The 56816-nt window shown below is 66.2% G+C and carries 51 protein-coding genes and 1 pseudogene (1 of these 52 only partly in view); 32 read left to right on the top strand and 20 right to left on the bottom strand.

All coding sequences use genetic code 11. The annotated features are described in order from the left end of the window. Positions 1-178: the 5' end (the start) of a DUF2585 domain-containing protein gene (locus tag V8U06_RS18800; protein WP_427141973.1), read on the bottom strand. It extends 383 nt beyond the left edge of the window; 178 of the gene's 561 nt are visible here — the first part of the coding sequence; the start codon lies at positions 176-178; the stop codon falls past the left edge of the window. Positions 179-290: 112 nt separating this feature from the next. On the opposite strand from V8U06_RS18800, the gene V8U06_RS18805 reads away from it, so the two are divergent. Both V8U06_RS18805 and maiA read left to right on the top strand, forming a co-directional pair. Continuing rightward, positions 291-1307: a fumarylacetoacetate hydrolase family protein gene (locus tag V8U06_RS18805; RefSeq protein ID WP_226922003.1), complete on the top strand. Its 1017-nt coding sequence runs from the start codon at positions 291-293 to the stop codon at positions 1305-1307. 3 nt (positions 1308-1310) lie between these two features. After that, on the top strand, positions 1311-1955 hold the full coding sequence (maiA, locus tag V8U06_RS18810) for a maleylacetoacetate isomerase (protein ID WP_427141974.1): 645 nt from the start codon (positions 1311-1313) through the stop codon (positions 1953-1955). Positions 1956-2016: 61 nt separating this feature from the next. Here maiA and V8U06_RS18815 read toward each other — a convergent pair whose 3' ends face one another. Together V8U06_RS18815 and V8U06_RS18820 are read right to left on the bottom strand one after the other, a co-directional pair. Further along, positions 2017-3498, bottom strand: coding sequence for an NAD-dependent succinate-semialdehyde dehydrogenase (locus V8U06_RS18815; protein ID WP_427141975.1), 1482 nt, complete (start codon positions 3496-3498; stop codon positions 2017-2019). A gap of 95 nt (positions 3499-3593) precedes the next feature. Continuing rightward, on the bottom strand, positions 3594-4871 hold the full coding sequence (locus V8U06_RS18820) for a 4-aminobutyrate--2-oxoglutarate transaminase (RefSeq protein ID WP_427141976.1): 1278 nt from the start codon (positions 4869-4871) through the stop codon (positions 3594-3596). 255 nt (positions 4872-5126) lie between these two features. Between V8U06_RS18820 and V8U06_RS18825 the strand changes: the two genes are divergently transcribed. Beyond that, entirely contained in the window at positions 5127-5636 is a 510-nt protein-coding gene (locus V8U06_RS18825; RefSeq protein ID WP_226921999.1) for an NUDIX hydrolase, read from the top strand. A gap of 10 nt (positions 5637-5646) precedes the next feature. Next, on the top strand, positions 5647-6285 hold the full coding sequence (locus V8U06_RS18830) for a hypothetical protein (RefSeq protein WP_427141977.1): 639 nt from the start codon (positions 5647-5649) through the stop codon (positions 6283-6285). Between the two features lie 76 nt (positions 6286-6361). On the opposite strand, the gene V8U06_RS18835 is transcribed toward V8U06_RS18830, so the two are convergent. Then, positions 6362-7390, bottom strand: a complete 1029-nt coding sequence (locus tag V8U06_RS18835; protein WP_427141978.1) for a helix-turn-helix transcriptional regulator — start codon at positions 7388-7390, stop codon at positions 6362-6364. Between the two features lie 184 nt (positions 7391-7574). Here V8U06_RS18835 and V8U06_RS18840 point away from each other — a divergent pair, with 184 nt between their 5' ends. The 3 genes from V8U06_RS18840 to V8U06_RS18850 are packed head-to-tail and all read left to right on the top strand — an operon-like array spanning position 7575 to position 12044. Continuing rightward, complete coding sequence (locus tag V8U06_RS18840; RefSeq protein WP_427141979.1) at positions 7575-9806, top strand: TonB-dependent siderophore receptor; 2232 nt, start codon at positions 7575-7577, stop codon at positions 9804-9806. Continuing rightward, entirely contained in the window at positions 9800-10954 is a 1155-nt protein-coding gene (locus V8U06_RS18845) for an ABC transporter substrate-binding protein (RefSeq protein WP_427141980.1), read from the top strand. Before V8U06_RS18840 ends, V8U06_RS18845 begins: the two co-directional genes overlap by 7 nt. Positions 10955-10964: 10 nt before the next feature. After that, positions 10965-12044 carry a DUF2218 domain-containing protein gene (locus V8U06_RS18850; RefSeq protein WP_427141981.1) on the top strand — a complete coding sequence of 360 codons (1080 nt, stop codon included), beginning with the start codon at positions 10965-10967 and terminating at the stop codon, positions 12042-12044. Positions 12045-12059: 15 nt separating this feature from the next. On the opposite strand, the gene V8U06_RS18855 is transcribed toward V8U06_RS18850, so the two are convergent. Both V8U06_RS18855 and alr read right to left on the bottom strand, forming a co-directional pair. After that, positions 12060-13310, bottom strand: a complete 1251-nt coding sequence (locus tag V8U06_RS18855; RefSeq protein ID WP_427141982.1) for a D-amino acid dehydrogenase — start codon at positions 13308-13310, stop codon at positions 12060-12062. A 27-nt stretch (positions 13311-13337) separates the two neighbouring features. After that, the gene (alr, locus tag V8U06_RS18860) at positions 13338-14447 is read right to left on the bottom strand and encodes an alanine racemase (RefSeq protein ID WP_427141983.1); all 1110 of its coding nucleotides are present in this window, start codon (positions 14445-14447) and stop codon (positions 13338-13340) included. Between the two features lie 125 nt (positions 14448-14572). Here alr and V8U06_RS18865 point away from each other — a divergent pair, with 125 nt between their 5' ends. Beyond that, positions 14573-15037 carry an Lrp/AsnC family transcriptional regulator gene (locus tag V8U06_RS18865; protein WP_226921991.1) on the top strand — a complete coding sequence of 155 codons (465 nt, stop codon included), beginning with the start codon at positions 14573-14575 and terminating at the stop codon, positions 15035-15037. 5 nt (positions 15038-15042) lie between these two features. Here V8U06_RS18865 and V8U06_RS18870 read toward each other — a convergent pair whose 3' ends face one another. Beyond that, entirely contained in the window at positions 15043-15792 is a 750-nt protein-coding gene (locus V8U06_RS18870) for an IclR family transcriptional regulator (RefSeq protein WP_427141984.1), read from the bottom strand. A 218-nt stretch (positions 15793-16010) separates the two neighbouring features. Between V8U06_RS18870 and V8U06_RS18875 the strand changes: the two genes are divergently transcribed. The 16 genes from V8U06_RS18875 (at position 16011) to V8U06_RS18950 (ending at position 35463) form a co-directional block, all read left to right on the top strand. After that, positions 16011-17462: an APC family permease gene (locus tag V8U06_RS18875; RefSeq protein ID WP_427141985.1), complete on the top strand. Its 1452-nt coding sequence runs from the start codon at positions 16011-16013 to the stop codon at positions 17460-17462. Positions 17463-17520: 58 nt separating this feature from the next. After that, on the top strand, positions 17521-18999 hold the full coding sequence (locus tag V8U06_RS18880) for an aldehyde dehydrogenase (protein ID WP_427141986.1): 1479 nt from the start codon (positions 17521-17523) through the stop codon (positions 18997-18999). A 248-nt stretch (positions 19000-19247) separates the two neighbouring features. Next, positions 19248-20906, top strand: coding sequence for an amidohydrolase (locus V8U06_RS18885; RefSeq protein ID WP_427141987.1), 1659 nt, complete (start codon positions 19248-19250; stop codon positions 20904-20906). A 124-nt stretch (positions 20907-21030) separates the two neighbouring features. After that, positions 21031-22203 carry an ABC transporter substrate-binding protein gene (locus V8U06_RS18890; RefSeq protein ID WP_427141988.1) on the top strand — a complete coding sequence of 391 codons (1173 nt, stop codon included), beginning with the start codon at positions 21031-21033 and terminating at the stop codon, positions 22201-22203. Between the two features lie 217 nt (positions 22204-22420). Next, a complete protein-coding gene (locus V8U06_RS18895; protein ID WP_427141989.1) occupies positions 22421-23290 on the top strand; it encodes a branched-chain amino acid ABC transporter permease in 870 nt (289 codons plus the stop codon). Further along, positions 23277-24989 carry an ABC transporter permease subunit gene (locus V8U06_RS18900; RefSeq protein WP_427141990.1) on the top strand — a complete coding sequence of 571 codons (1713 nt, stop codon included), beginning with the start codon at positions 23277-23279 and terminating at the stop codon, positions 24987-24989. Before V8U06_RS18895 ends, V8U06_RS18900 begins: the two co-directional genes overlap by 14 nt. After that, on the top strand, positions 24986-25687 hold the full coding sequence (locus tag V8U06_RS18905; RefSeq protein WP_226921983.1) for an ABC transporter ATP-binding protein: 702 nt from the start codon (positions 24986-24988) through the stop codon (positions 25685-25687). Before V8U06_RS18900 ends, V8U06_RS18905 begins: the two co-directional genes overlap by 4 nt. A gap of 106 nt (positions 25688-25793) precedes the next feature. Then, a complete protein-coding gene (locus V8U06_RS18910; protein ID WP_427141991.1) occupies positions 25794-26762 on the top strand; it encodes a helix-turn-helix domain-containing protein in 969 nt (322 codons plus the stop codon). 99 nt (positions 26763-26861) lie between these two features. Further along, positions 26862-28268, top strand: a complete 1407-nt coding sequence (locus V8U06_RS18915; protein ID WP_427142027.1) for an aldehyde dehydrogenase family protein — start codon at positions 26862-26864, stop codon at positions 28266-28268. After that, positions 28268-29854, top strand: coding sequence for a GMC family oxidoreductase (locus V8U06_RS18920; protein WP_427141992.1), 1587 nt, complete (start codon positions 28268-28270; stop codon positions 29852-29854). The genes V8U06_RS18915 and V8U06_RS18920 overlap by 1 nt, the downstream gene beginning before the upstream one ends. A 56-nt stretch (positions 29855-29910) precedes the next feature. Further along, on the top strand, positions 29911-31155 hold the full coding sequence (locus tag V8U06_RS18925; protein ID WP_427141993.1) for an ABC transporter substrate-binding protein: 1245 nt from the start codon (positions 29911-29913) through the stop codon (positions 31153-31155). Between the two features lie 62 nt (positions 31156-31217). Beyond that, positions 31218-32084, top strand: coding sequence for a branched-chain amino acid ABC transporter permease (locus tag V8U06_RS18930; protein ID WP_427141994.1), 867 nt, complete (start codon positions 31218-31220; stop codon positions 32082-32084). Continuing rightward, positions 32081-33112, top strand: coding sequence for a branched-chain amino acid ABC transporter permease (locus V8U06_RS18935; protein ID WP_427141995.1), 1032 nt, complete (start codon positions 32081-32083; stop codon positions 33110-33112). The genes V8U06_RS18930 and V8U06_RS18935 overlap by 4 nt, the downstream gene beginning before the upstream one ends. Further along, positions 33109-33813 carry an ABC transporter ATP-binding protein gene (locus tag V8U06_RS18940; protein WP_427141996.1) on the top strand — a complete coding sequence of 235 codons (705 nt, stop codon included), beginning with the start codon at positions 33109-33111 and terminating at the stop codon, positions 33811-33813. Before V8U06_RS18935 ends, V8U06_RS18940 begins: the two co-directional genes overlap by 4 nt. Continuing rightward, positions 33813-34520 carry an ABC transporter ATP-binding protein gene (locus V8U06_RS18945; protein ID WP_427141997.1) on the top strand — a complete coding sequence of 236 codons (708 nt, stop codon included), beginning with the start codon at positions 33813-33815 and terminating at the stop codon, positions 34518-34520. The genes V8U06_RS18940 and V8U06_RS18945 overlap by 1 nt, the downstream gene beginning before the upstream one ends. Positions 34521-34524: 4 nt before the next feature. Next, positions 34525-35463, top strand: a complete 939-nt coding sequence (locus V8U06_RS18950) for an AraC family transcriptional regulator (protein ID WP_427141998.1) — start codon at positions 34525-34527, stop codon at positions 35461-35463. A 20-nt stretch (positions 35464-35483) separates the two neighbouring features. Here the strand turns inward: V8U06_RS18950 and V8U06_RS18955 are convergent, their stop codons facing one another. From V8U06_RS18955 to hpaD, 5 genes are all read right to left on the bottom strand, one after another. Beyond that, the gene (locus tag V8U06_RS18955; protein ID WP_427141999.1) at positions 35484-35876 is read right to left on the bottom strand and encodes a nuclear transport factor 2 family protein; all 393 of its coding nucleotides are present in this window, start codon (positions 35874-35876) and stop codon (positions 35484-35486) included. Further along, the gene (locus V8U06_RS18960; RefSeq protein ID WP_427142000.1) at positions 35876-36658 is read right to left on the bottom strand and encodes a MoaF C-terminal domain-containing protein; all 783 of its coding nucleotides are present in this window, start codon (positions 36656-36658) and stop codon (positions 35876-35878) included. The genes V8U06_RS18955 and V8U06_RS18960 overlap by 1 nt, the downstream gene beginning before the upstream one ends. A gap of 91 nt (positions 36659-36749) precedes the next feature. Beyond that, complete coding sequence (locus tag V8U06_RS18965; protein ID WP_427142001.1) at positions 36750-37538, bottom strand: SDR family NAD(P)-dependent oxidoreductase; 789 nt, start codon at positions 37536-37538, stop codon at positions 36750-36752. Between the two features lie 126 nt (positions 37539-37664). Continuing rightward, positions 37665-38282, bottom strand: coding sequence for a TerC family protein (locus tag V8U06_RS18970; RefSeq protein WP_226921972.1), 618 nt, complete (start codon positions 38280-38282; stop codon positions 37665-37667). Positions 38283-38449: 167 nt separating this feature from the next. Further along, positions 38450-39301, bottom strand: coding sequence for a 3,4-dihydroxyphenylacetate 2,3-dioxygenase (hpaD, locus tag V8U06_RS18975; RefSeq protein ID WP_427142002.1), 852 nt, complete (start codon positions 39299-39301; stop codon positions 38450-38452). Positions 39302-39709: 408 nt separating this feature from the next. On the opposite strand from hpaD, the gene V8U06_RS18980 reads away from it, so the two are divergent. The 6 genes from V8U06_RS18980 to V8U06_RS19005 all read left to right on the top strand — a co-directional run bounded on the left by V8U06_RS18980 (position 39710) and on the right by V8U06_RS19005 (position 47695). After that, positions 39710-40966 carry a Tm-1-like ATP-binding domain-containing protein gene (locus V8U06_RS18980; RefSeq protein ID WP_427142003.1) on the top strand — a complete coding sequence of 419 codons (1257 nt, stop codon included), beginning with the start codon at positions 39710-39712 and terminating at the stop codon, positions 40964-40966. Further along, on the top strand, positions 40963-41607 hold the full coding sequence (locus V8U06_RS18985) for an HAD family hydrolase (RefSeq protein ID WP_427142004.1): 645 nt from the start codon (positions 40963-40965) through the stop codon (positions 41605-41607). Before V8U06_RS18980 ends, V8U06_RS18985 begins: the two co-directional genes overlap by 4 nt. An 11-nt stretch (positions 41608-41618) precedes the next feature. Continuing rightward, positions 41619-42974: an aspartate aminotransferase family protein gene (locus V8U06_RS18990; RefSeq protein WP_427142005.1), complete on the top strand. Its 1356-nt coding sequence runs from the start codon at positions 41619-41621 to the stop codon at positions 42972-42974. 178 nt (positions 42975-43152) lie between these two features. Continuing rightward, complete coding sequence (locus V8U06_RS18995) at positions 43153-44436, top strand: aspartate aminotransferase family protein (RefSeq protein WP_427142006.1); 1284 nt, start codon at positions 43153-43155, stop codon at positions 44434-44436. Positions 44437-44440: 4 nt separating this feature from the next. Next, positions 44441-45424, top strand: a complete 984-nt coding sequence (locus V8U06_RS19000) for a phosphotransferase enzyme family protein (protein WP_427142007.1) — start codon at positions 44441-44443, stop codon at positions 45422-45424. A 114-nt stretch (positions 45425-45538) separates the two neighbouring features. After that, complete coding sequence (locus V8U06_RS19005) at positions 45539-47695, top strand: methyl-accepting chemotaxis protein (RefSeq protein ID WP_427142008.1); 2157 nt, start codon at positions 45539-45541, stop codon at positions 47693-47695. Positions 47696-47719: 24 nt separating this feature from the next. Here V8U06_RS19005 and V8U06_RS19010 read toward each other — a convergent pair whose 3' ends face one another. The 6 genes from V8U06_RS19010 to V8U06_RS19035 form a co-directional block, all read right to left on the bottom strand. Further along, a complete protein-coding gene (locus V8U06_RS19010; protein WP_427142009.1) occupies positions 47720-48244 on the bottom strand; it encodes a MarR family winged helix-turn-helix transcriptional regulator in 525 nt (174 codons plus the stop codon). Between the two features lie 77 nt (positions 48245-48321). Further along, positions 48322-49002 (bottom strand): ABC transporter ATP-binding protein, encoded by a 681-nt coding sequence (locus tag V8U06_RS19015; protein WP_427142010.1) that lies wholly within the window; start codon positions 49000-49002, stop codon positions 48322-48324. Beyond that, positions 49002-49745, bottom strand: coding sequence for an ABC transporter ATP-binding protein (locus V8U06_RS19020; RefSeq protein ID WP_427142011.1), 744 nt, complete (start codon positions 49743-49745; stop codon positions 49002-49004). The genes V8U06_RS19015 and V8U06_RS19020 overlap by 1 nt, the downstream gene beginning before the upstream one ends. Further along, positions 49742-50674, bottom strand: coding sequence for a branched-chain amino acid ABC transporter permease (locus tag V8U06_RS19025; protein ID WP_427142012.1), 933 nt, complete (start codon positions 50672-50674; stop codon positions 49742-49744). Before V8U06_RS19025 ends, V8U06_RS19020 begins: the two co-directional genes overlap by 4 nt. A gap of 3 nt (positions 50675-50677) precedes the next feature. Continuing rightward, positions 50678-51577 (bottom strand): branched-chain amino acid ABC transporter permease, encoded by a 900-nt coding sequence (locus V8U06_RS19030; protein ID WP_427142013.1) that lies wholly within the window; start codon positions 51575-51577, stop codon positions 50678-50680. 145 nt (positions 51578-51722) lie between these two features. Then, positions 51723-53021, bottom strand: a complete 1299-nt coding sequence (locus V8U06_RS19035) for an ABC transporter substrate-binding protein (RefSeq protein ID WP_427142014.1) — start codon at positions 53019-53021, stop codon at positions 51723-51725. Positions 53022-53263: 242 nt separating this feature from the next. On the opposite strand from V8U06_RS19035, the gene V8U06_RS19040 reads away from it, so the two are divergent. After that, positions 53264-53950, top strand: a complete 687-nt coding sequence (locus V8U06_RS19040; RefSeq protein WP_427142015.1) for a DUF2848 domain-containing protein — start codon at positions 53264-53266, stop codon at positions 53948-53950. Positions 53951-54049: 99 nt separating this feature from the next. After that, the gene (locus tag V8U06_RS19045; RefSeq protein WP_427142016.1) at positions 54050-54748 is read left to right on the top strand and encodes a GntR family transcriptional regulator; all 699 of its coding nucleotides are present in this window, start codon (positions 54050-54052) and stop codon (positions 54746-54748) included. Between the two features lie 141 nt (positions 54749-54889). Here the strand turns inward: V8U06_RS19045 and V8U06_RS19050 are convergent, their stop codons facing one another. Both V8U06_RS19050 and V8U06_RS19055 read right to left on the bottom strand, forming a co-directional pair. After that, the gene (locus tag V8U06_RS19050) at positions 54890-56236 is read right to left on the bottom strand and encodes an amidase (RefSeq protein WP_427142017.1); all 1347 of its coding nucleotides are present in this window, start codon (positions 56234-56236) and stop codon (positions 54890-54892) included. 25 nt (positions 56237-56261) lie between these two features. Continuing rightward, a pseudogene (locus tag V8U06_RS19055) lies at positions 56262-56657 on the bottom strand (hypothetical protein); the annotation flags it as partial. Between the last annotated feature and the right edge of the window lie 159 nt (positions 56658-56816).

Here is a 56816-nt window from a genome sequence, read left to right on the forward strand (position 1 = left end):
TCGGCGTGTACCAGTCGGACAGGTGCTGCGAGTTTTCCGAAGAAAACACGACGCCATGCCAGAGTTTGACATATCCGCACTTGCAGATGAGCGGCTGACCCATCGTATAAAGGATGGCGGCCGTCGCGGCGGTAAAGCCGGCGGCGACCAGCAGGGAGTTTCGGATCGTGCGGTTCACGCGGGATTCCTCGAAAATGCGATGCGCCGCAAGAACGGCGCACGAGGGTGGAGACAGGCGGCCGGAAGATGACACAATCTGAGGGCGGCAAACAAGATCGGGAGCGATACGCATGAAACTTGCGACACTGAAGAATTCCACCCGTGACGGCCGGCTGGTGGTCGTCTCGCGCGACCTCACGCGCTGCTCGGAAGTGGGCCATATCGCCCGCACGATGCAGGATGCCCTGGACGACTGGGCGCATGTCGCCCCGCGGCTGGAGCGGGTTGCCGAAGGGCTGGAGACCGGCTCCCAGCCGACCGTGCGCTTCCACGAGCACGACGCGGCCTCGCCGCTGCCGCGCGCCTATCAGTGGGCGGACGGCTCGGCCTACGTCAACCATGTCGAACTGGTGCGCAAGGCGCGCAATGCCGAGATGCCCGAGAGCTTCTGGACCGATCCCCTGATGTACCAGGGTGGCTCCGACAGCTTCCTCGGCCCGCGCGATCCGATCCTCGCGGGCGACGAGGCCTGGGGTATCGACATGGAGGGCGAGATCGCCGTCATCGTCGACGACGTGCCGATGGGCGCGAGCGTCGAGGAGGCGCGCGCGGCCATCAAGCTCGTCATGCTCGTCAACGACGTGTCGCTGCGCGGTCTCATCCCGGCCGAACTTGCCAAGGGCTTCGGCTTCTTCCAGTCGAAACCCGCCTCCGCCTTCTCGCCGGTCGCCGTGACGCCGGATGAGCTGGGCGAAGCCTGGAAGGACGGCAAGCTGCACCTTCCGCTTCTCGTCTCGCTGAACGGAAAACCTTTCGGCAAGGCCGATGCCGGCGTCGACATGACCTTCGACTTCGGCCAGCTCGTCGCCCATGCGGCAAAAACCCGCCCGCTCGTCGCCGGCTCGATCATCGGTTCTGGCACGGTCTCCAACAAGCTCGACGGCGGCCCCGGCAAGCCGGTGTCGGAGGGCGGCGCGGGCTATTCCTGCATTGCGGAAATCCGCACCATCGAGACGATCAAATCCGGCGCGCCGAAGACGCCCTTCATGAAATTCGGCGACATTGTGCGCATCGAGATGAAGGACAAGGCCGGCCATTCGATCTTCGGCGCCATCGAACAGACCGTAACGCGGTACGAGAAGGACTGAGCCGTGGCCGACGAGATCGTGCTCTACGATTACTGGCGGTCCTCCGCCAGTTACCGCCTGCGCATCGCGCTGGAAAGCCTCGGGCTTTCCTACAAACGGGTCTCCGTCGATCTCCTGGCGGGCGAACAGCGCGCGCCGGAGCACCGCGCCCGCAATCCGCAGGGCCTCGTGCCGGCGCTGGCAATCGACGGTCAGACGCTGACGCAGTCCCTGGCGATCATCGAATATCTCGCCGAAACGCGCCAGCAGGCGCGTTTCCTTCCGGCCGATCCACTCGGCCGGCAGCGGGTCCGCACGATTTCCTACGCCATCGCGATGGAAATCCACGCCGTGTGCAACACGGGCATCGTCGGTCATGTCATGGACATTACCGGTGGCGGGGATGCGGTGCGCAGCGCCTGGATGAAGAAGTTCATCGGCGAGGGCCTTGCCGCCGTCGAGACGCTGCTCGACAACCCGGCGACCGGCTCCTTCTGCCATGGCGACACGCCGACCATGGCGGACTTCTGCCTCGTGCCGCAGGTCTATAACGCCGAACGCTGGGGCGCCGACATAAGCGGCCTCAAGCAGGTGCGCCGCATTGCGGACGCCTGCCTTGCGCTGCCGGCCTTCAAGGCCGCGCATCCAGAGACGGTCAAGCCCGCCTGAGCTTTACGGATATCGCCCGCAAAAAAAATCGCCCCGCGCGAGGCGGGGCGATCCAGAACCATCAGGCGACGTCGCCCATGCAGATATACTTCATCTCCAGATAGTCGTCCGCGCCGTGGGCGGAGCCTTCGCGGCCGAGGCCGGACTGCTTGATGCCGCCGAAGGGAGCGGCTTCAGAGGAGATGATGCCGGTGTTGACGCCGACCATGCCGTATTCCAGCGCTTCCGCCACCTGCCAGACCTTCTTGAGGTCGCCGGCGTAGAAATAGGCGGCGAGGCCGAATTCGGTGTCGTTGGCCTGCTGGACCACATCCTCGACCGTGTCGAAGCGGAAGAGCGGGGCGAGCGGGCCGAAAGTCTCTTCCTTCGCCACCGTCATGCCGCGCGCGACGCCCTTCAGCACCGTCGGCTCGAAGAAGGTGCCGTTGCCTTCGATGCGCTTGCCGCCGGCAACGACGGTCGCGCCCTTGGAGACGGCGTCCGCGATATGCGCCTCGACCTTCGCGATGGCGGCTTCCTCGATCAGCGGGCCGATGGTCGTGCCCTTGTCGAAACCGTTGCCGACCGAGAGTTCGGCAACCTTCTTCGCCAGCTTCTCGGCAAAGGCGTCATAGACGTTCGACTGGACATAGAGCCGGTTGGCGCAAACGCAGGTCTGGCCGGCATTGCGGTACTTCGAGGCCATCGCGCCCTCGACGGCGGCGTCGAGATTGGCGTCGTCGAAGACGATGAAGGGCGCGTTGCCGCCGAGCTCCAGGCTCACCTTCTTGATCTGGTCCGAGCACTGGCGCATCAGGATGCGGCCGACTTCCGTCGAGCCGGTGAAGGAGATCTTGCGCACCTTCGGATTGAAGCACAGTTCCTTGCCGATGGCCGGGCCGTCGGTGCCGAGGATGATGTTGAAGGCACCGGCGGGAATGCCGGCCTTTTCGGCGAGCACGGCAAGGGCGATGGCCGAAAGCGGCGTCTGCTCGGCAGGCTTGGAGACCACCGTGCAGCCGACGGCAAGCGCCGGGGCGACCTTGCGGGCGATCATCGCGGCCGGGAAGTTCCAGGGCGTGATCGTGCCGACAACGCCGACCGGCTGCTTGACGACGAGCATGCGCTTGTCGGCGGACGGGGCAGGGATCGTCTCGCCGTTGATGCGCTTTGCTTCTTCCGCGTACCATTCGACATAGGAGGCGGCGTAGAGGATTTCACCCTTGGCTTCGGCCAGCGGCTTGCCCATTTCGGCCGTCAGGATGGCGGCGAGCTCATCGGCATTGGCGACGATGAGGTCATACCACTTGCGCAGCAGCACGGAACGGTCCTTGGCCGGGCGGGCGGCCCAGAGCGGCTGCACCCGGTAGGCGGCGTCGATGGCGGCGGCGGTTTCGCTCGCGCCCATTTCTGGCAGCGTCGCCAGCTTTTCGCCGGTCGCGGGGTTGAGGACGTCGAAGGTTTCGGCGCCGTTGCCGCCGATCCAGTTGCCGTTGACATAGCCGGCATCGCGCAGGAATTCGGTCGACTTCAGGTGCCGGGTGAGGGCGTCATAGAAGGCCATGATTGCGTTCCTTTCGGACGAGAACGGTCGTTCACCCGGAGCGGTTGCTCCGGGTGCCGTCTTGGGAGGATGTGGTTCGGTCTGGGCGACGCCGATCAGGCGGCGCGGGCTTCGATCATCGAGGCTTCGAGGATGTCGAGGGCTTCGGCGAAGACCTCGTCCTGGATGGTGATCGGCGCGAGGAAGCGGATGACGTTGCCGTGCACGCCGCAGGTGAGCAGGATGAGGCCCTTTTCGAGGGCTTTCAGGCGCACCTTGTTGGCGAAGTCGGCGCTCGGCTGCTTCGTGGCGACATCGTTGAACTCGACGGCATTCATGAAGCCGGGGCCGCGGATGTCGACGATCTCCGGAATCTTGTCCTGCAGCGAGGCAAGGCGCTGCTTGAGGCGTGCACCGAGGCTTTCCGCACGGTTGCAGAGGTCTTCGTCCTTGATGACGTCGAGCACGGCATGGGCCGCGGCAACGCCGATCGGGCTGCCGGCATAGGTGCCGCCGAGGCCGCCGGGGCCGGGCGCATCCATGATTTCTGCGCGGCCGGTGACGGCCGCGATCGGGAAGCCGCCGCCAAGGCCCTTGGCCATGGTCATGAGGTCGGCAGCGATGCCGTAGTGTTCCATGGCGAAGAGCTTGCCGGTGCGGGCAAAGCCGGTCTGCACTTCGTCGGCGATCAGCAGGATGCCGTGCTGGTCGCAGATTTCGCGCAGCGCCTTCATGAAGCTGACCGGGACCGGATAGAAGCCGCCTTCACCCTGCACAGGCTCGACGATGATCGCCGCGACGCGGTTCGGATCGACGTCGGCGGCGAAGAGCTTCTTCAGCACGTTCAGCGACTGTTCGACGGTCGTGCCATGGGCTTCGACCGGGAAGGGCGCGTGGAAGACGTCGGCCGGCATGGCGCCGAAGCCGACCTTGTAGGGCACGACCTTGCCGGTCAGCGCCATGCCCATGAAGGTGCGGCCGTGGAAGCCGCCCGAAAAGGCGATGACGGCCTGGCGACCGGTGGCGGCGCGGGCGATCTTGACGGCGTTTTCAACGGCTTCCGCGCCGGTCGTGACGAAGATCGTCTTCTTGGCGAAGTTGCCGGGGGTAATGGCGTTCAGGCGCTCGGCAAGCTCGACATAGTTCTCGTAGGGAACGACCTGGTGGCAGGTGTGGGTGAAGCGGTCGAGCTGCTTCTTGACGGCTTCGATGACGCGCGGATGGCGGTGGCCGGTGTTGACCACCGCGATGCCGGCGGCGAAATCGATATAGCGGTTGCCTTCCTTGTCCCAGATTTCCGCATTCTCCGCACGGTCGGCGTAGATCTGCGTGGTCATGCCGACGCCGCGCGAGATGGCGGCGTTCTTGCGGTCGGTAAGGGGCGTTGCGGTCATGGCGCTATCCTGAGCTCTGGAGGCTTCGTTCAATAACTTGCATTTTTTCTGCAAGTCTCGTGCGGAATTCCTACATTTTTTCTGCAAGAATGCAACCGGCATTTTAAGCGGCGAATACGACGGATTTTCAGGCCGTCGCGAGTGCCGGCACACCATTTTGCCGTTCCCTCGGGAAATAGGCAATGTCCGCTTTGACAGGCCGGGCAAATGCCATACATGTTCGGCGCAAGGACAATGCCCGCAGAGACGAGGATCTTGAAAGCGACGAAGAAGGCCAAGGCCGAGAAGCCCCGCAAGCCCAAGACCTTGCTGCAGAAACTGGCAGCGACGCCGGAAAAGCTGTTCTCGGGTGCCTTCCGCCAGCAATATGCCGCCCTCTGTTTTCGCTACCTGCCCGACCGGCGCGGGACCGAGATTCTCGTCGTGACGTCACGCGACAGCGGCCGCTGGATCATTCCCAAGGGCTGGCCGATGAAGCGCAGGAAACCGTGGGAGGCCGCGGCCATCGAAGCCTTTCAGGAGGCTGGCGTGCAGGGCAAGGTCGGCAAGAAGCCGGTGGGGCACTATACCTATCTCAAGCTGATGGACGACGGAGAGGTCGTGCCCTGCGTGGTCGATGTGTTCCAGATCGAGGCGACCGACATTGCCGAGAAATACAAGGAAAAGGGCGAGCGCATCGTCGCCTGGGTCAGCCCGGACGAGGCGGCGCGTCGCGTGCGCGAAATCGAGTTGAAGTCTTTGCTCGTCGAATTCGTGCCGCGCTGACGGAGAGGCCATGATTCTCGTCGTGGAAGGCATCAGCGCCGCGGGCAAGACGACATGGTGCCGGGACAAGGCCGCAGGCCGGCTCGTGCGGGAGACCTTTCCGAGCGATCGTCAACTCCAGCCGGCCGAAGGCGAGGCCACGGCGCGGTACTGGACGGACTGGAATGCCGGGCGCTGGGCCGATGCGGTCGCCATCGAGGCGCGCGAGGGATGGGCAGTCTGCGATACCGACCCGCTGAAACTGCACTTCCTGTGGTCGCTCTGGCAGATCGGCGAGGCGTCGGAAGCACAGTGGCGGCTCCAGCGGGACGCGACCAGGCGGGCGATTGCCGGCCGCCGGCTGGGTTTTGCCGATCTCTATGCCGTGAAGATCATCGAGCCGGACGTGGCACGACGGCAGCGGGATGCAGATACGACGCGCAGCCGCGACCGGTTCGACCTGCATGTCCGGCTGCAGCCGGCTCTCGTGCACTGGTACAGGACCCTCGAAACCATTCTGGACGGGCGGGTGCTCTGGCATCTGCCGGAGGCGCTGCCGGATCCGGCCGACGTGACCCTCAATCCCTTCCGCTACGACGTCGATGCATTCGACGCCTTCGTCTCGGCCCTTCCACACGGTTTGAGTTGGAGCATGTCAGGTTCAAATTGAACCAGACATGCTCTAAATTCTTTTGTTTTCGTTTGTCTTTTCGGGGAAACCGATTCCCACTTTTCCCTGACAAACTCTAGCTGCGGCCCTTGCCGCGCAAGGCGGTGGGAACGATGCCGAAGCGGCGGCGGAAGGCCGTGGCGAAGTTGGCGGCGCTGGTGTAGCCGGCGATACCGCTTGCCTCCTGCACGCTTGCCTCGCCCGTCGCGAGCGCGGCATAGGCCCGCTCCAGCCGGATGTTGCGCACATGATCGAAGACGCTGCGACCCTCGGCGGCGCGAAAGAGGCGCTGCAAGCCGCTCGCGCTGATACCTGCCTCCCGCGCGATCGCCTCGACGCTGAGCGGTTCTGCGGCGCGGCTCTCGATGAAATCCTTGGCGCGCTGCAGGCAGACGGCGTCCTGCCGGGTCAGCAGGTTGCCGCCCATGTCACGGCGGTCTGCCTGCAGCATCGCCGCCATGGTTTCGGCGACAAGCTCGACGGCGCGGCCTTCCAGATAGAGATCGCGCAATTCGGGAATGAGCGGCGATGGTGTGAAGATCTGCCGGACCAGTTCGACCATGCGCGGCGTCAGCGTCCAGCGATATTCGGCAAGGTGGTCGCGCAGCAGCCGGTTGCCGCCGCTCGTATCGCTGACGGCTTCCAGTGCGTCGCGGTGCAGCCATTCGGGCGAGGCAGAGACGACGAGATGGCGCAGGTGCTGCCGTCCGCGCGAGGCCCGGGCAAAATTCTCCGGGCAGGCGTTCATGATCGCGACGCCGCGCGCCACGCCGCGCTCGGCCTGGAAGGCGAAGCGTCGGTCGCCGATCGAAAGATCGACGCTGCCTTCGAGGAAGAAGATGCAGGAAAGCTCTTCCGGCAGCATGGAGGTGGCGGTGAAGGCGCGCTCCTCGATGGCGTCGCTGACATGCAGCACGAGGCCCTGCCGCAACTCGCGGTGCAGGAAGGCCCCCTTCATCAGCGTGTCGTCCAGCGAGAGCCGGTCGTCGGGACTGTCCAGCGCGATGCCCTCGTGGCGCATGAAATCGCGCACGCGCACGCGGCCGTCATTGTGGTTTCCCGCTTCGCTCTCAGCGGCCGCCATGTCCAGTCCTTCAAAGCTCACGCGGTTCCGCCTTCCGGCATGACCGCGAATGATGATCGCCCCTTTACCACGGGCAGAGATTTGCCGGAGCGCAAAGGCATCTGCGCGTCGCGCAAAGGAACCGACATTGTCGGTCGTGCGATTGATGCCCTAAGGAATAACTTAACTTGATTTATCAGGTCAAGTTTAAGAGAAGCTATGGGGCATGACGATGGGCTTGGAACAGAAGAACGGCATGGATGCAATGAGGATGGAGACGCGCGCGACCAGGCGCCGGCGCCTTTGGCTTGCTTCCACCGTGGTGCTGGCGGCGACCGCTGCGGCCAATCCGACGTGGGCGCAGGATACGACGACGCTCCAGACCATCACCGTCGAGGGCGGCGAGGATAGCGGCCGCGGGCCAGACCAGGGCATCGTCGCCAAACGCAGCCGCAGCGCCTCCAAGACCAATACGCCGCTTCACGAAACGCCGCAGGCGATCAGCGTCGTCACGCGCGACCAGATGGATGCGCAGGGCGCCAATACGGTTGCGGAAGCGCTGCGCTATACGCCGGGCATCCTGCCGGATCCGAACGGCTACGATATCCGCTACGATTGGCTCTATATTCGCGGCTACAACGCCTACGGCACCATGTGGCTCGACGGCCTCGTCCTGCCCGGCGACAGCAGCAACTACGCGACGCCCAGCGTCAATTCCTTCGCGCTGGAGCGCATCGACGTCATCAAGGGGCCGGCATCCGTGCTCTATGGCCGCGCCGTGCCGGGCGGCCTCATCAATCAGGTCAGCAAGCGGCCGCAGGAGACGGCGCATAACGAGGTCGGCGTCCAGACCTCCTCGCATGGCGGCATCCAGGGCACGCTCGACATGACCGGCCCGCTGACCGAGGACGGCGACTGGCTCTACCGCATCATCGCGCTCGGCAAGAACATGGGGACCCAGGTCGACCGCGAGCGCGAAAAGCAGCTCATGCTCGCGCCGAGCCTCACCTGGGCGCCGTCGGACGAGACCTCCTTCACCGTCTACGGTTCCTACCAGAAGGACCGCCCGATCTTTTCGCCGCGCTTCTATCCCGCCATCGGCACGCTGATCGACAGCCCCTTCGGCCAGATCCCGCGCGACATCTATTTCGGCGATCCGAATGCCGAGATCTTCGACCGCGATTTCTATACGCTCGGCTACGAGTTCGAGCATGCCTTCAACGAGACGTGGACGGTGCGGCAGAACCTGCGCTACTCCCGTTCCGACCAGTACATGTTCCTGGCGCTCGTCAATCCGGCCTTCGCCTACCAGCCCGACGGCCATACGCTGAACCGCGCCTCGGCGGTTTCCGACGACTGGGTTTCGTCCTTCAAGGTCGATACCCAGCTGGAAGCCCGTTTCGATACGGGCGCCCTCGATCATACCCTGCTGCTCGGCCTCGATTACCTGCGGGCAAGCTCCTCGACCAATTTCGGCAACGGTTCCGGCGTGCCGCCGCTCGATCTCCTGAACCCGCAATATGGCACGGCGCCCATCGCCATTCCCGCCATCCAGCGTTCGGGCCTGCAGGAGCAGCAGCAGATCGGCCTCTATGCGCAGGACCAGATCCGCTACGACAACTGGGTCGGCACCTTTGGCATGCGTTACGATTTCTCCGACATCGACACCACGGACCGGATGAAGTCGCCCGCCACCGTCACGACCAACGAGGACCAGAAGCTGACCTGGCGCGCCGGCGTCACCTATCTCTTCGACAACGGCTTTGCGCCCTATGCCAGCTACTCCACCTCCTTCCTGCCGACGCTCGGGCGGGACCAGCTGGGCAACACCTTCGAGGCGCAGACCGCCGAGCAGTATGAGATCGGCTTCAAGTATGAGCCGGTTGACGGGCGCGGCATGATCGCCGTCTCGCTCTTCGACATGACGCTGGAAAACGCCCTGACGCCGGATCCGGTGAACACGACCTTCAATCTGCAGACGGGCGAACAGCGGGTGCGCGGCCTCGAAATCGAGGGCAAGTACGAGCTGACGCCGGAGCTGAGCCTGCTTGCGTCCTATGCCTATTCGGACTCCGAGGTGGTCAGGAGCAACCGCGCCGTGGAAGTCGGCCGCGAGATGCTGCGCCTGCCGGAACATCAGGGCAGTGTCTGGGTCGCCTATCAGCCGAGCGCCGTGGAAGGCCTGACGCTGAGCGCCGGCGTTCGCGCGCTCTCCTCCTACCAGACGGACAGCACCTACCGGGCGGACTTGCGCATTCCCGCGCGCACGCTCGTCGACATCGGTGCGGAATACGACTTTGCCGCGCTCGGCACGGATTTCGCCGGCACCAAGCTCAAGGTCAACGTGACCAACCTCTTCGACAAGGAATATGTCTCCCATTGCCTCAACATAACGGGTGGAAGCTGCAACTACGGCGCGGGCCGCGCCATCACCGCGAGCCTGAAATACTCGTGGTGAGGTCTCTGCGCGCAAACGATCCGGGGGGAGGGGTCGTCGGCTTTCCGGCGGCCCTTTGCCGGCTGTCGGTCTGGCTGTTCGTGGCCCTTGCCGCCTTGGTCCTGCCGGCGCGGGCGGAGATCGTGCTTTTCGATGCCGCCGGCCGGCAGGTGCGCCTTGCTGCGCCCGCGCAGCGCATCGTCACGAATGAAAGCCTGATCCTGATTTCGCTCGCCCTCGTCGATCCCGATCCCGTCAGCCGCATTGCCGGCTGGGCGGCGCCGCAGCGCATCGACCGCGGCATGTTCGAGGCCTATCGCCGCCGCTTTCCCGCCATCGGGGGCATTCCTGCCGTGGGCGGCGTGTTGCCGGGCAAGACCTCGGTCGAGGCCCTGCTGTCGGTCAAGCCGGACCTCTTCGTCGTTTCCATCTGGGAGACCGGCTGGAGCGAGGTCGTCGCCACGCTGGAAGCGGCGGGCGTGCCGGTGCTCTTTCTCGACGGGCCGGTGAACGACGGCAAGGGGCCGGCGGAAACGACGGCCTTCTCCGTCGAGCTGCTTGCAAAGGCGGTGGGGCAGGAGGCGAAGGGCAAGGCCTTCGGCGATTTCCTGCGCGTCCGCTACAAACGCATCACCGACCGGACGGCGGCCGTCGAGCCGGTTTCCGTGCTCGTCGACGCCCATGCCGGCGCGACATGCTGTTCGACGCCCGGCAAGGGCAACCGGATGACGGAGTATCTTCGTCTCGCCGGCAGTGCGAGCATCGGCGCCGACGTGCCGGGGTATGACGGGCAGCTCAGCCCCGAATACGTGCTCGGCGCGGACCCGAAGGTCTATATCGCCACCGGCGGCCCGCACCTCGCCGCGCAGGGCGGTCTCGTGCTCGGCGGCGGCATTTCCGAGGCGGACGCGCAAAGGTCCTTTGCCGATATTCTCGGCAAGGGCATGCGCGAGGCGCTGACGGCCGTGCAGGCCGGAAAGGCCCATGCCGTCTCGCACCAGCTTTCCATCTCGGTGCTCAACATCCTCGTCTTCGAGTGTTTCGCCAAATGGATGCATCCCGATCTCTTCGCGGATGTCGACCCGGCCGAGACGCTCGCCGAGATCAACGCGCAATTCCTGGCGGTGCCGCTCGAAGGCACGTTCTGGATCGATTTCAAGCCGCAGTAGGGACGGACACATGCAAGGCAGGCAATACACCGCACAGGCCCGGATCGCGCTCAGCAATCCCGGCCCCGTCATCGCGGAATTCTGCGAGCACATGGTGGAGCACAATGCCGAGGTGCGCGACGGGCCTGACGGTCCCGAACTGCGGCTCGGTGCCATCCGCGCGCGTTTCTCCCGTGAGGGTGAAACGACGCTGGTCGATGTCGCTGCGCCCGATCTCGAAGGGCTTTATCTCGCCCGCATGTCCGTCGCCTCGCATATCCTGGAATTTGCCGGCGACGATCCGCCGGTCATCGCCTGGACGGGCGATGGCGGGGAAATCGTCCGCCCGCCGAATTTCCAGATCCTGGAGGTGGTCGGCTGCCGCATGGTGACGCCGCATATGCGCCGGCTGACGCTGGCGGGCGAGAACGTCTCGCGTTTCGCGGGCCTTGAAGCGCTTCACCTCAACATCATGGTGCAGCACCCCGAGATCGAGGAACCGCAATGGCCGCGCGTCGGCACCAATGGCGTGATCGTCTGGGAGCGGCCGGACCTGCGCCCTCTGATGCGCAAATACACAGTCCGCGCGCTCGACCTTGCGGCCGGCACGCTCGATATCGATTTCGTGCTGCATGACGATGCGGGGCCGGGCTCCGGTCTTGCGGCGCGGGCGGCGGTCGGTGACCGGATCGGCGTGGTCGGTCCCGGCGGCGGTGGCCTCGTTGCGGCGGACTGGTATCTCTTCGCCGGCGATGAGACCGCCCTGCCGGCCATTGCCCGCATGCTGGAAAACCTGCCGGCGGGGACACGGGGCAAGGTGTTTCTGGAAGTCGCCGATGCGGCAGAGGTTCAGCCCCTGACCACTCCGTCCGGCATGGTCGTCGAATGGCTTTTCCGGGACGGCAGGGCCGCCGGCAGCACGACCCTGCTGATCGATGCGGTCCGCGCGACCCCGTTCCCGGCCGAAGGCGAAAAGATCTATCTCTGGGCCGGTTGCGAATTCGAGGCCTTCCGGGCGATCCGCGCCTTTGCCCGGCAGGAAAAGCGCCTGCCGAACACCGACCATCTCGTCGTCTCCTACTGGCGGCGCGGCACGGCGGGAGACGACTGAGAGCGTGGCAGGCCGTCAGGCGTAGCGCGCGACGGCAAGGTCCCTGGCGTCGATCTCGGGCGCCTTGCCCGAGACGAGGTCGGCGACGACGCGGGCCGAACCCGAGCTCATCGTCCAGCCGAGGGTGCCGTGTCCGGTGTTGAGGAAGAGGCCGGCGACCTTGGTCGGGCCGATGACGGGCGTGCCATCGGGCGTCATCGGACGGAGGCCCGACCAGAAGCTTGCCTTCGAAACGTCGCCGCCGGGGAAGAGGTCGGTGACGGAGTGCTGCAGCGTCAGGCGGCGGGGCTCGCCGAGATCGTTGGTGTAGCCGGAGATTTCCGCCATGCCGCCGACGCGGATACGGTCGCCGAGGCGCGTGATGGCGATCTTGTAGGTCTCGTCCATCACGGTGGATTCCGGCGCGCGCGCGGGATCGGTAATCGGGATGGTCAGCGAGTAGCCCTTGACCGGATAGACCGGCAGGCGGATGCCGTGCGGGCGCACGAGGAGCGGCGAGAAGCTGCCGAGCGCGACGACGACGGCGTCAGCCGGGAGCCTGCCGTGCGCCGTGATGACGCCGGTGACGCGGCCGCCTTCCACATCAAGGCCGCGGATGATGCTGCCGTATCTGAAAGTGACGCCGAGCGCTGCGGCCTTTGCTGCCAGCGCATTGGAGAACTTGAAGCAGTCGCCCGTCTCGTCCTTCGGCGTCAACAGGCCGCCGACGATCTTCTCGCGCACATGCTTCAGCGCCGGTTCGACCCGGATGCAGCCCTCGGGATCGAGCACTTCGTAGGGAATGCCATCGGCGGCAAGCGCCTTGACGTCCTTGGCGGAGGCATCGAGCTGGGCCTCGGTGCGGAAGAGCTGCAGCGTGCCCTGCATGCGCTCGTCATAGGCAATGCCGGTTTCTTCGCGCAGGGCCGCCAGCGAAACGCGGCTGTAGTCGGCAAGGCGCAGCATGCGGCTCTTGTTGAGCGCATAGCGCGCGGAGGTGCAGTTGCGCAGCATCTGCGTCATCCAGGACAGCATCGCCATGTCGACCTTGGGCCGCAGGATCAGCGGCGCATGCTGCATGAACAGCCATTTCATCGCCTTCATGGGAATGCCGGGCGCGGCCCAGGGCGAGCAGTAGCCGAAGGAGACCTCGCCGGCATTGGCGAAGCTCGTTTCCAGCGCGGGGCCGGGCTGGCGGTCGACGACCGTGACCTCGTGGCCGGCCTTGGCGAGCTGATAGGCGGAGGTGACGCCGACGATGCCGGCGCCGAGAACGATGACTTTCATGATGTCCTCACAGGGAAAGAAAAGGCGTCAGCGGTAGCGCCGCGCATAGCGGTGGCCGAGGCTGGTCAGGATTTCATAGGCGATGGTGCCGGCGTCGCGCGCGACGTCCTCCAGCGTCTGATGGGGACCCAGCACCTCCACCCGGCTGCCGAACGTGATTTTGCCTTCGGGAAGGGCGGAGATGTCGATGGTGATGCTGTCCATGGAGACGCGCCCGACGATCGGCAGGCGCACGCCCTCATGGTAGACAGCGCCGCGGCCGGAGAGGCTGCGCAGCAAGCCATCCGCATAGCCGGCGGCGAGGGTGGCGAGCCGCGTCTCGCCTGTCGTGACATGGGTCGCGCTGTAGCCGACGCGGGTGCCGGCCGGCACGGTGCGGGTCTGCACCACGGCGACCTCGAGGCTGACGACGGGCTCCATCGGGTTCGCCCGGCCGGCGGTCGGTGCGCCGCCATAAAGCGCAATGCCGGGACGGGCGAGCACGCCGTGATAGGGCTTGCCGAGGAAGATGCCGCCCGAATTGGCAAAGCAGAGCGGAAACTGCGGGAAGTCTGCCGCGACACGCGTCATCTCGGTGCGCTGGTCATCGTTCTGCCCGCTCTCCGCATCGTCGGCAGATGCGAGATGGCTCATGACGAAGAGCACCTCGATAGCGCTTTCCGCGGCGATGAGACCGGCGAGCGTCGTTCGCTCCTCGGGCGGCAGGCCGAGGCGCGACATGCCCGTATCGAATTGCAGGACCGCGGGCAGGCTGCGGCCGAGCTTCCTGGCGGCTCCCGCCCACTGATGCCACTGTTCCAGCGAATTGATGACGGGCACGATGCCGCGCTCGGCCGCGGCGGTCTCGTTGCCGGGCTGGAGGCCGTTCAGCACGAAGAGTGCCGCGTCGCCGGGAAGATGGGGCTTCAGGCGCAGGGCTTCGACGAACTGGGCGACGAAGAAGTGACGGCAGCCTTCGGCATAGAGTGCGGGGCCGACCCGGTCGGCGCCAAGCCCATAGGCATCCGCCTTGACGACGGCCGCAGCCTGGCCGGGCGCGACCTCGGCCGAAAGCCGCCGGTAGTTGCGGGCAAGGGCCGTCAGGTCGATCGTCAGGTAGCCCGACGCGTTGCCGTAATCGTCTTCCGTGCGGTGCATGCCCCGTCTCCCCCGTTTGCGGGAAAGTAGTGAAACGATCACGAAATTGCCGACGAAACAGTGCTTGATTGTTGCGTGATTGCATGATTGTTGAAAGAAACGGTGATTTTTTGGAATGATCTGCCATGGCCGCTCTTGATGCGATCGACCGCAATATTCTTCGGCTCCTCCGGCTCGATGCGCGCATGAGCAATGCCAGCCTTGCGGCCGAGGTCGGCCTGTCGCCATCGGCGTGTCTGCGGCGCATCAAGCTGATGGAACAGGCCGGCGTCATCCGCGGCTACACGGCGCTCGTCGATGCCGGCAACGCCGAATCCATGATCGCCGTCATCATCAACATCACGCTGGAACGGCAGACGGAGGACCATCTCGACCGCTTCGAGGCGGCGGTGCGCAAGCACCCGGAAATCCGCGAATGCTTCCTGATGACGGGTGGTTCGGACTATCTGCTGCGCGTCGAGATCGCCAGCGCCGGCGAATTCGAGCGCATCCACAAGGAAATCCTCTCCGCCATGCCCGGCGTGTCGCGCATCCATTCGAGCTTCGCGATCCGCAATGTGCTGGCGACGAAGCCGCGTGGCCGGCGCTAAAACGCCTAGCGCTTGGCTCCGTAGTAGCTCTCCGCGATGGCCTTTGCGGCGGCGCGTGTCCTGGCGCCGATCTCCAGCATCTTGGCGGTGTCCGCCCGTGCGATGGGTGCGGCCACGGCAAGCGATCCGACCGGCCGGCCATTGGGCGCCAGGATCGGCGCGGCGGTGCTGATGACGCCGATCTCGAAGCCCTGCCGGTTGATCGAGAACCCCCGCTCCGTCGTTTCCCGCACAAGGCTGCGCACCTCGCCGGCATCGACCGTCGTGTGCGGCGAAAAGCGTTCCAGCGGTTTTGACAGCGCGCGGTCGATTTCGCCCTGCGGCAGGTAGGAGAGGAAGGCGATGCCCGAGGCGGTGGCATGGAAGGGCAGGGTGGAGCCGACATCGACGATCACGCGATGGGCCTGCGAGGATGTCTCGACATGGATGGTGGCGAGCCGCCCGCCGGAAAATTCCGACAGATGAACCGTCTCGTCCGTTTCCTCCGCCAGCACCCGTACGAAGGGGGCGGCGACGGCGATGAAGGGAAATCGCGCCTGGCGGATGCGCGCGAGGCGCACCGGTGCGGCGCCGAGCCGGTATTTGCGCGTCTCGCCGTCCTGCTCCACGAAGCCGTGCTTCTCCAGTTCCACCAGGAAGCGCCGTGTCGTCGCCTTGTCGAGATCGGAAAGGCGCGCAAGGTCGGTCAGGCCGATATCCTTGTCGAGGCCCGCGACCAGGTCGAGCAGAATAAGGGCCTTGCCGATGGTGCTCATGTGTTCCTCCCCGAACGTCCGTTTTCCACCTCATCCCGCAAGATACTTAACATGAGAAATAACTTGACGGCAGGGCAGGTGTTTGCAAATCTATAATTAAAATACGGGTTCAAATAATGAACCGCAAGCGACTTTCAACGGGAACCGCCGTTCGCCTGGCGCGACGGCATTGGAGGGCGGCAGCCGCAAGCGGCGTGCCGTCAGGATGGGAGAGGATCATGACCGATACCACCGTGCCGCAGGGTGGCACGAACCAGTTGCGCAAGAACAGCCTCGGGGTCGGGGCCGTTACCTTCCTCGTCGTCTCGGCCGCCGCGCCGTTGACGGCGGTTGCCGGCGGCGTGCCGCTGTCGATGATGCTCGGCAACGGGCCGGGCATTCCGCTGACCTTCGCCTTCGTGACGACGGTGCTGCTGCTGTTCGCGGTCGGCTATGTCGCCATGGCCCGCCATATCAGCAATGCCGGCGCCTTCTATGCCTATACGGCGCAGGGTCTTGGCGGTCTTGCCGGCGGTGCCGCCGCGCTCATCGCGATCCTCGCCTATAATGCCATGCAGATCGGCGTTTTCGGCCTCTTCGGCGCCGCGACGGCCGGCTTCTTCGCCGGCTACGGCCTTGAATTGCCCTGGTGGGTCTGGACCTATATCGGCATCGCCGTGGTCGCCGTCTTCGGCTACCGCCGGGTGGATTTCTCCGCCCGCGTGCTCGCCGTGCTGGTCGTGCTGGAATATCTCGTCGTGCTGGTCATCGACGCCGCCATTCTGGTGCAGGGTGGCGATAGCGGCCTTTCCGCCGTCCCCTTCACGCCGTCGGCCTTCATGAGCGGCACGCCGGCCATCGGCATCCTGTTCTGCTTCGCCGCCTTCATCGGCTTCGAGGCGACGACCATCTACAGCGAGGAAGCCCGCGAGCCGGAAAAGACCGTGCCGCGCGCCACCTATATCTCCGTGCTGATCATCGGCCTCTTCTACATGCTGACCTCCTGGCTGATGGTCAATGGCGCCGGCGCCGACAAGCTGGTCGGCGAGATCCAGGGCCTTGCCGATCCGACCACCTTCCTCTTCGGCCTGGCGGATCGCTATGTCGGCGGCAGTATCACCACCATCATGAGCATCCTGCTCATCACCAGCCTCTTTGCCGGAGTCGTCGCCTTCCACAACGGCGTTGCCCGCTATCTCTACGTCGCCGGCCGCGAAGGCCTGCTGCCCAAGGCGCTGGGCGTCACCCATCCGGTCTTCCAGAGCCCGCATGTCGGCTCGATCGTCCAGACGGTCATCGCCATCGTCGTCGTCGCGCTCTTCGCCTTCACGGGGCAGGATCCGGTGCTGGCGCTGTTCTCCTGGCTGACGAATGTCGGCACGCTGGCGATCATTCTCCTGATGGCGCTGACGGCCTTCTCCATCGTCGCCTTCTTCGGCCGCAACCCGGCTCTCGAAGGCAACAAGCTGGTGACGGCGGTGTTGCCGGTCGTGACGGGGCTGATCCTTGCCGCGCTGGTGGTCTATATTGCCACGAACTTCGGCGCGCTCGCCGGGGCCGAAGGGGCGCTGGCCGTGCTGCTGCCAGGCCTGGTGCTGATCGCTGCGGCCTTCGGCTTCCTGTGCGCCCTGCGCCTCAAGTCGAGCGACGGCAAGGCTTTTGCCCGCCTTGGCGTGCGGCAGGAAATCTGAGACTGGCCTGAAGGAGCGACGCGTTTCGGTGCGTCGCTCCGTTCTTCAAGGAAAGACAATGCAGGAAAAGATCGAAGCGCTCCGCAACCTCGCCGTCGCCCCGCGCGCGCTGTTCATCGACGGCAACTGGCGTGAAGCTGCCGATGGCGCGGCGTTGGACGTGACCTCGCCCATCGACGGCCGCAGGCTGACGACCATTGCCGATGCCGGCGTCGCCGATGTCGACCGTGCCGTCAAGGCCGCGCGCGCCGCCTTCGAGAAGGGCCGTTGGTCCAAGGCCGCACCGGCCGAGCGCAAGAAGGTTCTGCTGAAGATCGCGGACCTGATCGAAAAACACGCGCTGGAGCTTGCCGTGCTCGGCGTGCGCGACAACGGCACGGAAATCGCCATGGCGCTGAAGGCCGAACCCGGCAGCGCCGCCGGCAGCTTCCGCTACTATGCCGAGGCCATCGACAAGGTCTATGGCGAGATCGCGCCGACATCGGGCGACGTTCTCGGCCTCATTCACCGCGAGCCTGTCGGCGTCGTCGGCGCCATCGTTCCGTGGAATTTCCCGCTGATGATCGGCGCGTGGAAGATCGCCCCGGCGCTTGCCGCCGGCAATTCCGTCGTGCTGAAGCCGGCGGAAGTCGCCTCCCTGTCGCTGCTTCGCCTTGCCGAACTCTGTGCCGAAGCCGGCCTTCCGGAGGGCGTGCTCAATGTCGTCACCGGCCGCGGCGCCGTCACCGGCGAGGCGATGGGCCTTCATCCCGATATCGACGTGCTGGTCTTCACCGGTTCCGGCCCGGTCGGCCGGCGGCTGCTGGAATATTCGGCGCGCTCCAACCTCAAGCGCGTCTATCTGGAACTGGGCGGCAAGTCGCCGAATGTCGTCTTTGCCGATGCGCCCGACCTCGACAAGGCGGCGAAGACCTCGGCCTATGGCATCTTCCGCAATTCCGGGCAGGTCTGCGTCGCGGGCTCGCGCCTGCTCGTCGAGCGGTCCATCGCCGAGGAATTTTCCGCGAAGGTGGCGGCCATCGCCGCCGCCATGAAGGTCGGCGACCCCTTGCTCATGACCACCGAGGCCGGCGCGATCTCCAGCGAAGCGCAGCTTGGCAAGGACCTCGGTTTTGCCGAACAGGCGCTCTCGGAAGGGGCGCGGCTGCGCACCGGCGGCAAGCGGATTCTCGCAGAGACCGGAGGCTTCTACATGGAGCCCACCGTCTTCGACGTCACGCCCGGCATGACGCTCGCGCGCGAGGAAGTGTTCGGCCCGATCCTCTCGATCATCCCCTTCGATGGCGAGGAGGAGGCATTGCGCATCGCCAACGCCACCGATTACGGCCTCGCTTCAGCGGTCTGGACCTCCAACCTGTCGCGGGCGCATCGCATGGTGCGCGGCATCCGCGCCGGCGTCGTGCATGTCAATACCTATGGCGGGGCGGACAATACCGTGCCGCTCGGCGGCGTGCGCCAATCCGGCAACGGTCACGACAAGTCGCTGCATGCCTTGGAAAAGTATCTCGACCTGAAGACGGCCTGGATCCAGCTCTGAAGCGCCGTCCTCGCGACAAGTTGATCGCGCGCATCCTCCTCCCAGAACATGCGGCGGTGACACCCGGCGGAACAGGCAAGTCCTGCTCCGCCGGGTGTTGCGGTTTTTGGCGCCTGTGTCGGCCGGCGGAATATCGCACTGCATTCATATATTTAACGTGTGAACTATATTGACAGCGTTGCGCACCTGCGGCAAGCTCATGCTGAAAACAAGGTTCAAATAATGAACCGAAAAGGGAACATCACGTTATGACTGGGACGCCGCGCGCAGACCTCATCCTTACCCGTGGCCGCATCTATACGGTCGACGCCGCCAATGCCTGGGCCGAGGCCGTTGCTATTGCCGGAGGCCGCATTCTCGCCGTCGGCAGCGCAGCCGAGATCGAAACCTATCGCGGCGAAGGCACCGAGGTGGTCGATCTCGAAGGGCGCATGGCGATGCCCGGCTTCGTCGACATCCACAATCACATCATGATGGGCGGGCAGGCGGACCTTTTCGAAACGCAGCTTCCCGCCGGCGCCTCCGTCGATGCGATCTGCGCCCATGTGCGTGCCCAGGCGGAAGCCGCGGGCCCCGGCCAGTGGATCGTCGCGAACCAGTGGGGCGCGGACATGATCACCGCGCTCAACACGCAGGCGGCGCTCGTAAAGCTCGATGCGGCCGGCCTCGGCCATCCGGTGCTGCTGCGCGACGAAACCATGCACAATCGCTGGGTCAACAGCGAAGCGATGCGTCTGTCGGGCATTTCCGACAACCAGCCCGACCCGCCGGCCGGCGCCTTCGGCCGCGACCCCGTTACCGGCAAGCTGACGGGCCTTCTCATCGAATCCGCGGCCGGCATCGTCGAGCGCGTCGCCGCCGATCATTTCACCGAAGCGATGGGGGAAGCGGCGGTTGCCCGCGCCGTGGAGATCGTCAATTCCTATGGCGTCACGGCCTTCCAGGATGCCGCCTCCGTGCTCTCCATTCTCAAGGCATTGAAGGGGCTGGACGACAAGGGCGAACTGACCGCCTGGGCCGTCACGTCCCTGCCGCTGATCGAGCCGTCCTTCATGTTCGGCCTTTCGGGCGATGAGCTGCTGGCGCTGCGCGACGACTATCGTTCGAAGCATGTGCATCCGAACTACACCAAGATCTTCCTTGACGGCGTACCCGGCGCACGCACGGGCGCGTTCCATGATGCCTATGTGGACGATGCGGCGCATCCCCACGGCTATCGCGGCGAGGTGCTGGTCAGCTACCCCGACCTCGTCAAATATGTCGACAAGTCGGAAAAGCTGGGCATGGGCCTGAAGATCCACTGCGCCGGCGACTATGCCGTCACGGAGATGCTCGACGCGGTCGAGGCGGTGCGCCATTTCAACGGTCCGACCAAGGTGCTGCACCACATTGCGCATGCAAGCTATGTCCGTCCCGAGGATATCGCGCGTTTCGCCTCGCTTCAGGTCGTCGCCGACCTCTGCCCGATGATCTGGTATCCGACGACCTTCCTCGAGGGCCACAAGGAAGCCATGGGCGAGGAGCGCGCCACGCGCTTCTGGCCGATCGCCGACCTCGACCGGAGCGGCGCGCTGCTTGCCGGCGGCTCCGACTGGCCGGTCATCCCCGTGCCCGATCCGCTGAACGGCATCGAGGGCATGGTAACGCGCCAGAATCCCTCCGGCGCCTTCGCCGGCGTCGCGCTCTGGCCGGAGCAGGCCATCGACCTTGCGACCGCCATCCGCATCTTCACGCTGAATTCCGCCATCGCCATGGGACTGGGTGCCGAGACCGGCTCCATCGAGCCCGGCAAGTCGGCCGATATCATCGTGCTGGACCAGAACCTCTTCGATATCGCGGCGAACCGCATCGCCGCCACCAGGGTCCTGACCACCTATTTCGAAGGCCGCGCCGTCTACCGGCGCTAGTGCATTTTCGGCCGATGCCGCGGCGCTTCGGCGTCGGACAGCGCGGCGAGAACAAGAGGCATGAGCAATCTCGGTGAACCGGCGTTGCCTCAGGTCTCATCCAAATACAATGAAAGGGAGCAGCATGACACAGACCCGAAATCTCCTTCTCGCCTCCGCGGGGATCCTTCTGGCCGCTGCCTCCTCGGCGGCGGCTGCACCGACCTGCGAGAACGGCCCGATCCAGGTCGGCGCCGTCTCCACCGTCACCGGCGTCGTCGACTTCTCCGATGCGCCGCGCGCCACGGCCGCCGTCTTCCAGCAGCTCAACGAGGCCGGCGGCATCAACGGTTGCAAGGTCGAGTTCACCATCGCCGACGACAAGGGCGACCCGCAGGTCGCCGCCCAGGCGGCGCGCGACCTCATCGACAACAAGGGCGTCGTGGCGCTCGCCGGCGGTGCGAGCCTGCTCGACTGCGCCGTCAACGCGGCGACCTATGATCGCAACGACGTGCTCGCCGTTCAGGGCGTCGGCGTCGACCCGCTCTGCTTCAACGCGCCGAGCGTCTCGCCGGTCAATGTCGGTCCCTACACGCTGACGACCGCCGTGCTCGACTATGCCACGAAGAACCTTGGCGCCAAGAAGCTCTGCACCTTCTTCAGCATCATCGGCGGCACACAGGAAGCCTATGCCGCGGCCGTCGCACGCTGGGAGAAGATGAGCGGCAACACGATCACGCTGACCGACGTGACGCTGCCGATGCAGGGCGACCTGACGCCCTACGTGATCAAGGCACGTGACGCGGGCTGCGACGCCGTGCTGACCAATCAGGTCGAGCCGGGCGTCGTGCAGTGGGTCAAGACGGCGGATGCGCAGAAGATCACCGGCATCAACTGGCTGTTCCTCGCTCCCGGCTATACGGAAGGCGTCTCCAAGGCGCTCGCCGACAGCAAGCAGCCGGTCTATGTCGGCACGGAATGGGAGCCCTATACCGAGGCCACCGAGGCGAATGCCGACTGGGCGAAGACCATGGAGGCGGCCGGCCTTGCCAAGACCGCCTTCTCGCAGGGCGGCTACATGGCGGCCAAGGTGATGATCGACACGATCTCCGGCATCGAGGGCGAAGTCACCCGCGAAGCCGTGACGGCCGCGCTGAAGGAAGGCAAGGAGCTGAAATATCCGATCGCCGGCAGCGCCTATTCCTTCAGCGAGGCGAAGGCCCATTCGCCGATGCAGGCCACCAAGATCATGCAGCTCGTCGACGGCAAGTGGACCGTGAAGTCCGACGACTGGTTCGTCCTGCCGCCGGTGGAGTGAACGGCCGCGTCGGTTGGTGAAGCGAAAGGGGGCGACGGTCCCCCTCCGCCCTGCCGGGGATTTCTCCCTTTGGAGGGGGAGGCCGGTTGCAGGCAGCGCCTCGCCAGCTTCCGATGCCGGAATTTGAATACGGCTCCCTCCCTTGCCGATCTTTCCTCCAAGGGGAGGGGCCGGCGGGGAGAAGGGCCGGAATGACAGCGTGACCCGGAGTTCCGGAATGGATTCATTGTTCACTGCCGCCGTTGCCGGATTGTCGGCCGGCGGGGCCTACGCCATCCTCGGCGTCTGCGCCATCTTCACCTACCGGCTCGTCGCCGTGGTGAACTTCACCGGGGCCGCCATCGGCGCCGCCGGCACCTTCGCCATGGTGGGCCTCTTCGAGCTCGGCGTGCCGCTGCTGCCGGCCGTCGTCCTCGGCATTGCGTCGGGCGCGCTCGCCGGCATGGCGATCGGCCTCGTCATGACCACTTGGTTCGCCGGCAGCAGCGCCTCCACCAAGGCGGCGGTGACGGCGGCGCTGCTCGTCGGCATCATCGCCGTGGGCCTGCGCCTGACAGGCGGCCAGCATCCGCATTATTTCCCCGAGGTCATCGCCGGTTCCGCCTTCCGTCTTGCCGGCGTGGAGGTGACCTGGGCCGCCGTGACGACGCTCGCCCTTTCCGTCGCCTTCACGCTCGCGACCGAACAGTTCCTCGCCCGCACCCGCACAGGTCTCCAGCTCCGCGCCCTCTCGCAACGGCCGATGGCGGCCGAACTGATCGGCATCCGCGTGCGTCTGCTGGCGCTCGGTGTCTGGGCCGTCACCGGGGCTGTCACGGCCTTCGCGCTGATGATCATCGCGCCGCTGCGCTCGCCGGACTTCTCTTCGCTGAGCCTGCTCGTCGTGCCGGCGCTGGCCGCCGCCCTCATCGGCGCCTTCTCCAGTTTTCGCGCAGCGCTCTTCGGCGGCGTGCTGATCGGGCTCCTGGAAGGCTCCGTCAGCGCCATCGGCGCGGTCAGCCAGTATCGCGGCGCCGTGCCCTTCCTCGTCATTCTCGCGGTCCTGCTCTGGTCGCAAAGGGGAGCCCGCTGGGATGAAGCACGCTAGTTTCCGGGCGGCCGCCGTCACGGCCCTTTCCCTCGCGGCGCTCGGTGCCGTCATCCTCCTCGTCCTGCCGAAATACTGGGTGTTTCTGCTGACCGCCGTCTTCATCGTCGGCATCGCGTTGCAGAGCCTCGGCCTCGTCACCGGCCGCACCGGCATGATCTCGCTGTGCCAGATGTCCTTTGCCGGCGTTGGCGCCTGGGTCACCGGCTACCTGAACCTCATCGGCGCGCCCGGCGGGCTTGCCGTTTGGATGCTGGTCGGGGGGCTTGCCGCCGTGCCGGTCGGCGTCGCCATCGGCCTGCCGGCGCTGCGCCTGCGTGGCATCAACCTTGCCATCGTGACGCTCGGCTTCGCCGCCGCCTTCGACACGGTGCTCGCCACCATAACCTTCCCCGGCCAGACGAGCTTCACCCAGGTCGCCCGTCCCGAAGCCTTCGACAGCGACAAGGGCTATTTCGCCTTCGTGCTCCTGACCTACGGCATCATTGCCGTGGTGCTGGAATTCGTCAGCCGCTCGCGGCTTGGCGCGGCCTGGCTCGCCGTGCGCCATTCCGAGCGCGCCGCGGCTGCCAACGGCATCTCCATCCCGCGCGCCAAGCTCAGCGCCTTCGCCATCAGCGCCTTCATCTCTGGCGTTTCCGGCGGCCTGCTCGCCGGTTATCTCGGCACGCTGGTCTCGGAAAACTTCTCCATGATGCAGTCGCTGGCGCTCTTTGCCGTCGCCACCATGGCGGGCGCGCATTTCACGCTCGGCGCCATTGCCGGCGGCATGATGATCGTGCTCTTCCCCGAACTCCTGCGCCGGCTGAACCTGCCGCAGGACGTCGGCAATGTCTTCTTCGCGCTTGGCGCCGTGCAGGCGCTGTCGACTGGCGAGACGATCGCCGAGACCTGGACGCGGCTTGCCCGCAAGCTCGGCCGCAAGCGCGCCGTGGAAGGCGCTGTCGCCGCCGGCGCGTTGCCGGAAAAAACGGCCCATCCTGCGGGCATCGCCCTTGAAGTGCGCGACCTCACCGTGCGCTACGGTGTGGTGACGGCGCTCGACAAGGTCAATCTCAAGGTGCCTGCGGGCGCGGTCGTCGGCCTCGTCGGCCCGAACGGGGCGGGCAAGTCGACGCTGGTCGACGCCATCGCCGGCTTCCTCTTCCGCTATGACGGCTCGATCCTGCTCAATGGCGAGCCGCTGGAGGGTGTCTCCGCCACCTCGCGCGCGAAAATCGGCATCCGCCGCACCTGGCAGACGACGCGCATCGCGCCGGAACTGCGCGTCGGCGAGTATGTGCGCCTTGCCGCCGGGCCGATCGCCGAGAGCGAGCTGCAGAGCCTGCTCGCCTGGTTCGGCTGCCCGGGGCCGGAGACGCCGATCTCCACCATCGACGTCGGCACGCGCCGCCTGCTCGACGTCGCCGGGGCCGTCGCCTCGCGCGCACCCGTCATCCTGCTCGACGAGCCGGCCGCCGGCGTCTCCTATGACGAGGCGCTGAAGCTCGGCGAGCGCATCGCGGCCATTCCTGAAACCTTCGGCAGTGCCGTGCTCCTCATCGAGCACGACATGGATCTCGTGCGGCGGGCCTGCTCGGCGATCACGGTGTTCGATTTCGGACGCGTGATCGCCTCGGGCGCCCCGGCCACGGTGCTTGATATGCCCGTGGTGCAGAAGGCCTATATGGGCATCGAATTCGAGGAGGCGGCGCAGTGACCGCATTTTCCATCACCGGCCTTGAGGTCGACCGCGCGGGCATCCCCGTCATCCGCGGCGTGGACGTGCAGGCGAAGGGCGGGGAGATTTCCGTGCTGCTCGGCTCGAACGGCGCCGGCAAGACGACCTTCCTCGAAAGCCTCTCGGGCATCATTCCCGTTCGCGCCGGCTCGATCAGCCTCGACGGGACGGAGCTTGCGAAGCTCCGTCCCGGCGCGCGCGCCAAGGCCGGCCTCAGCCATGTCGAGCAGGGCCGTACCGTCTTTCCGGCGATGACGACGGAGGAGAACCTGAAGGTGGCGCTCCATCCCGACGCCGACCTCAAGGAGGCCTACGACCTCTTCCCGGAGCTGCTTCAGCGCCGGACTGTCGAGGCCGGCATGCTCTCGGGCGGCGAGCAGCAGATGGTGGTGATTGCCCGCTCCATTGTCAGCCGGCCGCGCGTCATCCTCATCGACGAAATGTCCTCCGGCCTCGCTCCCGTCATCGTCAGCCGCCTGATGCGGGCGGTGCGTCAGCTTGCCGACGAGGGCATGGCGGTGGTGCTGGTGGAGCAGTTCGCGGCGCTGGCGCTCGCCATCGGCAACCGCGCCTATGTGCTGCGCCGCGGCCAGATCGTCTATGACGGCGGCTGCGCCGCGCTGGTGCGCGACCCCGCCCACCTGCACCGCCTCTATCTCGGCGACGCCGCCGCGTGAATTTGCTTAACAAGTGAACCAGATTGACAACGGGGGCAGGAGCGGCGCATCCTGCCCCCGTTCTGCTTTCTTTTGCGGAACGACCGATCTTTGTTGGGAGGCAAAGTTGGATCTCGTTCAGCACCGAAACCTCGTGCCCGAGGCATGGACCGCCATATCCTACGATCAGTGGGCGGACGACCTGCGCTCGATCTGCGGCAATTTCAATCCGAAGACCGTGGAGCGCGGCGACGACGTCATCGGCGCGGCCCGGCGCATCGACGTCTGCGGCATGGAGTTCGCCCATGTCTCCAACAACCTCGACTGCGTGCGCCGCGGCTGGGACGACATCCGCCGCGACCCCAAGGAACACCTCTTCCTCATCGTGCAGATCGAGGGGAGCTGCGGGCTGGAGCATGGCGACCGGCAGAACGTGCTCGATGTCGGCGAATGCATTCTCGTCGATTCCACCCGGCCGACCACCTTCTATTTCGGCGGACGCTTCTCCAACCACATCTCGCTGCACCTGCCGCGTCAGACGATGTATTCCGACAGCCGCATCCATTTCGACATCGCGCGCAAGCTCTCCGCCTACGACCCGATGGCGCAGATGCTGCATGCGCTGCTGGCCAAGATCATGACCACGGCGGAATCGGATTCGGCTTCGTCGCACCTGCGCCAGCTCATGTTCACCGCCACCCGCCAGGCCTTCCATTCGAGCCGCGAGGCCGAGCCGCTGCATGCGCTTCACGACAGCGCCAGCAAGCGCCTGCAGATGGTCGACATGCTGATCGACCGGCATCTCACCGAAAACGATCTCTCCGCCCGCTGGCTGGCGACCCGGCTCGGCATCTCCATCCGCACGCTGCAGCAGGATTTTCAGGGCATGGGCGTGACCTGCACGACCGTCATCCGCGACAAGCGGCTGCGGCTCGCCAGGGAGAAGATCGAGCAGCTCAAGGAGCAGAAATCCGGCGGCACCATCGCGGAGGTCGCCTATTCGGCCGGCTTCAACGACATTTCCTATTTCAACCGTTCCTTCAAGGAACTGTTCGACTGCGCGCCGACCGATCTGCTGAAAAGCACGGAACGATAGGCTTCTGCGCTCCGGTCCAAGCCGGCGCGCGCTTCTCTCCAAGACGGCCGCGCAAGGGGCGGCGATACTCCTCCCGACACATCCAGGGAGGATATGACCTTGAAGCAGTATACGCTGCTCATCGGCGGCGAACGCGTCGCCACGCCCCATCATGCCGAAGTGCGCAATCCCTCGACCGGCGAGGTGGTCGGCCTGATGCCGCTTGCCAGCGAAGCCGATCTCGACCGCGCCGTCGCGGCGGCCGCGGCCGCCTTCGAGAGCTGGTCGCGGACCGACGACGCGCTGCGCGCCAATGCCTGCCGCACCATCGCGGAAAGGCTTGCGGAAAATGCCGAGGAAGTCGCTCGTCTCCTGACGCTGGAGCAGGGCAAGCCGCTGAACGGTCTCGGCTCGCGCTTCGAACTCGGAGGTGCGCTCGCCTGGACGCGCCACACCGCAGAACTCAGCCTGCCCGTCGAGGTGGTGCAGGACGACAATGAGGGGCGCGTCGAGATTCACCGCAAGCCCGTTGGCGTGACCGGTTCGATCACGCCCTGGAACTGGCCGGTCATGATCGCCTGCTGGCACATCATCCCGGCCGTGCGCGCCGGCAATACGGTCGTCATCAAGCCCTCGCCGCTGACGCCGCTCTCCACCATCCGCCTCGTCGAGATCATCAACGAGGTGCTGCCGCCCGGCGTCGTCAATGTCGTGACGGGCGAGAACGCCATCGGCGCGGCGCTGTCGGCCCATCCCGGCATCGCCAAGATGACCTTCACCGGCTCCACCGAGACGGGCAAGAAGGTGATGGCCTCGGCCGTCGCCACGCTGAAGCGGCTGACGCTGGAACTTGGCGGCAACGACGCCGGCATCGTGCTGCCCGACGCCGATCCGGCCCGCATCGCCGAAGGTCTCTTCTGGGGCGCCTTCATCAACAACGGCCAGACCTGCGCGGCGCTGAAGCGGCTCTACGTGCATGACAGTCTCTACGACGAGGTCTGCCGGCGGCTGACCGACTATGCGGCGGGCATCCCCGTCGGCGACGGGCTGGACGAGAAGAACATCCTCGGACCGGTGCAGAATGCCATGCAGTTCGACAAGGTGCGCGAACTGGTCGAGGACGCGAAGGCGAAGGGTGGGCGCATCCTCATCGGCGGCGAAGCGCCGCAAGGCGAGGGCTATTTCTATCCGGTCACGCTGGTCGCCGATGTCGACAACGGCGTGAGGCTGGTGGACGAGGAGCAGTTCGGTCCCGTCTTGCCGATCATCCGCTACAGCGACGTCGACGAGGCGATCCGCCGCGCCAACGACAACCCGGCCGGTCTCGGCGGCTCGGTCTGGTCCGGCGATCCCGACAGGGCGCGCGCGGTGGCGTTGCAGCTCGAATGCGGCTCCGTCTGGATCAACAAGCACGGCGCGATCCAGCCGAACGCACCCTTCGGTGGCGTCAAACAATCGGGCATCGGCGTCGAGTTCGGCACCGACGGCCTCAAGGAATTCACCACGATCCAGACGGTGTTGAGCTGATGGGCGCGCCTTACGACTACATCGTCGTCGGCGGCGGCTCGGCGGGCTGCGTCCTCGTCAACCGCCTGTCGGAAAACCCGGCAAACCGCGTGCTGCTGATCGAGTCCGGCCGGCGCGACCGGGATCCGTGGATCCATATCCCCGCGACCTTCTTCAAGGTCATGGGAAAGGGCGTCGACCTCCACCCCTACGCCTCCGATCCGCAACCCGGCCTCAATGGCCGCCCGAGCCTCATCCCGCAGGGCAACGTGCTCGGCGGCGGCTCCTCGGTCAATGCGATGATCTACATTCGCGGTCACCGCAACGATTACGACACCTGGTCGCAGATGGGCTGCCGCGGCTGGTCCTATGACGAGGTGCTGCCGGTCTTCAAGGCGTTGGAGAACAACGAGGCCTTCGGCGGCGCCTATCATGGCAAGGACGGCACGCTCGCCGTCTCCAATCCGCGTCACCGCCATCCGCTGTCGGAAGCCTTCGTCACGGCGGCGGTCGAATCCGGCCTCAAGCCGAACGCGGATTTCAACGGCGCGGAGCAGGAAGGCGTCGGCTTCTACCAGAGCACCACCCGCAACGGCCGACGCTGGAGTTCGGCCATGGCCTTCCTGCGCGCGGCCGAGAAGCGGGCGAACGTGACGGTGTTGACGGAACGCAAGGTGGCGCGCGTGCTGTTCGAAGGACGCCGGGCCGTCGGCGTCGCGCTCACGGACGGCACTGTCTACCGGGCGAACCGCGAGATCGTGCTTTCGGCCGGCGCCATCGCGACGCCGCGCCTCCTGCAGCTTTCGGGCATCGGCAACGGCGCGCATCTTTCCGCCCTCGGCATCGACGTGGTGGCGGATCTGCCGGGTGTCGGCGAGAACTACCAGGACCATCTGGAAGTGCCGGTGCAGGCCGAGACGCATGAGCCGCTTTCCATTCTCGGTCAGGACAGGGGGCTACGGGCGGTCGGCCACATGCTGCGTTATCTCACGGCAAGGCAGGGCCTCCTGACCTCCAACGTGGTGGAGTGCGGCGGCTTTCTCGATACGGCGGGCACCGGACAGCCGGACGTGCAGTTCCACGTGCTGCCGGTGCTGATCGGCTTCATCGACCGCGAACCGGAACCGGGCCACGGCTTTTCCATCGGCCCCTGCTACCTGCGCCCGCGCTCGCGCGGTTCGATCCGCATCACCTCCGCCGATCCTGCGGCGAAGGTGGATTTCAACGCCAATTCGCTCGCCGACCGTGCGGATGTCGAGACGCTGGTGCGCGGGGTGAAGGCGGCGATCCGCATCCTCGATACGCCCTCGATGCAGAAGATCGTCAAGCGTCGCGTCCTGCCGCGCCCGGGCGTCGAGGACGATGCGGCGGAACTGGAAGCCTATATCCGCCAGACGGCGAAGACCGTGTTCCACCCGGCCGGCACCGCCCGCATGGGACGCGAGGACGAGCCGATGGCCGTCGTGACGCCGGAGCTGAAGGTCCGCGGGCTCGAGGGCCTGCGCGTCGCCGACGCCTCGGTCATGCCGACGCTCGTCTCCGGCAACACCAATGCGCCCGCAATGATGATCGGCGCCCGCGCGGCGGCCTTCATGACGGCACGCTGAAGACGGCGGGCGCGGAGGAGCGCCGGCCGAAAAGAAACCAAGGAGGAGGAACCAATATGATGAAACTGTTGAAGGGACTGCTGCTCGGCCTGGCCTTCGGCCTTGCCGGCACGGTCGCAGCTCAGGCCGCCGCATCCTGCGGCGACAATACGGGCTCTGCGGCCACCGGCGAGCCGATCGTCATCGGCGCGATCACCGGCAAGACCGGGCCGGACGATTTCTCGAACTCGACCAAGGCGGCGAAAGCCTATTTCGACTGCCTCAATGCCAATGGCGGCATCAAGGGCCGGCCGGTGAAATACCTCATCGAGGACGACCAGTGGGATCCCGAAAAGGCTGCCCAGCTTGCTGCCCGCCTCGTCGATGACGAGAAGGCTGTGCTGATGGTCGGCAATTCCAGCTATGTCGAATGCGGCGCCAATGCCGACTACTACAAGAAATCCGGCATCTACGTCGTTGCCGGTGTCGGCGTGCCGCGCGAATGCTTCTTCGCGGAGAACTACGCGCCGACGAATGCCGGCCCGCGCGTCTCCATGCTCGGCGCGATGGGCTATGCGCTCGACAAGCTGAACGCCAAGTCGGTCGCCTGCATCGGCCCGAACATTCCCAATGTCGGCACCTGGTCCTGCGACGGCGTGATGCTGCTCGCCAAGGAAAAGGGCTTTGCCGCCGAGACGATCCTGATGGATCCCGGCAGCGCGGACGCCACCTCGATCATCCTGCAGGCCGCAGCCGCCAAGCCCGACGTTATCGTGCTCGGCATGTCGAAGGGCGTCGCCGTGCCGCTGCTCGTCGCCGCCGAGGAGCAGGGCCTGAACGAGCAGATCACCTTCCTCTCGGCCGCTTCCGCCTACGATCTCTCCGTGCCGGAAACTCTCGGCCCGGGCTGGGACGGCAAGTTCTACGTCAACATGGAGTTCAACGACCTTGAATCCGACACGCCCGACAATGCCAACTGGCGGGCCGTGATGGAGGAATACGGTCAGGCCTCCGACCCGCGCGACACCTTCGCCCAGGCCGGCTACCTCGCCGCCCGTATCGCGGAGAAGGCGCTGATGGGTCTCGAAGGCGACATCACCCGCGAAAGCGTCTCGGCTGCCGTGCGCAAGGTCAAGGGTTTCGAGAGCGACATCTTCTGCGCCCCCTGGTATTTCGGCGAGGGCCAGCCGCGCCACAATGCCAACTCGACGACCCGCATGGCCGTCAGCGAGGGCGGCAAATGGAAGGTCATCTCCGATTGCGCGCCGTCGCCCGATCCGGAGCTGAAGGACATCCGCGCCTTCGAAGCGAGCCTGAAGTAACCGACCGGCCCTGCGGGCGCCATGTGTCCGCGGGGCCTTCCATCCGATACATCGAGGACGTCATGTCTCTCCTGCCATTCCTGATTTCCGGCCTCGGGATCGGCGCGGTCTACGCGCTGTCGGGCGTCGGTCTCGTCATTCTCTACCGTTCGACCGGCGTGCTGAACTTCGCCTTCGGCGCCTTCGGTGCGCTCGGCGCCCATGTCGCCTGGCAGATCCTGCAATGGAACTGGCCGCTCGCGCTTGCCATCCTCGCCGGGGTCGTCACGTCGACGCTGGTGAGTTTCGTCTACGGCCGCCTCTTTGCGCCCTTGCTGTCGCATCGCGATACCGTCGTGCGCGCCGTCGGCACCCTGGCGCCGGCCCTCGTGCTGATTGCCGTCATGGGCGTCGTCTGGGGTGAGCTGCCGCGGCGCCTGCAGTTCCCGACCGACCAGATGTACCTGACGCTGTTCGGCGTGCGGCTCACCTTCACCCGGCTGATCGCGCTCTTTCTGGCGCTCGCCATGGTCGCCGCCATCACGCTGCTTTTGAACCGCACCCGCCTCGGGCTCGACATGCGGGCGCTTGCCAACGACCGGGACCTTTCGGCCATTCTCGGCGTGCGCGTGCTGCACACGGAAACCGCCGCCTGGGTGATCACCGGCCTCTTCTCCGGCCTTGCCGGCCTTCTGCTTGCCGATCTCGTGCGCCTGCAGGGCACGTTCCTCACCTTCGTCGTCATTCCCGCCATCGCCGCCGCGATTCTCGGCCAGCTCCGCTCGCTCTACGTGACGGCGCTCGCCGGCGTCGGCATCGGCCTTGCCGAGGCGGTGCTGACCCCGATCACGCTGATCTCGCCCTACCGCGCCGCCGCGCCCTTCGTCATCGCGCTCGTCGCGGTCACCATTCTTGGCAGTACGTCCAGAGCCGCGATGAGGGACAGATGAGCATGCAGGACACCCTTTCCCCCATGGCCGTTCCCGCCCCGCCGGCGGCGCCGATCCGCAGGCAATACCCCCTCCTTGCCATCGCGCTCGCCATGGCGGTCTTCTCCGCCGCCATCGCCTTTTTTGCCAATGCCTTCTGGCTGTCGGCGCTGACCTCCGCCATGGCCTTGTCGCTCTCCGTCGCCGGCGTCGCCGTGCTCTACGGCCAGCTCGGTCTCGTCTCGCTCTGCCAGTTCGCGCTGGTCGGCGTCGGTGGCTGGGTGACGCTGCGCATCGGCCATGCCTTCCAGCCGCCCTTCGAGGCGAGCCTTCTGGCGGGCGGCGTGGTCGCGGCGCTTCTCGGCCTCGTCTTCGGTCTGCCGGCGCTCCGGCTGCGCGGTCTCTATCTCGCGCTGGTGACGCTGATGCTGGCGGGTGCGTTCCAGATCGTCATCTCCGCCTGGGGCTTTCCCGATGGCGGGCCGGGCTTCCTCGGCCGGGCCGACGGTTCCGGCCGCGCCATGCTGCCCCGTCCGGCGCTCGCCGCCGAGGCGATCTCCTATTTTCTCTATACGGCGGCCATCGCCACGCTCGGCCTGATGCTGGTGCAGGCGCACAAGATCACCCGGCCCGGCCGCGCCTGGGCGCTGATCCGCAAGGGGGAGACGGTGGCGATCTCGTCCGGCGTCAATGTGCTCGCCTACAAAGCCTGGGCCTTCGCCCTGTCCGGCTTCCTCGCCGGCATTGCGGGCGGGCTGCTCGCCGGCAATGTCGGGCAATTGGAGGGCCGCGCCTTCTCCGCCTTCGAGAGCCTCAACCTTTTCGCACTGGCGACCGTCGGCGGGGCGTTCCACTGGTATGGCGCGGTCATCGCAGGTCTGCTGCTACGCGCCCTGCCGGCGCTCCTTACCGATCTCGGTATCGACGGTTACGTCACCATCGGCATTTTCGGCGTCGCGCTGTTCCATGCGCTGGCGACCGCGCCCTCCGGCATTGCCGGGCAGATCGCGGTGCTTCTCGCCCGCTTCACCAGGGGAGGGGAGAGATGATCGAGATCGAGACGCTTTCCGTCCGCTTCGGCGGCATCAAGCCCATCGACCGGCTCACGGCGGCGCTGAGCGCACCCGTCTCCGGCCTCATCGGCCCGAACGGCGCCGGCAAGACGACACTGCTCAACGTGCTCTCCGGCTTCGTGCGCCCGGCGGAGGGCGCCGTCCGCCTCGACGGGCAGCCGCTCCTGCCGCTCTCGCCGCTGCAAAGGGTGCGGGCCGGGCTGCGCCGCTCCTTCCAGACGGAACAGGTGGTGGAAGACCTGACGGCGCGCGAAAACCTTGCCGCGCTTGCCGACAATGTCGCCGCAGCCGGCGAACGCGGTCGAACCACGGACCGCGCGCTGGACTTCGTCGGCCTTGCCGGCGTCGCCCATCGGCTCGGCGCGCGGCTCAACCTCTTCGAGCGGCGGCTGGTGGAGCTTGGCAAGTGCCTGATCGGCACACCGCGCCTGATCCTGCTCGACGAGCCGGCGGCCGGCCTCACCGACGAGGAAGGCGCGCGGTTGCGCGACCTCGTTCTTTCCATTCCCGATGCCTTCGGCGCGCAGGTGATCGTCATCGACCACGATGTCGATCTCATCCGCGCCATGTGCGCCGAGACGCTGGTGCTCGACTACGGCAAGCGCCTCGCCCTCGGCCCGACCGATGCGGTGCTCGCCGATCCCGATGTCCGCCGCGCCTATCTCGGAGAGATCTGATGTCCATCACCGTGGAAAACCTCGTGGTCGAGCGCGGCGGCAAGAAGGTGCTGCACGGCATTTCCTTCACGCTCGCCGCCGGCCGGATCAGCACGCTGCTCGGGGCGAACGGGGCGGGAAAATCCAGCACCGTCATGGCGCTTTCGGGCGCGATCCCCACCGCATCGGGCACGGTGCGTCTTGGCGATGTGACGTTGACGGGCCTTTCGGCCGATGCGGTGCGCCGCCGGGGCGTCGCCATGGTGCCGGAGGGCCATCGCGTGCTCGGCCAGATGAGCGTCGAGGACAACCTGCTTGTCGCTGTGCTGGAGCGCGGCGTGAATGCACGGCGCGAGGGGCTTTCCCGCGCCTTCGCCATCTTCCCGGAACTGGAGGCCCGCCGTCATCAGCGCGCCGGGGATCTCTCCGGCGGACAGAAGCAGATGGTGGCCATGGCGCAGGCCTTCCTTGCCCGACCACGCTTCATGATCGTCGACGAACTATCGCTCGGTCTGGCACCCACCGTCGTCAGGCGGCTGGCCGAGGCGCTCACCCTTGCCGCCGAAGACGGCATCGGCGTGCTCCTGATCGAGCAGTTCGCCAATCTCGCCCTCGGCCTTGCGAGCCACGCTCTCGTGATGGAGCGTGGCCGCATCGTCTTCGACGGGGCGTCCGAAACCCTGCGCCACCAGCCGGATATCCTGCACGGCGCTTATCTTGCGGAGTGAGACGATGGCCATGCTCTCCCCCTTCGATGCCGCCGTGGGCGGCGACGTTCCCTTCGTCGCCCGCCGCCTGTTCGGCAGCGTGCGCCTGCATTTTTCCGAAGGGCGGGAGCGGGCGAGCCGGCTCGTTTCGGCGCGGCTCGGCCAGTGCCGCCTGACGCGCCTCAATGCTGACGCCCATCTTGTCGATGGCAGCAGCGTGCGGATCGACGGCGGCCGGCCGGACATGATCAAGCTGATCCTGCAGACGCGGGGCCTCTCGCGGTTTCACCAGGCCGATTGCGACCTGACGGTCGGGCCGAAGGCGCTCGTCATCTACGATCCCGCCTATAGCTACCGTCTCGAAAATCCCATGCCCGTCGAAGTGCTGATGCTGCAGGTGCCGCGCGAGACGCTGCCGCGCGCGCTGGCCGCGCGCCTCCGCCGGCCGCTGGCCGCTCCACTGGTGCCGGGCGGGCTGCAGGCGGTGCTGCTGTCAATGATGCAGACGACATTTGCGGAACTGGACCGGCTGGACGCCGCCGGCCGCGACAGCCTCGGGCGGGCCATGGCGGAGCTGACGCGCACCATCGTCGCCGGCTGCGCCGGGGCCGAAGCCCAGGCGGATGCGCCGCCGCTCGCGCTTCTGTTCGATCGGATGAAGGCCTATGTGACGGAGAATGTCCGCCGCGCCGATCTCGACGCGGCCGATATCGCGCGGCGCATGGGCTGTTCCGTGCGCTATGTCTACAAGGCCTTTGCCGCCGAGGGCACGACGCCGGCCGACTTCATCTGGGAGCAGCGTCTTGCCACTGCCGCAGAGGCCCTGCGCAGCCGTCCCGTCCGCCCCGGCTCGATCGCCGACATCGCCTTCGAATTCGGCTTCGCCTCCAGCGCGCATTTCTCGCGCCTCTTCCGCCAGCGCTACGACACGACGCCCTCGCAGTGGCGGGAAGCGGCGGCATGATCCGCCGCCGCCCCGTTCCGTCAGCCCTGCATCGCCTCGGCGACGCGGAGCGTATCGGTGAACTGCTCGAAGCGGCGGATCTTGTCGTCCGCGACGCCCCAGACATGCACGACGCGCACGTTCATCGCCTTGCCGGTCGCCTTGAAGCGGGCGGTGTAGTTGCCGATGGCGACCGCGTCGTTACCCGCGTCGAGCAGGCGTTCCAGCGTGAACGTGTAGCCGTCCCAGTCCGCGCCGAGGGCGGCGAAGACGTTTTCCACGATCGCATCCGGGCCGACATAGGTGCCGGCGCAGGGAAAGCCGTCCATCTCGGTCCAGCGGCAATCCTCGGCGATGTCGGCCAGCATGCCCGCCATGTCGCGGCGGGCATTGGCATCGTAATGGGCTTTGACGATCTCGTAGGCCGTGCGCATCAGACGGGCTCCTCACCGGGCTGGTAGGCGGTCACGGAGGCCTTGCGGATGAAGGCACCGGCATTGCTGTTCTGGATGGCGCCCTCGCCGTTGATGCCGAGGAACTTGCCCGTCGAGCGCATGTCGGCGAAGTTGTAGAAGAAGGTCGAGGCGACCGGAATCTTGAACTCGCGGAAGGTGAAGACGTACTGGTTCTCGGCGAATTTGTAGGTGGTGGCGAGGTCCACGTCGCCATGGCCACGCTGCACGCCGACGAGGCACTGCCAGGCATAACGCTTCGACGACAGGTAGGTGTGCTCGTAGACATGGTTGGGGCTGTAGGTGAAGTGGGCGCGAAGACCGATGAGGTCGCGCGTTTCCTCCGGCACCATACCGCTCGCCTCGCCACCGGCGATGACGCCGGGACGGAAAATCTGCCCGACCTGCGGCTCGCCCACCGTCTCCTCCTTCGGCCGCACGACCGAAAGGATCGAGAGCGCCCGGCGGGAGGAAAGGTTGAGGATCAGCGTCTCGGCTTCGAGGGGCTTTGCGGCGAAGGCGATCTCGACGAAATAGGTATCGGGCGCGACCTCGACCACCTCGACGGCGTCCGTGCCGGAGCCGGACGCTTCCGTCCAGGTCACCGTGCTGCCGGTGAAGTCGAGCGAGAGGTCGCGGCCATCGTCGAAGCGGATCGTGTGGCGCGAGCCGGCCAGCGCATCGGTGGCGGGCAGGCGGTTGGTGTCGATGCCATAGGCGAACTGGTCATAGGTCTTCCAGTCCTTCGGGTTTTCCACTGCCATGTCGGGTTCCTCCTGGGGCAAGTCCGGCGCAATGCGCCCGGACTTGCTTGAAACAAAGGGTTGGGGTGTTCTGCCGTTCGGGACGGCGGCTCTATTCCACGAAGGCGAGGGTCGGCAGATCCACGGTGCCGGCGCCGCCGTCCACCGTCAGGATCGCGCCGTTGATCATCGCCGCCTCGCCCGAGGCGAGGAAGCAGACGGCGTTCGCCACTTCTTCTGCGCTTGCCGGCCGGCCGAGCGGTACGTCCTTCGTCACCAGCGCATAGGCCTCGGCGATCGAGGCGAGCCCGTGTTTTTCCACCAGCACTTCCATCTGCTCGTCGGCCATCGCGGTCGTCACCCAGCCGGGGCAGACCGTGTTGGTGCGCACGCCGAGGCGGCCGTAGTCGCGCGCCAGCGATTTGGCGAGACCGATGCAGCCGTGTTTCATGGTGACGTAGCCGACGGCATCCGGTCCGGCGAAGAGACCGGCGATGGATGCAAGCACGACGATGTTGCCCTTGGCGCGGATGAGGTGCGGCAGGGTTTCGCGCGCGGAAACGAAGGCGGTGTTGAGGTTGAGGCGGACGGCGAGGTCCCAGGTCTCGTCGCTCATCGAGACGGTCGGGCCGACGCCGTGCCCGCCCGCATTGGCGATGAGGATGTCGATGCCGCCGAACCGTTCGGCGACGGCCGCGACGGCGGCCTTCATGCTGGCGGTGTCGGCCGCGTCGGCGGCGAAGACGGCGGCGCCGATCTCCTCGGCGACGACCTTCAGCGGTTCCGGGCGTCGCCCGACCAGTGCGACCTTGCCGCCTTCGGCGGCGATGCGCCGCGCGACCGCGGCGCCGATGCCCGTGCCCCCGCCGGTGACGAGGGCGACCTTGTTGTCAAAACGCATGTGTTCCTCCCTTGCTGGACCGATCATGCAGAAACGCGCCGCCGGCGTCGCGTCCGGTTCTGCACTTTGCCTTGTCCGAGACTGCAAAGAGGAGGGCTGCGGCCTCTACCGGCCGCAGCGGAGATGTCAGCCCGCGGGCAGGTAGGGCATGACTTCGAGCGCGCCGCGATAGATCATGTCGAGCGAGACATAGAGGATGATGGCAAGGCCGACATAGGCGATCCAGCGGTGCTTGTTGAGCAGGCGGGCGATGAAGTTCGCCGCGATGCCCATCAGCGCGATGGAGAGCGCAAGGCCGATGATCAGCACGCTCGGATGCTCGCGCGCCGCGCCGGCGACGGCGAGCACGTTGTCGAGCGACATGGAGACGTCGGCGACGACGATCTGCGTGGCCGCCTGGAAGAAGGTCTTGCGCGGTGCTCCGGCGACCTCTTCGCCATCCTCGCCCGCCTCATGGCCGCCGCTGCGCAGTTCGCGCCACATCTTCCAGCAGACCCAGAGCAGCAGCAGGCCGCCGGCGAGCAGGAGGCCGATGATCGCGAGCAGGTGCACCGCAATGGTCGCGAAGGCGATGCGCAGCACCGTCGCCGCGATGATGCCGACGAGGATCGCCTTCTTGCGCTGGTCGGCCGGCAGGCCCGCCGCCGCAAGGCCGATGACCACGGCATTGTCGCCGGCCAGAACGAGGTCGATCGCGATGACCTGCAAGAGCGCCGTCAAACCGGCCGCTGTGAAAATTTCCATGTTTCGCCACCTTCAGAAATGCATCGGCTGTCCCTGGAGGCGCACAGGAGTCCGTCTCCACCCATTCCGATCACTACCGCTTCGGTTTTGCCTTTTGCAAGGGCGCGGCGGCCATGCGGGTGCATTTGCCCCTCGCTTGGTCATATTTTCCGAAGGTCTGCCGCAGATCAGGCGGCGAGGGGGAAGACGGCGTTGACCTGCCCGGTGCCGGAGGAGGTGAAATAGCCCGTCAGGATCTCCGCCTTGCCGGCATAGTCGCCGCCGCCGAGCGCGCCGAACAGCATGGCCGTGTCGTGCATGAAGCCCTCGCCGTGGCAGAGGCGAGAATAGAGCGGCAGCATCTTCACGAATTCCGCGTTGCGGCCATCGCGCCACAGGTCGAGCACGCGCAGGTCCACCTGCCGGTAGAATTCGTCGGAAATGGTGTGGATGCCGGCGGGTGCATCGTTGTTGTCATGGATGCGGTGGGAGAGCGAACCGCTGGCGAGCACCGCGACCGTGCCGTCGCTCGCTTCGATGGCCGCGCGCACGGCCCGGCCGATGCGGAAGCTCTCCTCCATCTCGTGCCAGGGGCACCAGGCGGCGATGGAGAGCACGCGGAAACGGCCGTCGGCATTGATGTAGCGCATCGGCACCAGCGTGCCGTATTCCAGCTCCAGCGTGTCGACATGGTGCGCCATCATGCGGATGTTCTCGGCCTGCACCCGCCGGGCGATCTCGTCGCCGAGCGCCGGTGCGCCGCGATAGTCATAGGGGAGATTCTGGATGAAGTGCGGGAACTCGTTGCTGGTATAGACGCCCTGATACCGCGCGCGGGCGTTGATGTGGTAGGCGGTGTTGACCAGCCAGTGCGTATCGAAGACGACAATGGTGTCGACGCCAAGCGCATCGCAGCGCCGACCGATTTCCGTCAGGCCGTCGATGGCCTCCTGCCGGCAGCCATGATTCGGGCCGGGCATTTCGGATATGAACATGGACGGGACATGCGTGATCTTGGCGGCAAGCGACAGTGTTCCCATGACCTTCTCCTCCTTGGCCGTTCGGGGACCTTCCCTGGGGATGAAGGATAGTGAAGCGGGAAGAGCGGACGTTGATCCAGATCAAATAATAAACATGTTAAATAAATTGAAGGGCGCCTCGGGCAATGATGTCGGCAGGGTGGTCGGCGGCCTTTGATATCAAGGTGTTGGGCCGCCCCCGGCAGGGAACCACGGCGCTGACGCTCTTGATGTTTCGGTTCATTATATGAACCATGACTTCAAATATAGACTTGCAATACGCCGAACTTCCTGCCAGATTAATTCGCATGTTAAGTATATTCGTTCGCGAGACGCCGGAGGAGGCGGGCGGACGGACGGGCTTGACGCGAGGCGGACCAGATGGACGTCTGCGTGGAGCCTGAAGGCAAACGAAGAGGATACGGTTTGATGAGCGCAAGCGCCCGTCTGCCCCATATTCTGGTGATCGGCACCGGCGACACCAAGAGCGAGGAACTTCTGTACATGGCCGAGATCATCGGCCAGGCGGGCGGCATCCCCGTCATGGTGGATGTCAGCATCCTCGGCGATCCGCCCTATGTGCCCGACCATTCCAAGCACCAGGTCGCCGCCGCCGCCGGCACGAGCATCCCGGCGATCCTCGACAGCGGCGACGAGAATTCCGCCATGGCGCTGATGGCCAAGGGCGCGGTGACGCTGGTGCGCGGTCTCTGCGAGGCCGACGAGGTAGACGGCATGATCGCGCTCGGCGGTTCGCTCGGCACCGATCTTGCGCTCGACGTCGCTGCCACCCTGCCGCTTGGCACGCCGAAATTCATCGTCTCCACCATCGCCTATTCCCATCTCCTGCCGCCGGAGCGCATCGCGCCGGACCTTATGATGATCCTGTGGGCGGGCGGGCTCTACGGGCTGAACCCGATCTGCCGGGCGGTGCTGTCGCAGGCCTGCGGCGCGGTGGTCGGCGCGGCGAAGGCCGTCGAGAAGCCGGGCCGCGCGCGGCCGCTGATCGGCATGACTTCGCTCGGTTCCTCCTGCCTCAAATACATGAAGGTTCTGAAGCCGGAGTTGGAACGGCGCGGCTACGACGTCGCGGTCTTCCATTCCACCGGCATGGGCGGGCGGGCCTACGAGGCCGTCGCCGCACGTGGGGAATTCGCCGCCGTCTTCGACTTCTGCATTCAGGAAGTCACCAATGCCGAGAACGGATCGGTGGTAACGTCAGGCCCGGATCGCATGGAAAATGCCGGCCGTGCCGGCATCCCGCAGATCATCGCTCCCGGTGCGGTCGACATGGTGGACATGCCCGCCTGGCAGGAGACGCCCGATCGTTTCGAGGGCCGGCCCTATCATGCCCACAACCGGCTGATCGCCTCCGTCACCGTCTCGCCGGACCAGCGCCGCGCCGTCGCCCGCGTCGTCGCGGAGCGCATGGCGGCAGCGAGCGCGCCCGTCGCCTTCCTTCTACCGACACAGGGTCTGCAGGAGTGGGACCAGGAAGGCGAGCCGCTGCATGAGCCGGCGGCGCTCACTGCCTTCCTCGACGAGATGCGCACGGTCATGCCCGCCTCCGTCGCCTTTTCCGAGGTCGATGCGCATATCAACGCCCCCGAATTCGCCCTCAAGGCCATGGAGGTCTTCGACCGCTGGGTCGCCGAAGGCATCGTCGAGAAAGGCCGCATTGCATGACGAAAGCCCTTGTTCTGGATTTCGGCGGGGTCGTCACTCGCACGCTGTTCGAGACGCACGACATCACCGAACGCGCGCTCGGCCTTCCCGCCGGCACGCTCACCTGGCGCGGCCCCTTCGACCCCGCAACCGATCCGCTCTGGGTTTCCATGCAGGCGCGCGAGATCACCGAGCGCGACTACTGGATGACCCGCACCCGCGAGGTTGGCGCGCTGCTCGGCGAGGACTGGACGGACATGAAGACCTTCGTGCAGCGGGCGCGGGGGGCGGACGCCGAACTGGTGCTGCGCCCGGAGGCGCGGGATGCGATCCTCAAGGCAAAGGAGGCGGGCCTGAAGCTCGCCATCCTCTCCAACGAACTCGACCTCTTCTACGGCGTGGACTTCCGCAAGCGCTTCCCGCTGATCGAGCTGTTCGATGTCATCGTCGACGCCACCTATACGAAAATTCTCAAGCCCGATCCGCGCGCCTACGAACAGGTGCTCGCCGAGATCGGCATCGACCGGGCGGACTGCGTCTTCGTCGACGACCAGAAGAAGAACATCGAGGGGGCGGAAGCCGTGAACCTGCCCTACGTGCATTTTGACGTGACCCGGCCTGCCGAAAGCTATGCGCAGGCGCTGACCATGCTTGGCCTTTGAAAGGAAATCCCATGCGCGATTCCAACTTCCTGATCGAGAACAACGCCCGCCATCTCTGGCATCCGATGGCCCATCCCGCCGAGATGCAGGCCAAGCCCCCGCGCATCATCAATGGCGGCGCGGGCGTCGAGGTGGTCGACATCAACGGCAAGACGGTGCTGGATGCCGTCGGCGGCCTGTGGAACGTCAATCTCGGCTATTCCTGCGAGCCGGTGAAACAGGCGATCCGCGACCAGCTCGACGCGCTGCCCTACTATTCCACTTTCCGCGGCACCACCAATTCGCCGCTGATCGAGCTTTCCTACGAACTGGCCGAATTCTTCAAGGAAGACGGGCTGACGCGCGCCTTCTTTACCTCGGGCGGTTCGGATTCGGTCGAGACGGCGCTGCGTCTCGCCCGTCAGTTCCACAAGATCAACGGCCAGCCGGAACGCACCAAGTTCGTCGCACTGAAGAAGGGGTATCACGGCACGCATTTCGGCGGCGCTTCGGTCAACGGCAACGCCAATTTCCGCCGCAACTACGAGCCGCTGCTGCCGGGCGTCTTCCATCTCGCCGCGCCCTATCCCTATCGCAACCCCTTCAACACTACCGATCCGGCCGAAATCGCGCAGGCTATCGCCCGCCAGTTCGAGGATGAGATCGCCTTCCAGGGCGCCGACACCATCGCCGCCTTCATCATGGAACCGGTGCTGGGTGCGGGCGGTGTGATCGTGCCGCACGAAACCTTCATGCCGCTGATGCGCGCCATCTGCGACAAGCACGGCATTCTCCTCATCGCCGACGAGGTGATCACCGCCTTCGGCCGCACCGGCGCCTGGACCGGTTCGCGCGGCTGGGGCGTCAAGCCCGACATGATGACGACCGCCAAGGCCATCACCAACGGCTACTTCCCCTTCGGCGCAGTAATGATCTGCGACCGGGTGGCAAACGCCTTCGAGAGCAACAAGGACAGCTTCGGCGCCATCGGCCACGGCTACACCTATTCCGGTCATCCGGTGGGGGCGGCGGCCGCGCTTGCCACGCTGAAGGAGACCGCGAAGGCCGATACTGCCGCCAACGCCGCCGCGCGCGGCGTCGAGCTGATGGCGGGTCTCGAAGGGTTGAAGGTGAAGCACGAGCTTGTCGGCGACGTGCGCGGCCGGGGCCTGATGGCCGCGCTGGAGCTGGTCTCTGACCGGGCCAAGAAAAGCGCTACCGCCAAGGACGTGGTGCAGAAGGTCTACGACACCGCCTACGAGGCCGGCGTCATGGTCCGCACGTCCGGCGCCAACGTCATCATCTCGCCCCCGCTCGTCATCACCGCCGCCGACGTCCAGAAGATCGTCTCGGCGCTCGATGCGGGGCTTTCGGCAGTTCAAGGATGAGCGCGATGGGTGGATTTACCTCCCTCTGCCCTGCCGGGCATCTCCCCCTCAAGGGGGGAGATCGGCAAGCGGCCGGAACCGTACCCGAATGGCAACGTCGGGAGGGGGTGAAATGCCCCCGCATCCAATTTTTCCCCCGCAGGTGGAGATGCCCGGCAGGGCAGAGGAGAGTGTCGCGATGACCGATACCGAAACCCTGCGCGCCCGGCGCGAAAAACTGCTCGGCCGCAACATGTCGCTGTTCTACGAGGATCCGGTCCATCTGGTGAAGGGCGAGGGCGTGTGGCTGTGGGATGCGGACGGGCGGAAATATCTCGACTGCTACAACAACGTGCCGCATGTCGGCCATTGCCACCCGCGTGTGGTGGAGGCGATCTGCCGGCAGGCCGCGACGCTCAACACCCACACCCGCTATCTGCATGAAGGCATTCTCGACTATGTCGAGCGCCTGAGCGCCACCTTCGATGCGAGCCTCGATACAGCGATCCTCACCTGCACCGGCAGCGAGGCGAACGACGTGGCGCTGCGCATGGCGCAGGCCGTGACGGGCAGGACCGGCGTCATCGCGACCGACTTCACCTATCACGGCAACACGACGGCGGTGTCGCAGCTTTCGACCCGCATGCCGCCCGTCGGCGGATATGGCGGCCATGTGCGCCATGTGCCGGCGCCGGACGCCTATCGTCCGCTCGGCGGAGAGGGCGGCGCGGCCTTTGCCGCGGCCTTCGCGGCGAAGGTGGAGGAGGCCATTGCCTCGCTCGCCGAAACGCCCTTCGGCTTTTCCGCGCTGATCGTCGATCCCTTCTTCGCCAACGAGGGTTTCCCGGACCTGCCGGAGAATTTCCTCGCCCCGGCGGTCGCGGCGGTTAAGAAGGCTGGCGGCGTCGTCATCTGCGACGAGGTACAGCCCGGCTTCGGCCGCACCGGCACCCATATGTGGGGCCATCAGAAGGCGGGCATCGTCCCCGATATCGTCACGCTCGGCAAGCCGATGGCCAACGGTCACCCGGTCGGTGGCGTGGTCGCGGGAACGGATACGCTGAACGCTTTCCGAAAGGCCTTCCGCTACTTCAACACCTTCGGCGGCAACCCGGTCTCCTGCGCAGCGGCCATGGCCGTGCTCGACGTGCTGGAGGACGAGACGCTGCAGGCAAATGCCCTCGAGGTCGGCGCCCATGCCCGTCAGGGCCTGCAAAAGCTCGGCGAAAAACATGCGTTGATCGGCAATGTGCGCGGCAGCGGTCTGTTCTTCGGCGCCGAACTGGTGCTCGACCGGCAGGAAAAGACCCCCGCCGCCGACATCGCCACCCGCGTCATCAACGGCATGCGCGAGCGCGGTGTGCTGATGGGCAAGCTCGGCATTCACCAGAACGCCACCAAGATCCGCCCGCCCATGCCCTTCTCCAAGGAGAGTGCCGACCTGATGCTCGCGACGCTCGACGACGTTCTGGGCGGGCTTTGAGCCGATGGAAGGCATCGTCGAGACCCTGACGGACCGGGCGATTGCCGCCATTGCCCACTGGGACCTGCCGGAGCAGGTGCCGGAGCTGATCAAGTATCGCGAGAACGCGGTCTTCAAGGTGCGGCTCGCCTGGGGCGAGCCGGCCGCGTTGCGGCTGCACCGCCCGGCCTATCATTCCGGCGCGGCGCTCGCTTCGGAACTCGCCTTCATGGCGAGCCTGCGCGATCGTGGGCTTGCCGTACCGCAGCCGATCCCGGCGCGGAACGGGGATTTGCTCGTCGCCTTCGGCGAGGGGCCGTTCCATGCCGATCTCATCTGCTGGGTGGACGGTGAACCGCTCGGCGAGACCGGAACGCCCCTGGTGTCCGAGGGACGTGACCTGCCGGGCATTTTCCGCGCGGTGGGCCGCGAAATGGCGTTGCTGCACGGTGCGGCCGACGCCTTCCAGCAGCCGGTCGGTTTCGAGCGGCCGGCCTGGGATACGGCGGGCCTGCTCGGCGAGGCGCCGTTCTGGGGCCGGTTCTGGGATTGTCCGGTGCTGCCGGCCGAAGACCGGGCCTATCTGACGGCATTGCGCACGACGCTTTCGACCCGGCTCGCGGCGGCCGCGCCGGGGCTCGACTACGGGTTGATCCACGCGGATATCGTGCGTGAGAACATTTTCGTGCGAAAGGGTGCGGTCGCCTTCATCGATTTCGACGATTGTGGCTTCGGCTTCCGCCTGTTCGATCTTGCGACGACGCTGCTGCGCAACCGGCGGGAGCCGGACTATCCGCTGTTCCGCAGCGCATTGCTGGAAGGTTATGCCGGTGTCCGTCCGCAGGCCCAGACGGCGTTCGCGCATCTGCCATTGTTCCTGCTGCTGCGGGCGCTCACCTATATCGGCTGGGCGGCGGAGCGGCCGGACCTGCCGGACAATGCCGATCGCCTGCGGCGCTATGTTGCCGACGTGCGTGCGCTCGCCGCGGAGATGACGGAAAGCCTTTGAAACCCGCCATAATGCCCTGAAATAGCGGGATTTCCAGGAGGGCCGTAACCTCTGTTTAACGATACTTTAGTACCATCGTGTAAATATGTTATCATAAAAACATAGGTGGGGTTCGTGTCCAGATTTTCGTTACAGCAGCTTCTTTATCTCATCGCCGTCGCGCCGCTCCTCGCCTTTCTGTGGCTGGGAGGCGAGGCGGTGTCCGAGGCCTATGACAAATACGAGGTGATGCAGCGGCAGATGGTGGTGCAGCGCCTTGCCGAAGCCGGCCGCAAGATCGCGCAGGCTCTGCCGGCCGAAGGTTTTTCGACGGCCGATACCCGCACCCGCCAGCGCGCAGTGACGGACGAGGCGCTGGCGAACCTCAACGCCGCCTTCGAGGACTGGAAGGCCGAAGGCAACCGCGACGGCTCGATCGAGAGCGATGTGGGCATCATCCGCACGAAGCTCGAAGGATTGGCCACGTATCGCGGCCATGTGGACGCAACGGGCGAATCCGATCTCAATGAGGCGCTGGCCGTGCTCCAGCCGGCCTCGGCTGCTGGGCTCGACCTCGTGCGGCGCTCGGCGGCGACCATCGACGACCTTGCGCTTTCCCGGCTGATCGACGGTTATCATGCGCTGCTGCAGGTGGGCGATGCCGGCCAGATCGAGATCGACTACGGCAAGCACTATCTCGGTGGCGGATCGCTTGCGCCCGGCGATGTCGCGTTCCTGCTCTACGCGCGAAACCTGCGTGTCGTCTATAACCAGAAGATCGCCGAATTCCTGCCGCCGGCGCAGGTGGAAAAGCTGACGGCCTTCCGGGGCAGTCCCGACGGCGCCTTCCTCGACAGGACACTCGAAGCCATGTACGCGGCCCCGCCGGCGGCAGCAGACGCTGCGGCGGTGGACCGCTGGATGGCTGCGGCCAATGCGCAGGCCGATCTCTTCAACGCCGTCGTCGACGAGACCTCGGTCCTCCTGGAGCGCTTGACCGGCGAGCGTATCGCCCATCTCGAATGGCGGCTGCAATCCGTGCTGATGCTGTCGGCCGGCATCTTCCTCGGCGCTCTGGCGCTCTGCCTCCTGACCGTGCGCACCGTCTCGAAGATGGTACGGGCGATCTGCCGCCGCATGCTGGCGCTGGCCGAAGGCGAGACCGTCGAGGCCGTGCCCTTCGTCGCCCGGCGCGATCTCATCGGTGAGATGGCGCGCTGCGTCGATGTCTTCCGCGGCGCAGCGATCCGCAATGGCGAATTGGAGGCGGAAGCCGAAGAGAGCCGCCGCAATGCAGATCTGGAGCGCCAGCGCATCGAGCGCGACGCCGCCGCGCAGGCGGAGAGCCGCCTGCAGGCTGCCACCGGTTCGCTCGCCGCCGGTCTGAACCGTCTCGCCGCCGGCGATCTTCTCTGCGAGATCGATGACGCCTTCGCCCCGCAATTCGAGCCGCTGCGCCACGACTTCAACGGCTCGGTGCGCCAGCTCCGCACGGCGCTCGCCACGGTCGGGCAGGCGGTGAAGGTGGTGCACGGCGGCAGCACGGAAATTTCCGCGGCCTCCGACAACCTCGCCCGCCGCACCGAAGCGCAGGCCGCCTCGCTGGAAGAGACCGCCGCGGCGCTGGAGGAGATCAGCGCCAATGTGCACGCCACCTCGCAGCGCACCGGCGAGGTGCGCGACCTCGTCAGCGAGACGCGCGGCAATGCCCGCAGGTTCTCCGGCGTGGCGGAGGACGCGATCCAGGCAATGCATGGCATCGAGGATTCTTCGCGCCAGATCAGCCAGATCATCGCCGTGATCGACGAGATCGCCTTCCAGACCAATCTTCTCGCCCTCAATGCCGGTGTTGAGGCCGCCCGTGCTGGCGAGGCCGGCAAGGGGTTTGCCGTGGTGGCGCAGGAGGTACGCGAACTGGCGCAGCGTTCGGCGCGGGCCGCCAAGGAGATCAAGACACTGATCACCACCTCGCAGGCGCGTGTCGAGGACGGCGTGAAGCTGGTCGGCGCGACGGGCGGCGGTCTCGGCACGATCTTGGATCTCGTCCAGTCGATCCACGACCATATGGACGCCATCGCCATGGCGGCGCACGAGCAGTCCGGCGGGCTGCAGCAGGTCAACGAGGCGGTCAACGTCATGGACCAGGCGACGCAAAGCAATGCGGCGATGGTGGAGGAGATGAACGCGGCCGCCGCCTGCCTTGTGGGCGAGGCGCAGGGTCTTGCTGCCATGCTGGAGCGTTTTCGCACCGAGGCGCCGGGCCAGGGCCAGCGTATGGGCCGCGCGGCGTAGAGACCGCAAACGCCCGGCCACGCCTCAGGCGCGGCTGCGGCGCTGCTCGGCCTTGTAGCGTAGAAGCGCGAGGCCTTCTTCCGTGCCGGGCACAAGCCTGGCGGCGATGTCGGCGAAGATGCGGAACTGCTGCGGGTCGAGCCCCGCGAAGATCGCGTCGTTGACGGGCCGCTGGGTCTCGGCGAGCTCGGCCAGCAGGCCGCGGGCCTTGTCCGTCACGCGGACGATGACGCGTCGGCCATCCTCGGGATGGGCGGACTTGTCGACGAGACCGGCCTTGACGAGCTTGGCAACCTCCAGCGTCACGAAGGCCCCGGACTGGTGCAGGTGATCGCTCACCTGGCTGATGCCGACATCGGCCTCCTTGGAAAGGTGTTCGATGGCGATGAGGATCGAGAAGGCGGGACCGGTGAGGCCGATCACTTCGCCGAGCCGGTTGCGGATTTCCAGCAGCCGGGTGGCGAAGCCGAGCGCGTCGTGGATCATCTGGCGGAAGGGCGCGTCGTCGCCGTCCTCGAGCAGTTCGGGCCTGCTGATCGTCACTGACATCGTCCGTCCTTCAGCTTTGCGACTTACCTAGCTGAGACAGCATATAGAGCGGGCCGCCGGCCCGCTCAACGGAATTGTCATGCTGCGGACTGCGTTTCTCGTGGCTGGAGCGTCACCGCACCACGCTCGATCAGCAATGTCTCGTCGGCCACGGACTTGAGCAGGTTGGGGCTCGATTCGGTGATCAGCAGGGTCAGGTCGCGCATGGTCTCGCGCAGGCGCGACAGCGTGCGGGCATAGTCGAGCGCCAGTGCCGGAGCGAGGCCCTGGAAGGGCTCGTCCAGCATCAGAAGCTTTTCCGCCACCATCAGCGCCCGGCCGAGCGCCACCATCTTGCCCTGTCCGCCGGAAACGCCGTTGCCGGGCCGGGCGCGCATGACGTGCAGTTCCGGCAAGAGCGCATAGACCTTTTCCAGCCGCCGCCGGATCTCGGCCTGCGGCAGCTTCAGCGCCTGGCCGGGCAGGACGATGTTCTCCTCGACCGTGAAGTCCGGGATCAGCCGCCGGTCCTCCGGGGCATAGCCGATGCCGGCCGGGGCGCGGGCGAAGGCGGGCAGCGCCAGCATCTCCTTGCCGTCCAGCAGGACGGAGCCGGATTCGGCCGGCACGAGGCCCATGACGGCGCGCAGCAGTGTGGTCTTGCCCGCGCCGTTGCGGCCGATCAGCACCGTGGTCGCGCCCGGCGTCAACGAGAAGGCGACGTCGCGCAGGATCTTCGCGCCTGCCAGCGATACATTGAGGGAAGAGACGGTCAGCATCAGGCCACTCCGATCACGTTTTCAATGACGCGTTCATCCTTGAACACGGTTTCCGGTTTGCCCTCCGCCATCACGCGCCCGGCCTCCCAGACGACGACGCGGTCGGCATAACGCTCCACCACGTCCATGTCGTGCTCGACGAAGAGGGCGGAGACCTTTGCCTGGCGGAGCGCGCCCATCAGCGTTTCCATCAGGGCGAAGCGTTCCAGCGCGCTGACGCCACTGGTCGGCTCATCGAGCAGCACGAGGCGGGGTTTCAGCGCCAGCGCGATGGCGATGTCCACCAGCTTGCGCCGGCCCTCGGGCAGGGTGGAGGCGAGCGTCGGGGCGCAGTCGGCAAGGTTGAACATGGCAAGCAGCGCCATGGCCTCGTCGCGATACTGCGGCCGGTCGAGCGACCGACCGGCCTGCCACACGCCCTCGCGCGAGGCGATGGCGAGCATCAGGTTGGTCAGCACCGTCTGCTCGAGAAAGAGCTGCGGGATCTGGAAGGCGCGCGCGATGCCCTTGCGGGCGATGGTGCGCGGCGGCAGGCGGGTGATCGGCTTGCCGTCGAGCGTGACCTCGCCTTCGGACGGGCGGATATAGCCGGTGCACAGGTTCAGGAAGGTCGTCTTGCCGGAGCCGTTGGGGCCAATGATGGCGAGAAATTCGCCCTCGTCGATATGGAGGTTTACACCATTGGCCGCTTTGACGGCGCCGAAGGTGATGTGCAGGTTCTTCGCTTCGAGCAGCACGGTCATGCGAGGTCTCCCTTTTTCGCCGGGCGCAGGAGGCCGATCAGGCCCTTGGGCAGGAAGAAGATGACGCCGAGCAGGGCGGCCCCGACGATCATGTTCCAGGCGTCGGTGACGCCGGCGGCGAGCGTATGCACCAGTTCCAGGAACACCGCGCCGACGAAGGGGCCGGCGATGCCGCTGACGCCGCCGAGCACGGCAACGAGCACGAGATGGCCGGAATCCGTCCAGTAGGCCATGTCGGGCAGGACGTGGCCGATGGTCATGGCCGCGAAGGTGCCGCCGATGCCGGCAAGCAGGGCCGAGATGGCATAGGCGACCAGCAGCACGCCGCGCACGGGAATGCCGAGATATTCGAGGCGGATCTCGTTGGTGTGCACGGCCGACAGCGCCTCACCGAGCGGGCTCCTGAAATAGGCGGCGACGGCAAGGCCCGCGAGCACCATGGCGGCGATGGCCGCATAGAAGAGGAAGGTCGCGAACCCCTTTGCGTCGAGCGCCATGCCGAGCACCGTGGGGGTGGAAACGCGCAGACCGTCCGTGCCGCCCGTCACGCCGTAGAACTTCGCCAGCAGCGAGAACAGCACCATGGAGATGGCAAGGTTCAGCATGGCGAAGAAGATGGCGCGGTAGCGCACCACGAAGGCGCCGATGAGCAGGCCTGCGAGAAGCGAGACGACGGCGGAAAGGGCGATCAGCGCGAAGACGTCGGTGATGCCGAGATCGCGCATGGCAAAGGCCGTGGCATAGGCGCCGACGGCGAAGAACATGGCATGGCCGATAGAGATCAATCCGCCACGCAGCAGGATCGCGACGCCGAGTGCGGCAAGGCCCTTGGCGATGGCGAGCGTCAGCACGAATTCCAGCCAGGGAAAGGCAAAGGTGGCCGCGATGAGGGCGAGGATCGCGCCGGCGGCGAGGAGAAGCAGAGGCATGGGTCAGATCTTTCTCGTCGTTGCGGAGCCGAAGAGACCGTAGGGCCGCACGAGCAGTACGAGCAGCATCACGAGATAGGGCGCGACCGCATCGAGTTCCGGGGCGTAGTAGATGGCGAAGACGCGGGCGAGCGCGACGATGACGGCAGCGACCGCCGCGCCTTCGATCTTGCCGAGCCCGCCGATGGCGGCGACCGCGAAGGCGAGCACCATCGTGTCGGCGCCGAGACCAGGCGAGACGCCAGCCTGCGGCACGGTGAGCGCGCCGCCGAGCGCGGCCAGGAAGACGCCGAGGCTGAAGGCGATCATGAAGACGCGGTTGGTGTTGATGCCGAGCGCCTGCGAGACCTCGCGGTCGGCGACGACGGCGGCGATCAGCTTGCCAATGCGGGTATGGCCGATGAAGAGCTTGAGACCGGCGAGCAGCGCGGCGGCAAGGACGATCAGCACGAGCTGGTAGGTGAGATAGACGACCCCGCCGATCTCGATCGAGCCGAGGAGCTGCACGGGCGTGTCCTCGTAGAAGGAATCGACGCCGAAGACGATGCGCTGCAGGTCCTCCAGGATGAGGAACAGGCCGAAGGTGACAAGAATCTGCACCGCTTCCGACTTGCCGTAGGTCCAGCGGATCAGCGTGCGCTCTATCAGCGGGCCGACGATGAGCGCGACGAGCGCGGCGCTGGCAAAGAGCGCGACGAAGGTCAGTACCGCCGGCAGGCCTGCGCCGACGATCCACAGGCCGAGCGAGGCGGCTGCATAGGCGCCGATGGAATAGAAGCTGCCATGCGCCACGTTGAGCACGCGCAGCACGCTGAAGACGAGGGTAAGGCCGACGGCGACCAGGAAGATCAGCGCCGCATTCGCCAGGCCGTCGACGAGAAGGGGGACGAGGGTTCCGAACATGGTTTTCTCCGTTCGCGGGGCAGGACGCCGCGCATGTGCTGCGCGATTTCACGGGCGGCAGGGCAGCGCGTGCACCGTGCCTTCTCCCCGAAGGGAGAAGAGGTGACGCGACGCTTCCTTCCGCCCGCACATGCCCTGCGGAAGGTTACTTGTAGGAGCCGGGCTGCGGCAGCTTGGCGGGCAGGTCCGCGGCGAGCGTGCCGATCCAGGCGAGCGGGTCCTCGCCGGCGGGGGGCATCAGGTCGGCGCCCTTGTAGCGTACCATGTTGCCGATGACCGGGCCGTCATGGCCCTCGGCCGTGGCGGTGATGCCGATGATCTGGTCGACCACGCCGTCATTGTCGGCGCGGGTCTGCATGGTGCCGGTCAGCGTCTTGACCTCGCTGCCTTTCATGGCCGCCGCCACGTCCTCGCGGCTCGGCCACTTGCCGCCATTGGCGGCCATCGCCTTCTCGTAGGCGGCCTTAACGTAGAGGAAGCTGTTGGCCATCTTCATCGCCGGGAAGACCGGCCATTTGCCGTATTTCGCCTTGTAGGCGTCGGCGAATTCCTTCGTCTCGGGATTGGCGGCGGCATCCGGCGACATCCACCAGCCGTCGCCGAGCACGCCGACGATGACGCCTTCGGGAATCTGGACGTTCTGCATGGAGGATTCGCCCAGCGCCAGCACGGCCTGCGAGGAGCGGAAGAGGCCGCGCGGGCTTGCCTGCCGCACGAAGTTTTCGAGATCGCCGCCCCAGAGATTGGAGAAGATGACATCCGGCCGGGCGGCGGTCAGGCGCGAGATTTCCGTCTGGTAGGTGCCGGCGCCGAGCTTGGGGAAGAGTTCGGCGACCACTTCCACATCCGGCTTGAAGGTCTTGATCGCCGTGGTGAAGATCTTTGCCGCGTCATGGCCGAAGGCATAGTCCGGATTGATGATGGCAATGCGCTTCAGGTCCGGCTTCACGGCCACGAGATAGGCGGCATAGGCGACGAATTCCGGCACGGTGTTTCCGTTCGGCCGGAAGAAATAGGGATGGGCGTCCTTGAGATAGAGCTGGTGCGTGTCGCAGTTCCAGCCGACGGTCGGCACCTTCATCTGATCGCTGACCGGGGCGAGCGCCATGCAGTTGCCGGAGGAGAGGGCGGCGATCATCACCTCGTTGGCCGCGTCCCCGGCGAGCTTGCGGTATTCGGCGATCACGCCCTCGGTGCCCTGGCCTTCGTCGACATAGGTCGCCGACAGCGGCACGCCGGCAATGCCGCCCTTTGCGTTGATGCGCTCGATCATCAGTTCGGCGGCGTCGCGCCCCGGCTTGCCATAGGCGGCGGTGCCGCCCGAGGTGAAGCTGAACACGCCGACGCCGAGCGCGGCAGGCTTTTCCTGCGCAAGCGCCGTGCCGGCGGCGAAGATGGCGGCGGCCGCGACGGCCGAGCGAAGAAGTCCACGATGGCTGATCATCTCTATCCCCTTGGTTTGGCCCGGCAATGCGGGCGTCGTTCCCGTCCGGCATGGCGATAGCGCCCTCCGCAGCGGTGCTGTGGAGCCGGTTCCGGCGCCGGTTTTCCTCGTCCTGCGCCCTGTTTTGATGATTGCGTAATCGCATGTGATATGCAAGATAAAACTGCAGTGAAATATCACTGTCGCTCAAATTAATGCGCCGCGCCGCACTGGCGGCCGCCGATACCGGAGGAAAGACCGCCATGACGACACTGCACTTGACGCTGGAAAGCCGCGACGGCCGCACGCCCGTCGCTTTCGATGTCTCCGATTTCGTGATCGCCGGCTGGGCGGGACGCAACAAGGAGGCGATGGAGCATCACATCCGCGAGCTGGAGGCGCTCGGCGTCGCCCGCCCGGCCGCAACTCCCACCTATTACCGCGTCGCCGCCGCGCGCCTGACGACGGCCGGCCTGATCGAGGACGCCGGAACGGCCGGCAGCGGCGAGGTCGAGGCCCTGCTGATCGCCAAGGACGGCAAGCTCTATGTCGGCGTCGGCTCCGACCACACGGATCGCAAGGTCGAGACCTATGGCGTCGCGGTCTCCAAGCAGGTCTGCGACAAGCCGGTCGCGACCACCGTCTGGCCCTTCGAGGAGGTGGCGGATCATTGGGACAGCCTCATCCTGCGCAGCCATGCCGTCATCGACGGTGCGCGCGTGCTCTATCAGGAAGGCCCGATCTCCGGCCTGCTCGCGCCGGAGGCGCTGATTTCCGGTTGGGCGGCGGAGGGCGCGCTGCCGGGCGGCACCGCCATGTTCGGCGGTACGATGCCGGCCATCGGCGGCGTGCGCTCTGGCACGCGCTTCGAGGGGGAGCTGGAAGACCCTGTCCTCGGCCGGAAGATCGCCTTCGGCTATGATGTGAAGACGTTGCCGATTGCGGGATGATCTGCTCAAAGATCAGGCAAGCTGCTTGTGCAGGCCCGGCGAGTCGATACTAATCGATCCGGCCGGGCCGACCGGCGGACAGACATGCGGAAGACGACGATGAGCGCCGATATGCCCCCTGCCGAAACCGAGACTGCGCCGACCGCCCGGCGCAGGCGGGGCGAACCCGTCGTCTCCCTGCGCGACACCGCCTATGAGGCCATCAAGCATCGCATCATCACCTGCGACCTGAAGCCCGGCGAGGTTCTCAGCGAAGGGGTGCTGAGCGGCGAGCTCAATATCGGCCGCACCCCCGTGCATCAGGCCATCGACCGGCTGGCGGCGGATGGGCTGATCGACGTGCTGCCGCGCAAGGGCATCATGGTCAAGCCGATCAGCCTCAACGAGATCTTCGACATTATCGACGTGCGCCTCGTCAACGAGGCGTTCTGCGTACGCAAGGTGGCGGAACTGGCCGAGCCGGCCGACATCGCCCGCCTCGCGGAAAACCTTGATGCGACCTGGGCTGCCGCCAAAGGGCGCGACATCGAGACCATGATGAATCTCGACCGCGCTTTCCACGCGCTGCTCGCAGCAAGCTCGCGCAACTCCCTGCTGCCCGACATCATGGGCAACCTGCACGACCGCTCCACCCGCCTCTGGTTCATCTCGCTGCGCTCCAACGAACATCACGTGCGCGTCTGCGAACAGCACGCCGCCGTCGTGGACGGCATTCGCCGTCAGGATCCCGAGGGCGCGGAAAAGGCGATCCGCGAACACATCGAGGCTTTCCGGGAAAATATCGTACGGCAGTTCTGAGAACAGGCCGCGCGCGACCGTCCGGCAGACGATGCCACCTTTTTCGTCGTGATTTAGGAAAACGATCCGGCGGCCGCCACCTTCGCCCGGCTTGCGGTGAGAAGGTGGTGGCTGCGGATCGCGGACGGATGGTTCGAAATCTTACCGCTTCAGCGCCGCTTCCACGGCCCGGGCGCTTGCGAACAGGTCCGCGTCGCGGCCGCCGCTTGCCGCCAGCATCAGGCCGACCGGGGCGTCGCCCTCGGCATGGGCGGGCAGCGAGATGGCGCAACCGTCGAGCATGTTGATCAGCGTCGGATTGCGCAGGAGCGTCAGGTTGGTCTTCACGAAGAGATCGGTATCGGCCTCGAGCGAGGCGATGGTCGGCGCGGCCATGGGCACGGTCGGCATGGCGATGACATCGTAGGGCGCGATCGCCCGGTTTGTCTCGGCGATATAGGCGCGGCGCAGGTGCAGCATGTCGATATAGTCGGCCGCCGTCTGCTCCTTGGCGCGCAGGATGCGGGCGCGCACCCGCTGGTCGTATTTTTCGCCGTGGGTTTCGAGGAGATCGCGGTGCCAGGACAGTGCCTCGGGGGCAGGGAAGCCACCCTTGGCATTGATGCGGCCGACCATCTCGAATTCTTTCAGCGGGATTTCCGTGACCTGCGCGCCGGCATCGGCGAGACGCTTCAGGGCGGCCTCGAAGGTCTTTGCGACATGCGGCTCGATACCGTCGAAAACCACCGCTTGCGGCACGGCGATCCGCAGGCCCGCAATGGCGCGTTCGCCCGCGCCGGCAAGCGACGCGCCGCTGAGGATTTCATGCAGGCCGGTGCAGCACGCGACGCTGTTCGCCAGCGGGCCAATGGAATCGAGCGTGAAGGAGAGCGGCAGCGCGCCGTCGAGCGGCACGGCGCTGGCGGTCGGCTTGTAGCCGACGATGCCACAAAGCGCGGCCGGGATGCGGCAAGAACCGCCGGTGTCCGAGCCGATGGCGGCGGCGGCCATGCCGTCCGCCACGCTGACGGCGGCGCCTGATGACGACCCGCCGGGAATGCGACGGGCGGCACGGTCATAGGGATTGGCGGGCGTACCGTAATGCGGATTGATACCGACGCCGGAAAAGGCGAATTCGGTCATGTTGTTGCGACCGATGACGATGAAGCCGGCGGCCTTCAGGCGCGCGATGGCCGGCGCGTCGGCCTTGGCCGGGGCGGCGTCGGCGAGCGCGGTAGAGCCGGCGGGTGTCGGCTCGCCCGCCAGGTCGAAGAGGTCCTTGACGGCAATCGGGATGCCGGCGAAGCGCGAAGGGGCAAGCCCTGCCTTGCGCAGGTCGTCGGCGGCCCTGGCGGCAGTGCGCGCCTTTTCCGCATGGACCTTGACGAAGGCGCGTGCGCCTTCGCCGGTTTCGTCGGCAATGCGCGCCAGCGACTGCTCGACGAGATGCGAGGCGGTGACCTTGCCGGTCGCCAGATCGGCCGCAAGTTCGTTCAGTGTTGCGCGCATTGCTTGTCTCCTGCCTATGCCCGAATCAGACGGGATCAAAATAGTGGATTTCGAGCAGCATGCAGCCCTTCTCCGACTTGAAGGGGCCGTGCGGGGCATGCGGCGGGCGGCAGGCATAGGTGTTCGGCGGATAGCTCGTACCACCGTCACCGTTCTCGTCATTGCCGACCGTCAGGTCGCCGGAGACGAGATAGACCTCTTCCCAGTATTCGTGCTCGAAGGGCTTCGTCGTGAAGGTGCCGGCGTCGAACTTCAGAAGGCGCGTGCGGCTGCCGCGGCGGTTCGCCTCGTCGAGCGCGCCGGAGATGATCTTCTGCTTGATGCCCTGCGGATAGCCCGTGGGCACTTCCCAGCCTGTCGTCATGTCGAGCGTGTAGAATTCGTCGTGCTGCTTGTTGACCGGCATCGGGTCCTCCTGTGGTGCGTTTGATGGGCAGACACGCTGAGGGCGTGCAGGCCATTTTGGGGGCGGCGGCGCTTGCGGCTATGGATGGTCGGGTCAAGCCCGACCATGACGGAGGAGAGGTTGGCGAGACGGGTGGCCAGAGGTGTTGGCTTCCGCTCTCTGCCCTCTCCTCCG

It is taken from the genome of Shinella sp. G-2, from assembly GCF_050172695.1.
Classification (GTDB): domain Bacteria; phylum Pseudomonadota; class Alphaproteobacteria; order Rhizobiales; family Rhizobiaceae; genus Shinella.

Bases quoted from the DNA above. Each gene is read 5' to 3' on its own strand.
- V8U06_RS18805 (WP_226922003.1), top strand. From the start codon at position 291: ATGAAACTTGCGACACTGAAGAATTCCACCCGTGACGGCCGGCTGGTG.
- V8U06_RS18815 (WP_427141975.1), bottom strand. From the start codon at position 3,498: ATGGCCTTCTATGACGCCCTCACCCGGCACCTGAAGTCGACCGAATTC.
- V8U06_RS18820 (WP_427141976.1), bottom strand. From the start codon at position 4,871: ATGACCGCAACGCCCCTTACCGACCGCAAGAACGCCGCCATCTCGCGC.
- V8U06_RS18830 (WP_427141977.1), top strand. From the start codon at position 5,647: ATGATTCTCGTCGTGGAAGGCATCAGCGCCGCGGGCAAGACGACATGG.
- V8U06_RS18840 (WP_427141979.1), top strand. From the start codon at position 7,575: ATGACGATGGGCTTGGAACAGAAGAACGGCATGGATGCAATGAGGATG.
- V8U06_RS18850 (WP_427141981.1), top strand. From the start codon at position 10,965: ATGCAAGGCAGGCAATACACCGCACAGGCCCGGATCGCGCTCAGCAAT.
- V8U06_RS18855 (WP_427141982.1), bottom strand. From the start codon at position 13,310: ATGAAAGTCATCGTTCTCGGCGCCGGCATCGTCGGCGTCACCTCCGCC.
- alr (WP_427141983.1), bottom strand. From the start codon at position 14,447: ATGCACCGCACGGAAGACGATTACGGCAACGCGTCGGGCTACCTGACG.
- V8U06_RS18865 (WP_226921991.1), top strand. From the start codon at position 14,573: ATGGCCGCTCTTGATGCGATCGACCGCAATATTCTTCGGCTCCTCCGG.
- V8U06_RS18870 (WP_427141984.1), bottom strand. From the start codon at position 15,792: ATGAGCACCATCGGCAAGGCCCTTATTCTGCTCGACCTGGTCGCGGGC.
- V8U06_RS18875 (WP_427141985.1), top strand. From the start codon at position 16,011: ATGACCGATACCACCGTGCCGCAGGGTGGCACGAACCAGTTGCGCAAG.
- V8U06_RS18880 (WP_427141986.1), top strand. From the start codon at position 17,521: ATGCAGGAAAAGATCGAAGCGCTCCGCAACCTCGCCGTCGCCCCGCGC.
- V8U06_RS18885 (WP_427141987.1), top strand. From the start codon at position 19,248: ATGACTGGGACGCCGCGCGCAGACCTCATCCTTACCCGTGGCCGCATC.
- V8U06_RS18890 (WP_427141988.1), top strand. From the start codon at position 21,031: ATGACACAGACCCGAAATCTCCTTCTCGCCTCCGCGGGGATCCTTCTG.
- V8U06_RS18895 (WP_427141989.1), top strand. From the start codon at position 22,421: ATGGATTCATTGTTCACTGCCGCCGTTGCCGGATTGTCGGCCGGCGGG.
- V8U06_RS18900 (WP_427141990.1), top strand. From the start codon at position 23,277: ATGAAGCACGCTAGTTTCCGGGCGGCCGCCGTCACGGCCCTTTCCCTC.
- V8U06_RS18920 (WP_427141992.1), top strand. From the start codon at position 28,268: ATGGGCGCGCCTTACGACTACATCGTCGTCGGCGGCGGCTCGGCGGGC.
- V8U06_RS18925 (WP_427141993.1), top strand. From the start codon at position 29,911: ATGATGAAACTGTTGAAGGGACTGCTGCTCGGCCTGGCCTTCGGCCTT.
- V8U06_RS18930 (WP_427141994.1), top strand. From the start codon at position 31,218: ATGTCTCTCCTGCCATTCCTGATTTCCGGCCTCGGGATCGGCGCGGTC.
- V8U06_RS18935 (WP_427141995.1), top strand. From the start codon at position 32,081: ATGAGCATGCAGGACACCCTTTCCCCCATGGCCGTTCCCGCCCCGCCG.
- V8U06_RS18940 (WP_427141996.1), top strand. From the start codon at position 33,109: ATGATCGAGATCGAGACGCTTTCCGTCCGCTTCGGCGGCATCAAGCCC.
- V8U06_RS18945 (WP_427141997.1), top strand. From the start codon at position 33,813: ATGTCCATCACCGTGGAAAACCTCGTGGTCGAGCGCGGCGGCAAGAAG.
- V8U06_RS18950 (WP_427141998.1), top strand. From the start codon at position 34,525: ATGGCCATGCTCTCCCCCTTCGATGCCGCCGTGGGCGGCGACGTTCCC.
- V8U06_RS18955 (WP_427141999.1), bottom strand. From the start codon at position 35,876: ATGCGCACGGCCTACGAGATCGTCAAAGCCCATTACGATGCCAATGCC.
- V8U06_RS18960 (WP_427142000.1), bottom strand. From the start codon at position 36,658: ATGGCAGTGGAAAACCCGAAGGACTGGAAGACCTATGACCAGTTCGCC.
- V8U06_RS18965 (WP_427142001.1), bottom strand. From the start codon at position 37,538: ATGCGTTTTGACAACAAGGTCGCCCTCGTCACCGGCGGGGGCACGGGC.
- V8U06_RS18970 (WP_226921972.1), bottom strand. From the start codon at position 38,282: ATGGAAATTTTCACAGCGGCCGGTTTGACGGCGCTCTTGCAGGTCATC.
- hpaD (WP_427142002.1), bottom strand. From the start codon at position 39,301: ATGGGAACACTGTCGCTTGCCGCCAAGATCACGCATGTCCCGTCCATG.
- V8U06_RS18980 (WP_427142003.1), top strand. From the start codon at position 39,710: ATGAGCGCAAGCGCCCGTCTGCCCCATATTCTGGTGATCGGCACCGGC.
- V8U06_RS18985 (WP_427142004.1), top strand. From the start codon at position 40,963: ATGACGAAAGCCCTTGTTCTGGATTTCGGCGGGGTCGTCACTCGCACG.
- V8U06_RS18990 (WP_427142005.1), top strand. From the start codon at position 41,619: ATGCGCGATTCCAACTTCCTGATCGAGAACAACGCCCGCCATCTCTGG.
- V8U06_RS18995 (WP_427142006.1), top strand. From the start codon at position 43,153: ATGACCGATACCGAAACCCTGCGCGCCCGGCGCGAAAAACTGCTCGGC.
- V8U06_RS19000 (WP_427142007.1), top strand. From the start codon at position 44,441: ATGGAAGGCATCGTCGAGACCCTGACGGACCGGGCGATTGCCGCCATT.
- V8U06_RS19010 (WP_427142009.1), bottom strand. From the start codon at position 48,244: ATGTCAGTGACGATCAGCAGGCCCGAACTGCTCGAGGACGGCGACGAC.
- V8U06_RS19015 (WP_427142010.1), bottom strand. From the start codon at position 49,002: ATGCTGACCGTCTCTTCCCTCAATGTATCGCTGGCAGGCGCGAAGATC.
- V8U06_RS19020 (WP_427142011.1), bottom strand. From the start codon at position 49,745: ATGACCGTGCTGCTCGAAGCGAAGAACCTGCACATCACCTTCGGCGCC.
- V8U06_RS19025 (WP_427142012.1), bottom strand. From the start codon at position 50,674: ATGCCTCTGCTTCTCCTCGCCGCCGGCGCGATCCTCGCCCTCATCGCG.
- V8U06_RS19030 (WP_427142013.1), bottom strand. From the start codon at position 51,577: ATGTTCGGAACCCTCGTCCCCCTTCTCGTCGACGGCCTGGCGAATGCG.
- V8U06_RS19035 (WP_427142014.1), bottom strand. From the start codon at position 53,021: ATGATCAGCCATCGTGGACTTCTTCGCTCGGCCGTCGCGGCCGCCGCC.
- V8U06_RS19040 (WP_427142015.1), top strand. From the start codon at position 53,264: ATGACGACACTGCACTTGACGCTGGAAAGCCGCGACGGCCGCACGCCC.
- V8U06_RS19045 (WP_427142016.1), top strand. From the start codon at position 54,050: ATGAGCGCCGATATGCCCCCTGCCGAAACCGAGACTGCGCCGACCGCC.
- V8U06_RS19050 (WP_427142017.1), bottom strand. From the start codon at position 56,236: ATGCGCGCAACACTGAACGAACTTGCGGCCGATCTGGCGACCGGCAAG.